Raw genomic sequence first — 42,875 nt, forward strand, 5'->3', positions numbered from 1 at the left:
TTCCTCGTTGCAGCGCGCCTTCGCTGCGAACGGCCTGGCGCCGGACCTGGCGCTGACCGCGCTCGATGCGGACCTGATCAAGACCTATGTGCGTACCGGTCTGGGCGTGGGCCTGCTGGCCGAGATGGCGGTCAGTTCCAGCGACGAAGACCTGCGCTCGTGGCCGGCGCCGGAGCCGATCAGCGAGTGCATTGCCTGGGCGGTGTTGCCGCGCGACCGGGTGCTGCGCGATTACGCGCTGGAGCTGGTGCACGTGCTGGCACCGCAGATTGATCCGCGCGATCTGCGCAGGGTGCTGGATGGCAACCAGGCCGCCGCGTGGCCGGTGCCACCGACCTGGGAGTCACTGACCCAGACCATCACGGTGTGAGGGGTTGGTCGAGCAGGGCTTGCAGCCCTGCACCTGCTGCGGACAAAGGCAACAGCAACAGCAACAGCAACAGCAGAAGCGGCATTCCGTGGGTTGGCGGGGCGGTGTCGGAGTGCGGGGACGCTGCAAGTACGTCCCTGTAAGCTTGGCAGCCGCATCCATGCGGCTGACACCCCGCACTCCGACACCGCCCCACCTCTGACAGATTCCGGCGGCTGTTGGTAGGTGTCGACCTTGGTCGACACGATAGATCCACGCCATGCGTGGATGCTTTTCGATTCCAGTTCGAAATATTCGATTCCGATGGAGATTCATCCACGCATGGCGTGGATCTACAGCATATCGCGAGAATCTGTCGAAGGCGGGGTGGGTCCGGTTGCGGGGGCGTGAGCCGCATGGATGCGGCGACCGAGCTTACATGGACGTACTTGCAGCGCCCCCCGCAACCGGACCCACCCCGCCTAACTCACAGGAAGCCAGCTTTTGATGTTGCTTCGGCTCTTGCTGTTGCTCCAGCTCGCAGCGGGTGCAGGGCGCAGCCCTGCCGATAAACCCCCTCCTGCGACGGTTCGTCGCACGGGCAACCCTGGACCCGCCTCTACACTAGCGGGGTGACCCGCCTGTCCCGCCCGCAGCGTCTTCTGCTCCAGCTCGCCATCCTGGCGACGCTGCTGATGGTGCTTGCGCCGCTGGTCAGCCGTGCGCTGCAGGCGCCGCCGATGGACCACGCCGCAATGGCGGGCATGGACCACGCCGCCATGGGCCACGACATGCACGACATGGCCATGGCCGGGCACGATCAGCACGGCGCCGCGCCGGCAGCGCCCCGCCCCGCGGCCGATCCCCACGCCATGCATGGCGAGGCCTGCGAATACTGCGTACTGGCCATGCGCCTGCTGCCATGGCTGGCGGTGCTGGTGCTGCTATTGCCGTTGCTGTGGCGGCCGCGCCTGGTGTTCCCGTGGTCGCAACAGGTGCTGCCCGCACCGCACTGGCCCGCACATGCCGCACGTGGGCCACCGCGCGTCTCCATCGTCCGCTGATATCCCCGTGAATCTGCCGCACGACGCCTGACCGGGCGCCGTGCGCGCGTGCGTACCTTGGAGCTGTTCCGATGAAAATGACTTCCCGCCCCGCGGGCGCCTGCGCGCGCCTGCCGGCTGCCCTTGGCCTGGCCGTGACCACGTCACTGGCTTACGCCGCGCCTGCCGAAGAGGCGCGTACCCTCGATACGATGGTGGTCACCGCCGCCGCACCGTCCTCGCCGCTGCACTGGGTGACCGACCCACGCCTGCCGCGGCAGCCGGTGCCGGCCAGTGATGGTGCCGATTACCTGAAAACCGTTCCCGGCTTCTCTGCCATCCGCAATGGCGGCACCAACGGCGACCCGGTGCTGCGCGGCATGTTCGGTTCGCGCCTGAACATCCTCAGCAACGACGGCAACCTGATCGGTGCCTGCCCGTCGCGCATGGACAATCCGCTGTCCTACATCGCGCCGGAAAGCTTCGACCGGCTGACCATCATCAAGGGCCCGCAGAGCGTGCGCTGGGGCGCAGGTGCCTCGGCCGGTACCGTGCGCTTCGAGCGCGACACGCCGCGCTTCGATGAACCCGGCCTGCGTGCCGATGCCAGTGCGCTGGTCGGTTCGCGCAACCGCAATGACCAGGTGCTGGACCTGACCCTGGGCAATCCGACCGGCTACGTGCGTGCCAGCGGCAACCGCTCCGAAGCCGATGACTACAAGGACGGCCACGGTGACGTGGTGCCGTCGAAGTGGCGCAAGTGGAACGGTGACGTGGCCATCGGCTGGACGCCGGATGCCGACACGCTGCTGGAGATTTCCGCCGGTGCCGGCGATGCCATCGCGCGTTACGCCGGGCGCGGCATGGACGGTGCCGCGTTCGAACGCACCAGCTATGCCGCGCGCTTCGAAAAACGAAACCTGCCCGGTGCGTGGGACACGTTGCAGGCCAACGTGTACTACAACGAAGCCGACCACGTGATGGACAACTACACGCTGCGCACGCCGAATCCCAACAGCATGATGCCGATGCCGATGGCGTCTAACGTGGACCGCCGTACCCAGGGCGGGCGGGTCAGTTCCGAGTGGCACTGGCAGGACGTGCAACTGGTGGCGGGTGTGGACGGCGAAGACAGCCGCCATCGTGGCCGCATGGGCATGGGCCGCGACACCTACCGCCAGGCCGCCTGGGAGACCGATGCCAAGTTCCGCCGCTACGGCGTGTTCACCGAGTTGACCCTCGGCGCCGGCACCGACCAGCGCTGGATCAGTGGCCTGCGCATCGACCGCGCCAGCGTCCGCGATGAGCGGCAATCGATCCGCGGAATGATGGGGAACAGGCCCAATCCGACTGCGGGCCAGCGTCGCAAGGAATGGCTGGGCAGTGGTTTCCTGCGCTACGAGCAGGACCTGGCCGACGGCCTGACCTGGTACGCCGGGCTCGGCCACAGTGAACGCATGCCCGACTACTGGGAACTGTTCTCGCCCAACCATGGCCCGGCCGGCGCAGTGAACGCGTTCACCGGCGTGCAGCCCGAACGCACCACCCAGTTCGACGTCGGCCTGCAGTACAAGGGACCGCGCGTGCAGGCGTGGGTTTCGGCGTACGCCGGGCAGATCCAGGACTACATCCTGTTCACGTACCACGGCAGCGGCATGATGGGCATGAGCCAGGCCCGCAATGTCGACGCGCGCATCGCCGGTGCCGAGGCGGGCCTGGAAGTGAGCCTGGCCGGGCAGTGGAAGCTGGGCGGCACGCTGGCCTATGCCTGGGGCGAGAACCGCGACCAGCAGCGTCCGCTGCCGCAGATGCCACCACTGGAAGCACGCCTGAGCGCGAACTGGGAAGGCCAGCGCTGGAGTGCCGGGGCACTGCTGCGTGCGGTGACCCACCAGCACCGCGTGGCCGAGGGCCAGGGCAACGTGGTCGCACAGGACCTCGGGCCGAGTGCAGGTTTCGCCACGTTCGCGCTCAACGCCGCGTACCGTTTCAGTTCGCAGCTGCAGCTCAGCGCGGGCGTCGACAACCTGTTCGACCGCGCCTACAGCGAGCACCTGAACCTGGCCGGCAGTGCCGACTTCGGCTTCCCGGCCGACCCGGTGCGCATCAACGAGCCCGGGCGCAGCCTGTGGATGAAGGTGAACTACCGGTACTGATCCGCCGGGTGCAAAAAAAACCGGGGCCGGATCCCCGCCAGGATCCGTCCCCGCCCGACGCCCTCTGTCGGGCAGCTTCGACTCTACGATGGCAACGCCCGTGGTGCACGGCTGGATACAACCCGACACACGCCGACACCGCCAAGGGCAGCCTTGCACGGAACGGGTTCAAGGCGCTATCACGGCTTCGGTTCCACGATGGTAAACGCTTGGCACATACCGCTTTTGCGGGGCCTTGCCTACACTCGGCGGCCGTGGATCAATCAGGACCATTCATGCTGGCTCGTATCGCTTCGACCCTGGCCCTTGGCCTCAGCCTGGCCGTGTTGGCCGGGTGCGCAGGCAAACAGGAGGCCTCCGCGCGTCGGCAGGGCGAAGCAGTGCCGGTCACGGCGCAGGTGGTGCAGCCCACGCAGTGGAACGACACCCTGCAGGCGCTGGGCACGGCCAAGGCGCGCGAGTCGATCAGCGTCACCGCCAAGGTCAGCGAAATCGTCGAGAAGGTGCATTTCGAAAGCGGCCAGCACATCGCCGCCGGCGCACCGATCGTGACGCTGCGCGGGCAGGCCCAGGAAGCGGCGCTGGTGCAGGCGCAGGCCACCTTCCACGAGGCCGACCAGTTGTACAAGCGCCAGCGCGAGCTGGCCTCCCAGCGGCTGGTGTCCAGCGCCACGCTGGATACGCAGAAGTCGATCCGTGATGCCGCCGAGGCGCGCGTGATGCAGATGCAGGCCGACATCGGTGATCGCCGTGTGCGCGCACCGTTCGCCGGCGTGCTCGGCATCCGCCAGGTCAGCCCCGGCTCGCTGGTGACCCCGACCACGGTCATCGCTACGCTCGACGACATCGAGCACATGCACATCGATTTCCAGGTGCCGGAAGTGGAACTGGCCGCACTGGGCGTCGGTGACAAGGTCAGCGCCACCAGCGTGGCGTGGCCGGGCCGCACTTTCGAGGGCGTGGTCAGTACCATCGACGCACGCATCGACCCGGCGACCCGTGCGGTGACCGTGCGCGGCGATTTCGCCAACAGCGACCATGCGCTGCGCCCGGGCATGCTGCTGGACGTGCGCCTGTTCCGCCCCGAGCGCCCGGCGCTGGTGGTGCCGGAAATCGCCGTGGTGCAGGTGGGCCGCGACACGTTCGTGTACCGCATCAAGAGCGACGACAGCGTCGAGCGCGTGGACGTGGTGACCGGTGCGCGCCGCGCCGGCGTGGTTGAGATCAAGCAGGGCCTGGAAGCCGGCCAGCGTATCGTGATCGATGGCACCGGCAAGCTGCGCCCGGGCCTGAAGGTCGCGGCCAAGGATGCGGCGCCGGCCAGCGGTGCCAAGCCGGCGGATGCACCGGCGCCGGTCGCGGCCGAGGGCCACGGCGGATGAAGCTGTCCGACATCTCCATCCAGCGGCCGGTGTTCGCCGTGGTGATGAGCCTGTTGCTGCTGGTGCTGGGCGTGATGTCCTTCACCCGCCTGACCCTGCGCGAACTGCCCGCCATCGATCCGCCGATCGTGTCGGTGTCGGTGGACTACACCGGCGCCTCGGCGGCGGTCATCGAAAGCCGCATCACCCAGGTGCTGGAAGATGCGCTGGCCGGCATCGAAGGCATCGATACGATCAATGCGCGCAGCACCAACGGCCGCTCGCAGGTCAGCATCGAGTTCACCTCCAACCGCGATATCGAAGCGGCGGCCAATGACGTGCGCGATGCGGTCAGCCGCGTCGCCGACCGCATGCCCGAAGAAGCGCGTCCGCCGGAAATCGCCAAGGTCGAGAGCGATGCCGACCCGATCATATGGTTCAACATGGTGTCCTCGACCATGGACACGCTGGAGCTGAGCGACTACGCCGACCGCTACGTGGTCGATCGTTTCTCCAGCCTCGATGGCGTGGCCCAGGTCCGCATCGGTGGCCGCCAGCGCTATGCGATGCGCATCTGGCTGGACCGTGACCAGCTGGCCGCGCGCGGGCTGACCACTGGCGATGTGGAAACCGCACTGCGCAACGAGAACGTGGAATTGCCGGCCGGCCGCATCGAGTCGACCGACCGTGACTTCACCCTGCGCGTGGAGCGCAACTACATCAAGCCGGAAGACTTTGCGACCATCCCGCTGGGCAAGGGCCGCGACGGTTACGTGGTGCGCATGGGCGACGTGGCGAAGATCGAACTGGCTTCGGCCGAGCGTCGCGCGTACTACCGCAGCAACGGCGAGCCAGGCATCGGCATGGGCATCGTCAAGACCTCCACTGCCAACTCGCTGGACGTGGCGCGTACCGCGCGCGCTGAAGCCGAGCGGGTGGCACTGACCCTGCCCAAGGGCACGCAGATCTTCGTCGCCTTCGACAACACCACCTTCATCGAAGCCGCAGTTGACCGCGTCTATGCCACGCTGGTGGAAGCGATGATCCTGGTGCTGGCGGTGATCTGGCTGTTCCTCGGCAGTTTCCGCGCCGCGTTGATCCCGGCGGTAACGGTGCCGGTCTGCCTGGTCGCGGCGTTCATCGCGCTGTATGCGTTCGATTTCTCGATCAACCTGCTGACCCTGCTGGCCCTGGTGCTGTGTATCGGCCTGGTGGTGGACGATGCGATCGTGGTGGTGGAAAACGTGCAGCGCCGCATCGACCTGGGCGAGCCCCCGCTGGTGGCCTCCAAGCGCGGTACCACGCAGGTCGCCTTCGCGGTGATCGCCACTACCGCCGTGCTGGTGGCGGTGTTCCTGCCGGTCGGTTTCCTGGAAGGCAATACCGGCCGCCTGTTCCGCGAACTGGCGGTGGCGCTGGCGGCAGCGGTTGCGTTGTCCGCGTTCGTGGCGCTGACGCTGACGCCGATGATGGCCTCCAAACTGCTCAAGCCGCACACCGGGCAGGCACCGCGCGGCCTGCATGGCTTCGTCAACCGCAACCTGGAGCGCCTGGCCTCCGGCTATGGTCGCGTGCTCGACCATCACGTGGACCGCACCTGGATCTACCTGCTGGTGATGGTGGCCGCGCTGGCCGCCAGCTGGGGCCTGCTGAAACTGCTGCCGTCGGAGCTGGCGCCGGCCGAAGACCGCGGTTCGTTCCAGATCATGATCGACGGCCCGGAAGGCGCCGGCTACGACTACACCGTGCAGCAGGTACAGCAGGTGGAAGCGCTGCTGGCCCCGCACGTCGGCCCGGACAAGCCGATCGTGCGTGCCAACCCGCGCGTGCCCGGCGGTTGGGGCGCCAGCGAGGAAATGCACACCGGCCGCGTCAGCATCTTCCTGCAGCCGTGGCGCCAGCGCAGCGAGGCCACCCCGGATGTGGCCAACGCACTGCAGAAGGAACTCGATACCATGCGCGGCGTGCGCGTGCGTACCCAGGTCGGTGGCGGCCTGGTGCGCAGTGGCGGCCAGCCCTTCCAGATCGTGCTGGGCGGGCCGGAGTACGCGGAAATCGCCCAGTGGCGCGACCGCATCCTGCTGCGCATGGCCGACAATCCCGGCCTGGTCGGCCCGGATTCGGACTACAAGGAAACCCGGCCGCAGATGCGGGTGAACATCGACCGCCAGCGTGCGGCGGATCTCGGCGTGCCGGTCACCGCGATCGGTTCGGCGCTGGAAACCATGATGGGTTCGCGTCGCGTCACCACCTTCGTCGACAACGGCGAGGAGTACGACGTGCTGGTCCAGGCCGGTCGCGATGGCCGTGCCAGCCCGGCCGACCTGGCCGCGATCCGCGTGCGTGCCACCTCCGGCGAACTGGTGCCGCTGTCCAACCTGGTCACGCTCAGTGAAGTGGCCGAGGCGGGCACGCTGAACCGCTTCAACCGTCTGCGCTCGATCACCATCACCGCCGGCCTGGCGCCGGGCTATCCGTTGGGCGAGGCCATCGCCTGGGCGCAGAGCGTGGCCCGTGAGGAGCTGCCGCAGTACGCGCAGGTGAACTGGAAGGGCGAATCGCGCGAGTACCAGAGTGCCGGTGGCGCAGTGCTGCTGACCTTCGCCATGGCCCTGCTGGTGGTGTATCTGGTACTGGCCGCACAGTTCGAAAGCTTCATCCACCCGCTCACCATCATGCTGACCGTGCCGCTGGGCGTGCTCGGCGCGCTGGTCGGCCTGTGGGTGAGCGGGGGAACGGTGAATCTTTTCAGCCAGATCGGCATCGTCATGCTGGTTGGCCTGGCGGCCAAGAACGGCATCCTCATCGTCGAATTCGCCAACCAGCTGCGCGATGACGGTCGCACGGTGCGCGAGGCGATCATCGAATCGGCGATGGTGCGCCTGCGCCCGATCCTGATGACCTCGATCGCCACCGTGGTCGGCGCGATCCCGCTGGTGGTGGCCGGTGGCCCCGGCTCGGCCAGCCGTGGCACCATCGGCATCGTGATCATCTTCGGCGTGACCCTCTCGACGTTCCTGTCGCTGTTCGTGGTGCCGGCGTTCTACGCGCGGCTGGCCCCGTACACGCGTTCGCCGGAAGCGGTGAAGCGCGAGCTGGAGAAGCAGGAAGCCGAGTCGCCCTCGGTGGGTGGCCATGCCTGACCGGCACGCCGACGGGGTCGGACCAGGGGTCGGATCCCTTTCCGGAACGGAAAGGGCTCTGACCCCGCCACTACAGGGAGAAGGTTTCCGACTGCGCCCCTGGCGCCCGGATGATCTGGAATCCCTGCTGCGGCATGCCAACGACGCCGAGGTGTCGCGGGGCCTGCGTGATCGCTTTCCGTACCCGTACACGCGCGAGGATGGCGAGGCCTTCCTCGCCGGCCGCGTGCTTGCCCCCGGAACCCTGAACCTGGCCATCGAGATCGACGGCCAGGCCTGCGGCAGCGTCGGTGCCCAGCAGGGCGTGGCCGAGCGTGGGCATACCGCCGAACTGGGTTACTGGCTCGGCCAGGCTTACTGGGGGCAGGGCGTGATGACCCGCGTGGTCGGCCTGTTCGCACCGTGGGTGATGGACGAACTACGCCTGTTCAGGCTGCAGGCTACCGTGGTCGACTTCAACCTCGGCTCGGCCCGTGTACTGGAGAAGAACGGCTTCCAGGAAGAGGGCGTGGAGCGCTGTGCGGTCTACAAGCGCGGCGTCCTGCACGACCTGCGCCGCTTTGCCCGGGTACGCACCCAGCTGCCCTGAGCAGCCGGGGAGGGGGAGGGGTAGAGTCGACTGTCAGTCGACTATCGCGCGCAGCGCGGGCTCTTCTGCGACCGGGGCCAACGGCAGTGGACCAACAGTCGACTCTACCGGGCATCATGGCGTCAGCGCAGCCATCCCACCCACCCATCCCGCAGCCCCCATTGATCCGGCGCTACCGCAGCGGCCTTCGATCAGGGAGAATCGACCGGTCCCTTCCAGCCGACGGGACGTCCTTACAACCCGCCGACTGGAGAGAGCGCGCGTGGAAGCAACCGTACATTTCATCAACAGCATCATCTGGAGCAAGGCACTGATCTTCGTGTGCCTGGGCGCCGGCCTGTTCTTCAGCCTGCGCACGCGCTTCATGCAGATCCGCGGCTTCCTCGAGATGTGCCGCCTCACCGTCAAGGGTGAGAAATCCGACGCCGGCGTGTCCTCGTTCCAGGCCCTGGCCATGTCGATGGCCGGCCGCATGGGCATCGGCAACATCGCCGGCGTGGCCACCGCCATCGCCTTCGGCGGCCCCGGTGCGATCTTCTGGATGTGGGTGATGGGCTTCCTCGGCGCGTCCACCTCGTACGTGGAATGCACCCTGGCGCAGATCTACAAGACCAAGGACGCCGAAGGCCGCTACCGCGGTGGCCCGGCCTACTACATCGAAAAGGCCATGGGCCTGAAGTGGTACGCGCTGGCCTTCGCCATCGCCACGATCATCGCCGCCGGCTTCCTGATGCCGGGCGTGCAGGCCAACGCGATCGCCGACAGCATCATCAACGCCTGCCGCGGCACCGCGCTGTGCGGGCCGCTCGATGGCCAGGCCTTCGGCATGGAATCGGTGCAGGCGCTGAAGCTGGGCATCGGCATCGTGGTCGCGCTGCTGCTGGGCGTGGTGATCTTCGGCGGCGTCAAGCGCATCGCCAACTTCGCCGAAGTGGTGGTGCCGTTCATGGCCGCCGGCTTCATCCTGATGGCCATCATCATCATGATCATCAACTACGACCGCGTGCCGGAGATGTTCAACATCATCTTCAGCAGCGCCTTCGGCACCCACGCCGCGTTCGGCGCGATGATGGGCCTGGCAGTGGAGTGGGGCATCAAGCGCGGCATCTACGCCAACGAAGCCGGCCAGGGTTCGGGCCCGCATGCAGCGGCCGCCTCGGAAGTCTCGCACCCGGCCAAGCAGGGCTACGTGCAGGCCTTCGCCATCTACTTCGACACCATGATGGTGTGCACCGCCACCGCCTTCCTGATCCTGGCCAGCGGCACCTACAACGTGTACTCGCCCGCAGGTGCCGGCGCCGCGCCGATCTTCCAGGGCCTGGCCGGCATTCCGGAAGGCGCGGGCTATGCCCAGGCCGGTGTGGAAGCCGTGCTGCCGGGCTGGGGTTCGGCGTTCGTGTCCATCGCCATCTTCTTCTTCGCCTTCACCACCATCATGGCGTACTACTACATGGCCGAGACCAACCTCAGCTATGTGAACCACAACAGGAAGCGCCCGCTGACCGTGCTGGTGCTGCGCCTGGGCATCATCGGCATGGTGGTGTTCGGCGCGTTCCATAATGCGACCCTGGCCTGGGCGCTGGGTGACATCGGCGTCGGCCTGATGGCCTGGCTGAACATCATTGCCATCCTCATCATCCAGAAGCCGGCCATGCTCGCCCTGCGTGATTACGAACGACAGAAGAAGCTCGGCCTCGATCCAATCTTCGACCCCGATGCCCTGGGCATCAAGAACGCCGATTTCTGGCGTCAACGCAAGCTGGAGTTGTCCCGTAGTGAATGATCCCTGGAAGAATGCCCGCCGCCCGTCGTCGCGACCGCCGCGGGCCACTCCGCTGCCACCGCGTGAGGGCGGCACCCCGCCACCGCCGGGGCGCGGCAACGACGAACTGCGCCTGTATGGCTGGAACGCCGTACAGGCCCTGTTCGCCAATCGCCCGCAGGCGCTGCGCAAGCTGTACCTGGTGGACGCGCTGATTCCGCGCATGCAGCCGGTGCTGAAGTGGTGCGTGGCCAACCGCGTGGGCTATCGCGTGGTGGAGGAAGGCGATCTCAACAAGCTGGCTGCCACGACCCATCACGAAGGCCTGGTAGCCGACGTGCTGCGTGCGCCGGTCGTGCCGCTGGCGCAGTGGCTGGCCGATCTGGAGCAGGGCCCGGTGCTGGCGTTGTGGCTGGATGGTGTTGGCAACCCGCACAACTTCGGCGCGATCCTGCGCTCGGCCGCGCATTTCGGCGTCAAGGCGCTGCTGCTGCCGGCCGGCAGCACGCTGGCGCTGTCCGGTGCTGCCGCACGCGTGGCCGAAGGCGGGGCGGAGTCGGTGCCGCTGGTGCAGCTGCCGGAGACTGCTCAGGCGATGGCGCAGCTGCGCAGTGCCGGTTTCGGCCTGGCCGCAACCCTGGTCGAGGGCGGTGATGACGTGTTCCGCGCGTCGCTGCCGTCGCGCCTTGTGTACGTGATGGGCGCTGAAGGCGAGGGCATGGACCGCGGCCTGGCCAGCGAATGCGACATGCGGGTCTCGATTCCCGGCAGTGGCGCGGTGGAGAGCCTGAACGTGGCCTCGGCCACGGCCGTGCTGCTGGCGCAGTGGGCCAGTCGACGCGGGTGATCCCGTATCCGGGCTCGCATGATCGGGGTCGGATCCCTCGCCGAAGGCGAGGGCTCTGACCCTGCCGGGTTCCTGATTCAGGACCCGCCTTGGTGGGTGCGAACCTTGGTTCGCACCGCTCCTGCCGCTGCGCTCGCCGGGCATGGCCCGGCGCTACCGCATCACTCGTTCGGCGGCGTGGTCGCCTTGGCTTCGCTGCCGAAACTGCCATCGGCTTCCGCGGCCAGGTACGCGAACACCGTATACGCGGCCACGTTCTGCGCCAGCGCCTTCGGGTCGATCTTGTCCAGCGTGTCGTCGGCGGTGTGGTGCAGGTGGAAGTAGTCCGAGCCGTCCTGCGCCAGCCACGCCCACGCACCGCCCTTGGCGGCCAGCGGGCCGACGTCCGGGCCCGGGCCGCCCTTGTCGGCCTGGTACTCGATGCCCAGCGGCTTCATTACTTCGGCAATCTGCCTGGTCGCTTCACGTGAGCCTTCCGGATTCGGTGAACCGGTATTGAAGGCGTAGATGCGGCCTGCGCCGAAGTCGCTCTCGGCGGCCAGCTGGTGCAGGGCCACGTCCTTGGCGTGTGCCTCGGCATAGGCCTTGCCGCCGTAGAGGCCCTGTTCCTCGTTGGCGAAGGCGATCACGCGGATGGTGCGCTTCGGTGCCTGCTTGAGCTGGCCGATCAGGTGGCCGGCGGCCATGGTGATGCCCACGCCCGCGCCGTCATCGACCGCGCCGGTGCCCAGGTCCCACGAATCCAGATGGCCGCCGATCACCACCACTTCCTTCGGCAGGCTGCGGCCGGTGATCTCGCCGATCACGTTGTACGAGGTCGCCGTACCATCCCAGCCACAGTCCAGCGCCACCTTCACCGTGGTGCTGCCACGGGCCAGCAGGCGCGCCAGCTGGTCGGCATCGGGCACCGACAGTGCCGCCGACGGCACCGGGGTCAGGCCATCATCGAAACGGGTGATGCCGGTGTGCGGCACGCGGTGGGAGTCGGTACCGGCCGAGCGCATCAGGAAGCCCACCGCGCCCTTGCGGATCGCTTCTGACGGTCCCTTGCTGCGGATTGCACCGCCGCGGCCGTAGTCGCGGCCATCGCGGAACGGCAGCATCTGGTAATCGACGAAGGCGATCTTGCCCTTCAGCGAACCGACCGGTGCCGCCTGCAGGGCGGCCAGATCGGCGAAGCGCACCACCTCCGCTTCCACCGTGCCGCCCGGGCTGCCGCCCAGCGCAGTGATCTGCAGCGGCTGCGGGTTCCTGCCGGTCACGGCAGCGTGTTCACTGCGGCGCTCCCACTTCGGGAAGGTCACCGGTTCCTTCCACACCTTGTCGAAGCCCAGTGCCTTGAACTTGGCTTCGGCCCAGGCCACGGCGCGGGCGTCGGCCTCGCTGCCGGCGATGCGCGGGCCGATTTCGGTGGTGAGCGATTCGACCACCTTCCAGCCGGTGTCATCGGCCAGCGCCTGGTCGCGCAGCTGCGCGGCGGTGGCCAGCGACGCCGGGGGCAGGGTGGTGGTATGCGGCGCCGCGAAGGCCGGGGCGGCCAGCAGGGCGAGGGAGGATGCGATGGCAAGGACGCGGCGACGCATGGACAACTCCGGGAAGGGACCTAAGCCTTGGAGCTTAACAGTCGTTCAGCCCGGCGCATGGGCGGGAGGTCATGGCTGGCGCGAACGCTGTTTTCCGCCATGTCCGGCAAAGCGAAAGCCCCGCCGGAGCGGGGCTTTCGCGCAGCTGCGGTAGTGCCGGCCGCTGGCCGGCTTCCGCATGTTCCGATGTTGCCGGCCAGCGGCCGGCACTACCGTTCTGCCGCCTTATTTCTTCAGGCTGTCGCGGATCTCGCGCAGCAGCACCACTTCCTCGGCCGGTGCGGCCGGTGCAGCTTCCTGCTTGCGCGACAGGCGGTTGATCGCCTTGACCACGATGAAGATGGCGAAGGCCACGATCACGAACTGGATCAGCGTATTGATGAAGTCACCATAGCCGATCACCACGGCCGGAATCTCCTTGCCGTCCGGCCCGATGCGGGCCGGTGACAGCGTCCACGCCAGCTGCGAGAAATCCACCTTGCCGATCAGCAGGCCCAGCGGCGGCATGATGATCTTCTCGACCAGCGCCGTCACGATCTTGCCGAAGGCCGCGCCGATCACCACGCCGACGGCGAGGTCGATGACGTTGCCGCGCATCGCGAATTCCTTGAACTCGGTGAGCATTCCCATTGTTGTTTTTCTCCGGTGGGGAAGTGGACAGCGCGCAGGGTAGCGCAGGTGATGTCAGCCGGCGATCACGCCGTGGCGCTCGGCCACGTTTTCCAGTCGCGCGCTGAAGCGGTCGCCGGGCTTCAGTGCAGCCACGCCGGACGGGGTGCCCATGAACACCAGGTCGCCGGCACGCAGCTGCCACAGCTTGGACAGCTCGTGCAGGATCTCCGGCACGTTCCAGATCATCTGGTCCAGCAGCGCCTGCTGGCGCACCTCGCCGTTGACCTCCAGCGACAGGTTGAGCGCGGCCAGGTCGCCGACCTCTTCGGCGTGGACGATTTCGCTGATCGGCGCGGAGGCATCGAAGCCCTTTGCGGCATCCCACGGGTGGCCCTTGTCCTTGGCCGCAGCCTGCAGGTCGCGGCGGGTCAGGTCCAGGCCGACGGCGTAGCCGTAGACCAGTGCTTCGGCATCGGCCACGGCCAGTTCGCCTGCGGGCGCATCACGGCCGATCGCCACCACCAGCTCCACTTCGTGGTGCAGGTTGGCGGTCGCCGGCGGGTAGGGGATGGCATCGTCGTGGCCGACCACGATCGCATCGGCCGGCTTGCTGAAGAACATCGGGCGGCCGCGGTCATCGGCTGCCGGCACCGCCGCGCCCATCTCGCGGGCGTGGTCGGCGAAGTTGCGGCCGACGCAGTAGATGCGGTGCACGGGGAAACTGCCACCGCCCACCACCGGTACACGCGGCAGGGCTATGGCAGGGATCACATCGGAGACATCGGACATGCGGGCATCCAGGAAGGGCATGCCCGCAGTCTAGAACGCATGGCGCCCGCCGTCAGCGGGCGCGCAGGAGGTGGATCAGCGCGAGGCCGGCAACACCGGCTTGCGTACCACGCGGTACTCGCCTTCGACCACGGTCGGGTCGACCGGACGGGCAACACCCGGCTTGCGCGAGGCCAGCAGCTTCCACGCCAGGCCCACCAGGATCATCGCCGCACCGACGAACACGCCGATGAACACCATCGCGGCCAGGATCGCCAGGCCAAGCAGGCCCACGGCAACGCGCACCAGCGGATGGCGCGGCTTGCGCGGCGCGAACAGGGTGCGGAACTGGTTGAAGACGGATGCGCGATTGAACATGGCGGCTCGATAGGCTGGGATCAGCGAAACCAGAGTATCGGGACGCGCCACTGTCATTGAGTGAAAAACTCGTTAAATATAGCCTGTGCTTATTACGGATCAATGACTTGTGTTCATGTCGCAGCCAGTCACCTGAGTGGGCGTGCGACAATGCGGGTTTACTGTCCGAGTCTTCGCCATGACTGCCTCTGCCGCCCTGATCGCCCTTGATGCCATTGCCGATGGCGCGTTTGCCGAGGTCGAAGCGGTGGTTGATGGCGATGCCGAATCGCTGGTGCTGTACCGCGACGGTGCGCAGGTGCGTGCGTTCCTGAACATCTGCCCGCACGCCGGCCGCCGGCTGGACTGGGCGCCCGGCCAGTTCCTGAAGAGCCGTGAAGGCCACCTGGTCTGCGCCGCGCATGGAGCCTCGTTCGCGCTGGACAGCGGCGACTGCATCGCCGGCCCCTGCAAGGGCGACCGCCTGCGCGCGGTGCCGGTGGACGTGCGCGACGGGCAGGTTTACCTGGCTTGAGGCAACCGGTGTGCGAACCAAGGTTCGCACCCACAGGCTCAATGGGTATCCACATCAATGGGTATCCAGAGATTCATCCACGCATGGCGTGGATCTACGGTGTCGACCAAGTCGACAGCTACCAGAGCGAGATCGGTGCCGACCAACGGTCGGCACCCACCACCAGCCTCGTGAAACTGTCGAAGGCGGGGTGGGTCCGGTTGCGGGGGTGTCCGCGGCATGGATGCCGCGGCCAAGCCCCCACGGACGGGTTTACGGCGTCCCCCGCAACCGGACCCACCCCGCCATCCCACGGAATGCACGCTTTTGCCGTTGATGTTGCCGGCCAGCGGCCGGCACTACCGGGGTGCAGGGCCCAGCCCTGCCAACAAACCCCAACCCTCAGAACATCAGGTTGATCATCAACACCACCACGCAGGTGTAGATCAGCGACAGCGGTCCGCCGACCCGCCACATCTCGCGCGGGGTGTAGTTGGCCGGGCCGGTGATCATCGAGATCACCGGGTTGGAGGCCGTCATCAGATTGTTGGACGCCGACAGCGCCACAATCAGCGCGAACGCGGTCGGGTTGCCGCCCGCCGCCAGTGCCAGGTTCACCGCGATCGGCACCATCACGATGGTCGCGCCCACATGGCTGATCACCAGCGAGAACGCCGTGGTCAGCAGCGCCAGCGCCACCTCCAGCACCCACACCGGGATGCCGGTGGGCAGCTTGTCGATGGTGTGGCCGGCCACCCATGCCGCCGCACCACTGGAGTCCATCGCCCAGCCGAGCGGAATCAGCCCGGCCATCATGAACACCGTCTTCCAGTTGATCGAGGCATAGGCCTCGTCCATGCGCAGCACGCCGGTCAGCAGCATGCCGGCCACGCCGGTCATCAGCGTCAGCGCCACCGGCAGCTTGCTGGTCAGCGCGATCAGGATGGTCAACGCGAAGATCGCCATGGCGATCTTGAACTTGTGCGGGCGTTGTTCGCCGGTCGGGTAGTCGGTCACCACCACGAAGTCGCGGCTCTTGGCCGCCTGTGCCAGGTCGGTCCAGATGCTGTGGAAGACCAGCATGTCGCCGGCGCGCAACTGCACGTCGCGCACGTCCTCGCGGATCACCTGCTTGTCGCGGTTGATCGCCAGCAGGCTGATGCCGCGCTCCTTGCGCAGGCGCAGGTCGGCCGCGCTCTTGCCGATCACGTTCGAGGTCGGCGGTACCACCGCCTCGGAAATACCGGCGCGGCTCGGGTTGAACAGGTCACCCAGGTGCTTCAGGCGCGAAGACATGCGCAGGAACTGGTTCTGCGCGAAGTCGTTGATCTGCTCGCGCGGACCCATTGCGCCGAGCACGCTGCCCACCCAGATGCGCATCTCCGCCGGCGGCGCCAGGCGGGTGTCGTTGCCGGTCTTCAGGGCCAGCAGCAGCGGGGCATCGTGCAGGTTCTCGGCCTCGCCCAGGGTCATGCCCACCAGCGGGCTTTCGGCACTGACCACCAGCTCGAACACATCGCCTTCGATGCCATAGGTCTTGGCAAAGTAGCTCTCGGTGCGCGCCGGGGTGACCCCGTCGTTGACCAGGTTCTCTTCCTCGATCAGCTTGCGGTCGCCGTAGTAGCGGAAGTACAGCAGTGACGCAATCAGCAGCGCCACGCCGATCGGCAGCGGCGCGAACATGCGCAGCGGCTCGATGGTGGCCAGGCCCGAGGGCAGGTTGTTGTTGGCCGAGGCCAGCAGGTCGTTCAGCAGGATCAGCGGTGAATTGCCGACCATGGTCAGCGCACCGCCCATCACGATCGCCGCCGAAATCGGCAGCAGCAGGCGCTGCAGGGTCAGGCCGGTGCGCGCTGCCAGTCGCGAAGCCACCGGCAGGTACAGCGCCATCACCGACGGGTTCTGCATGAAGGACGAGTTCAGGCCGGCAATGGCCGTGGTCATCATCAGCAACCGCTGCTCGACGCCATGACCGCGTCGCAGCAGCCACGCGGCCAGCCGGTTCAGCGCCCCGGTGCGGTCCAGGCCGGCACCGAGGATGGTGGTGGCGATGATGCTCATCACCGCGTTACCGGAGAAGCCGCCGAAGATTTCCTCCGGCGCGATCAGCCCGGTGACACCGAGCACCACCAGCACCACCAGCGCGACCACGTCGGCGCGGATGCGCTCGAACAGGAACATCGCCATCGTGAAGCCGACCAGCCCGAGCACGAGCTTCATGTCGTTGGTCAGCGTCAGCGCGGTATCCATGTGGGGCGCGGCGTCCTCAGGCGATCGTCAGGTGCGGTCGTACAACAGGTCCCAGACGCCGTGGCCGAGCTTCTGGCCGCGGGTCTCGAAGTGGGTCTGCGGGCGCCAGTCCGGGCGCGGCACGCTGCCACGCGGGCCGGCACGGTTGACCAGGCCGGCAGTGGCATCGAGCACGTCCCACATCTGCTCAGCGTAGTCTTCCCAGTCGGTCGCGCAGTGCAGGCGGCCACCCGGGCGCAGCTTGCGCACCAGCAGGTCGGCGAACGCCGGCTGCAGCAGGCGGCGCTTGTTGTGGCGCTTCTTGTGCCACGGGTCCGGGAAGTAGATGCGCACTTCATCCAGCGCGCCGTCGGCGATCTCGTTCTGCAGCACCTCCACGGCATCGTGGTGGTACAGGCGCACGTGGTCGGCGTTGTCCTCGGCCAGCGCGTTCAGCAGGCGGCCCACGCCCGGGGCGTGCACCTCGATGCCGATGTAATCGCGCGACGGGTCGTGCTGGGCGGCGAAGCGCAGCGCGGCACCGTTGCCGAAGCCGATTTCCAGCACCTTGTGCGCCGGGCGGCCGAAGGTGGCGTCCAGGTCACGCGGCTGGCCGTTGTAGTCGATGCCGAAGCGCGGCCAGCGTTCGTCGAACGCGCGCTGCTGGGCGGGAGTGAAGCGGCCCTGGCGCAGCACGAAGCTGCGCACCTCGCGGCGGCCCTCGCTGACGGTGAAGGGCTTGGGCGGGGCCTTGGAACCGGCGCTGTCGAAAGGATTGGTCATCAGCCGATCAGCCCATCCACCGGGGAGGAGGCGCTGGCGTAGCGCTTGCGCGGGATGCGCCCGGCCAGGAAGGCCTCGCGGCCGGCCTCGACCGCCTTGCGCATGGCGCTGGCCATCAGCACCGGGTGGCGCGCACCGGCAATGGCTGTGTTCATCAGCACGCCGTCGCAGCCCAGCTCCATCGCAATCGCGGCATCCGACGCGGTACCGACGCCAGCGTCGACGATGATCGGCACCTTGGCGTCTTCGATGATCTGCAGCAGGTTGTACTTGTTCTGGATGCCCAGGCCCGAACCGATCGGCGCGGCCAGCGGCATCACCGCAGCGCAGCCGATCTCTTCCAGGCGCTTGGCCAGGATCGGATCGTCGGAGGTGTAGACCATCACTTCGAAGCCGTCCTTGACCAGCTGCTCGGCAGCCTTGAGGGTCTGCACCACGTCCGGGTACAGCGACTTCTGGTCGCCCAGCACTTCCAGCTTGGTCAGGTTATGGCCGTCCAGCAGCTCACGGGCCAGGCGGCAGGTGCGCACGGCATCTTCGGCGGTGTAGCAGCCGGCGGTGTTGGGCAGGATGGTGTAGCGCTCCGGCGGCAGCACGTCGAGCAGGTTCGGCTCGCCCGGGTTCTGCCCGATGTTGGTGCGGCGGATCGCCACGGTGACGATCTGGGCGCCCGCGGCCTCGGTGGCCAGGCGGGTTTCTTCCAGATCCTTGAACTTGCCGGTGCCGGTCAGCAGCCGCGAGCCATAGGTCTTGCCGGCGATCACCAGCGAATCGGGGGAGACATGAACGTTCATGGCGCGATTATCGCCTATCCGCCTGAAGATGGGATCACGCAAGGCGGTGCTGTCCGCAGTAGGGCGAGGGTAGTGCCGGCCGCTGGCCGGCAAATGCGGGGTGCCTGACAGCGTCGGATTGCCGGCCAGCGGCCGGCACCACCCGGAGGTCTCAGCCCCCGCCCAACGCGTGCACGATCTCCACCACGTCACCTTCGGCCAGGACGTGCTCGCCGTGGCGGCTGCGGCTGACGATCTCGCCGTTGACCTCGACCGCCACCCGGCGCTGCAGCAACTGTTCGGCCTCGAGCAGGTCGTGGAGGGTTGCCGAAGCGGGCAGGGCGCGGGGTTCGCCATTGAGCTGGATGTTCATCCGTGCATTGTCGCCGATAGCCCGCCGGGATCGGAACACTTGCAAATTGAACGGGGCGCCAGCTCCGGCACAGCAGGTTTCCCGGCGATCGGGCGACAATCCATGCGGCGGCGCAGCGTGAGCAAAACGCGGCGCAGTGAAACCATTCACCGTGCGCCGGCGTACGTCCGCCGGGTCCTCAACGATATCCCCACAGGAGTTTTTTCATGCTGCTCAGCAAACGCCCGATCCGCACCCTGATGGCGGCCGCGATCGCGCTGGCCGCGCTTCCGGCCATGGCAGGCGAATCCCCGTATTCCAAGGCCGTGTTCTTCGGCGACAGCCTGACCGATGCCGGCTATTTCCGCCCGCTGCTTGATCCGGGCGTGCAGCCGGTCACCGGTCAGTTCACCACCAACCCGGGCTGGGTGTGGTCGCAGCAGGTCGCCAATTACTACGGCCTCAACGGCGGTGCCAACGGCAACGGCCAGAAGGGTGACAACTATGCTGTCGGTGGCGCCCGCGTATCGGTCGACGAAGCGGGTGGCTTGGGTGCCATTCCGTCGCTGAAGTCGCAGGCCGCCCGTTACCTTGCCGCAAATGGCGGCAAGGCTGACGGTAACGCGCTGTACACCGTCTGGGGAGGCGCCAATGATCTGTTCGCGGCCACCCGTGCGGCGGCAGGCGGCGCGTCCCAGGCCCAGGTGCAGGGCATCATCGGCGCAGCGGTCACGGACCAGATCGCACTGGTGGGGGCACTGAAGCAGGCCGGCGCCCAGTACGTGCTGGTTCCGAACCTGCCGGACGTGGGCATCACTCCGCAGTTCCGTGGTCCCAATGCCGCCGCCGCCACCGCACTGTCGGCCGGCTACAACAAGGCCCTGTACGGTGGCCTGAAGCAGGCCGGCATCGAGTTCATCCCGCTTGATACCTTCAGCATCCTGCGCGAAGTAACCGCCAACCCGGCGATGTACGGCTTCACCAACGTCACCAGCACCGCCTGCAAGATCGATCCGAACAACGCCACTGCAAGCATCATCGGCTGCAACCCGACCAGCTACGTCAGCCCGGATGCGGCCAACACCTATCTGTTCGCCGATGGCGTGCATCCGACCACGGCGGGCCACCAGCTGCTGGGCCAGTACGCGGTCTCGGTGCTGGAAGCCCCGCGCCTGCAGCAGGTGCTGAGTCACTCGGCACAAACCATCGGTCGTTCGCGTGCCGATCAGGTCAGCATGCACCTGGGCGGCCGTCCGGCCGACGGCCTGTCCTGGTGGGGTGGCGTGCGCGGTGACCTGCAGCGCTACGACCATGCGGATCTGTACGACGGCCTGGCGCCGGCCGGTCTGTTCGGCATCGACTGGGCGCGCGACGGCGTGGTGGTCGGCGGCTTCGCTGGCTTCGGCCGCCTCAACGCCGACTTCGGCAACAGCCGTGGCGACTTCACCCAGAAGGACACCACCGCCGGTCTGTTCGCCGGCTGGTACGGCGATCGCGTCTGGGTGAACGGCCAGGTCAGCTACACCTGGCTGTCGTACGACGTGAACCGCAAGGTCCAGCTGGGCCCGGCCACCCGCGAGCACGGTGGTTCGCCGGACGGCAGCAACCTGACCGCCGCCCTGAACGCCGGTTACGAGTTCGGCACCGAAGGCGGCTTCCGCCACGGTCCGATCGCTTCGGTGATCTGGCAGAAGGTGAAGATCGATGGCTACACCGAAAGCGCTGCGGCCGGCACCCTGGCCACCGCGCTGGGTTACGACCGCCAGAACGTTGATTCGACCGTTGGCCGCATCGGCTGGCAGGCCCGCTTCGATGGCGGCACCCTCAAGCCGTACGCGCAGCTGACCTACGACCATGAGTTCGAAGATACCAAGCAGGGCAGCGCGTGGCTGCAGACCCTGCCGGAACTGGGCAGCTACCGTGTGCCGGGCCTGAAGTTCGACAAGGACTACGCGACCGTCGTGCTGGGTGCCCGCACCGAACTGTTCGGGCTGCAGAGCAACTTCGGCCTGAGCGCTTCGGCCGGGCAGAAGCGTGCCCAGGACGCAACGCTGTTCGCCAACTTCAGCGGCAGCTTCTAAGCAGAAACCAGGCGGGGTCGGCCCTCCCGGCAACGAGAGGGCTTTGACCCCGGGCTGATGCGATGGGCACCATTGCGCAACACGGGGCCCAGCGCATAGACTTTCCACCGCAACGCGGGCGTAGCTCAATGGTAGAGCTGTAGCTTCCCAAGCTACTGACGTGGGTTCGATTCCCATCGCCCGCTCCATGTTTCCAGCGGTCTGCATCAGGCAGATGCTCCGCGATATCCGAACCCCGCTTTTCCGTGCACGGATCCCGGTCGAGATGGCCGGTGAAGGCCTGGGCTGGGCGCTTGCTTCGCAAACATCCCCTGGCCGGATCGACCGTGTCCGGATGCGCCCTGGCGCGGAGCCTGCAGGACAGGAATTCCCCTGCCGCAGCCGCAGCCGCAGCCGCTGTGGCCTTCCGGGCTTGGTCAGGCTGCAGGGTTCAGTTGATGCTTGGCTTCGGAATGCTAAAAGATCGTTAGCTGTTGACGCCCATCATCCGTTGCCCGGAGCGTGAATGATCGCTGCACTTGTGCCCATCAGGCGATGCTTTGATTTTTCCGGGCGATCCGACCGGCGGGAGTTCTGGTCGTATTCGCTGCTTGCCGGGTTCGTGATAGCGGTGAGCTACAGCGTGATGGATCGCGGTTACTGGCTGGTCGGCTACCTGTCGTTCGATTGGGAAACGTCAGAGATCCTGTGGAAGCTGGGATGGGTCATGACCGTCTGCGCTGTCATCGTCTTCCTGCCTCCGATGCTGGCCCTGACCGTGCGGAGATTGCACGATATCGACGAGTCAGGCTGGTACACCTTGATCGCGTTCATTCCGTTGGGGGTGTTCGTGCTCTTTCCGGTCATGCTGCTTCCCGGGAGCGAGGAAGAGAATCGATTCGGTGCAGTTCCTGGAGTGCAGGATGCTTGAACCCGCACCGGGCGCAATCGATCAGATCGGCGTTGAAGTCGTGGACGGTTCTCAACTGCGTCCCTCTCATCCGCATGTCGGTTGATCGAAGCGCCGTCAGGCGCTACACCCAGTGGTTGCCGTTCCTGGCCTGGGTCGCCGTCTGCGTAGCCTGGTGGTCACCTTGGGGCGTGTTTGTCGGCCTTGTCGTGTGCCTTGCGCTGGGGGGCGCGTTGCAGCGCATCGATCTGGTCGGCGATGCGGTGGGCGGTTCACGCCTGCGCTCGCGATCGATGAAGCCCTTTGCCGACCGGCCGCCCGCACATGATGTGCTGTTGGATTGGGGCGAGCTGGGCATGGGCGGGCCGGCGTACAGCACGCAGATGCTGCGCGATGGCGCCATCGTCGAAGGCGTATCCACTGGAGGCAGTCGTGATGCCAGCGGTGAATGGCTGGACCTGCCGGGAGGCGCGCTGCGCCTGGCCAGCGGGTACGTTGATCGATGCGAAGCAGTGTTCGTCTACGACGAGCGCCGCAAGGCGGTACACGTGCTTGCGGTTGCTCCCGGCCTGTTCCGGCAGCAGCTGAGCGAGCGCCAGCAGTCCGATGGGGACGCCGGGGCGGAGTCATGGCTGCGCAGCCAGCCCGGCGGCGTGACCCAGCTGCATCCCTGCCGAGGCCTATGGCTGGAGCACGGACATCCGGCGCTGGCCGCCGGAGTGCCGCAGGAGCTGAGGCACGTCCTGCCTGATGCCCGGGTGCTGCGCGCGGTCCCGCTGCTTCCCGAGGATCTGCGCGTGACCGCGCATCCGGCGCTGTTCGCGTGCATCTGCCCGTATTCCCTCTACCTTGACGAGGCCTTCAGTGGTCGCCACGCCTGTGATCTGGAGACGGTGATCGCGAGCCCGTCGGGACGCTGCGTGGTGGTGGCCGGCAGTGTGCTTGATGAAAACCTGCGACCCATCGAGGGCGTATGGCTCGCCTGCTGGCAGGGGCGTTGGCAGGCCTTTGCCCGTCATGCGATGGGGGGCTTCGGCAAGGACCGGAGCGTGGCCTGGATCAATGTGATCGACGTTGACGACGACGGCACACTCCAGTGCGAAGCCTATGAGGAACGCTGGGAGTCCGATGCCGTCCATCGATACCCCACGCGCCACACAGCCTTGGAGCTGCCTGTGGAATGGCGCGAAACCGGGTTGGCGCTGCGCGCCCGGGATGGGCGCTTCAGGCTGCGCCTTCCCTCGCGCTGATCAGGCCTCGGCGGCGCGCGCGCTCGTTTCCCGCAGCGACTGTGCATATTCCTCGGTGAGCAGCCCCGACAACGCCTGGCGCTGCTCCGCATCGATCTCGCGCGAGGCGTTGGCCGTGTAGTCGAAATGAACCATCACGCAGCGCCCGCTGGCTACCAGGGCCTCGAACTGGAACGCCTGCTGCACGATCGACAGCGAGGAGCGGCCAATGCTCTCGATCCGGGTCTCGATGCGCACTTCGTGTCCCGCCTGTATCTGCTGCAGGAAGTCGATCTCGTAGCGGCGCAGGATCAGTGCCAGGTCGCGCATGCTGGCCTCGCGGCTGAAATGCCGGAAGATCTCCTGGCGGCCTTCCTCGAACCAGACGGGCAGGGCGGTGTTGGTGACGTGGCCGAGTACATCCACTTCGGAGAAGCGCGGAAATACGGTGATCGACATCGGGTTTCCTTGCGGTCTGGCCTGCCCCCGCAGTGTGCCGCCTGCGCCGGAGCAAGCCACGCCGCAGGGCATCATCCACCCGCCACACGCCCGCGCTATGCTGCGCGCCTGCCGCCCGATCCTGCCGCGATGAAGCTCGCCATCCTGTCCCGCAACAGTTCCCTGTATTCCACCCGCCGGCTGGTCGAGGCGGCGCGCGCGCGCGGCCACACCGTGCGCATCCTCGATCCGCTGCGCTGCTACATGCGCATTGCCGCCGATGGCTTTTCGATGCATTACAAGGGCCGGCCGATGACCGGCGTGGACATGGTCATCCCGCGCATCGGTGCCTCGATCACCCGCTATGGCACGGCCGTGCTGCGCCAGTTCGAACTGATGGGTGCACGCACCCCGAATCCGTCCGACGCGATCCTGCGTTCGCGCGACAAGCTGCGCGCACACCAGCTGCTGGCGGCCAAGGGCATCGACATGCCGGTCACTGTGTTCGGCGACAACCCCGACGACACCGTCGACCTGTTGTCCATGCTGGGCCCACCGCCGCATGTGGTGAAGCTCAACGAGGGTACCCAGGGGCGCGGCGTGATCCTTACCGAGAAGGCCAGCGCCTCGCGCGGCATTGTCGAAGCCCTGCGCGGGTTGTACGCCAATTTCCTGATGCAGGAATTCATCGGCGAGGCCAAGGGCGCAGACCTGCGCTGCTTCGTGGTCGGTGACCAGGTGGTTGCCTCGATGCAGCGGCAGGCGCCGGAAGGTGACTTCCGCTCCAACCTGCATGCCGGGGGTACGGCGGTGGCGGCCAAGGCCAGCCGTGCCGAGCAGCAGGTGGCGGTGCGGTCGGCCAAGGCGCTGGGACTGTCGGTGTGCGGGGTGGACCTGATCCGCTCCGCGCGCGGCCCGCTGGTGCTGGAGGTCAATTCAACGCCGGGGCTGGAAGGGATCGAGGCCGTCTGCGGGGTGGACGTGGCCACGCGCATCATCGAGCACGTCGAGAAGCTTAAAAAACCCTGAGTATTCAGCGGCTTGAGATTCTCAAGGGCGGATGAGGCCGGCTTTAACAAGCCTTTAATCGGCCCACGCGTAGGCTTCAGCGAACCGCAGCTCTGCCTCTCAGCAGGATCGGTATCGGGATACAACTTCAGACCCAGGCGGGGGCACCGCCTGGGTCTTTTTTATGCCTGCCCGCTGTCCCTTGTGGAGGTGGCGTGACGGCCGTAGAGTGGCCACCATCGTTCCTGGATGGATCGGAGGCTGGCGATGTACCGCATCACGATGATCGCGTTGTTGCTGGGCCTGGCCGGATCTGCTGCGGCCAAGCCGGAGAAATCCGTTGTGCAGATGGACCGGCAGTCGCCGGTGGCCGAGCAGGTGCGCCAGGTCGAAAAGGCCCTGGATGATGGCGATTACAGCGAGATTTCCGCTGATGACCGCAGCACCGTGCGCGAAGCGCTGGCCCGGATCACCGCGAGGATGGGCGGCCACCAGAGCGTGCAGGAACTGCCGCCGCAGGTGCAGGGGGAGGTCTTCAACGACCAGGAGCGGATCAATACCCTGCTCACCCGCGCCCACGAGGACAGCCGGCAGATCTGCCAGCATACGCGCAGTACCGGCAGCAACATGCCCAAAAGCCGCTGCCTGACAGTGGCCGAACGCCGCCGGATCGAGGAAAAGGGCAAGGCGCTGTTGAACGACCAGCGCACCTTCAACAACTTCAACCCTGCCAGCTCGCGGTAGGGCTTCCGCTGCCCCGACCATTGGCACTTGCTGGCGTGAAGGGGGTGCGAATAGAGTCGGGATTCGCCACAGACAAGGATTTGTTTGCCATGAAACAGGCTTTGATGTCGGCCGTCCTGTTGTCAGGACTCGCCCTGGTCAGTACCGCATCGGCATCCAGGGGCAAGGACGTGTTCGTGCCCGGCCAGCCGCTGCAGCAGCAGATCGCGCGTATCGAGGTGGAGCTCAAGGACGGCGAAACCTATTCGGAACTCAAGCAGGACGAGCGCACCCGCGTCAACGACGCCCTGGCACGCATGCGCGCAGCGGTGGAGCAGTACCCGGCACGCGATTCCATGCCTGAACCGGTGCAAACCCAGGTCTTCAACGATCAGCAGGTCGTGAACACGGTTTTGACACAGGCGCGTGAAGATAGTCGTCTAATATGCCAACGTGAAAAGCCCATCGGTTCCAACCGGACCACGACGCAGTGCATGACCGTTGCCGAGCGCGCTCGGCAGAAGGAACGGGCACAGCAGGACATGAGGCAGGTCATGCGCGCCGGCAGTACAGTCAACTAGAGGTGACAGTGAGAATCCTGGTAATCGAAGACAACAGCGACATTGCGGCCAACCTGGGCGACTATCTGGAGGACCGGGGGCATACGGTGGACTTCGCGGCTGACGGGGTCACCGGCCTGCATCTGGCCGTGGTGCACGAGTTCGACGCGATCGTGCTGGATCTCAACCTGCCAGGCATGGACGGCATCGAAGTCTGCCGCAAACTGCGCAATGAAGCGCGCAAGCAGACCCCGGTGCTGATGCTGACGGCCCGCGATTCGCTGGACAACAAGCTGGCCGGCTTCGATTCCGGTGCCGATGACTACCTGATCAAGCCGTTTGCGCTGCAGGAAGTGGAAGTGCGTCTGAACGCCCTGTCGCGCCGCGGCAAGGGCGTGCAGACCCGCGTGCTGGAAACCGGCGACCTGGAATACAACCTGGATACGCTGGAAGTGCGCCGCCAGGGCAAGCTGCTGCAGCTCAACCCGACCGCGCTGAAGATCCTGCAGGCGCTGATGGAAGCGGCACCGGCGGTGGTGACCCGCCAGGAGCTGGAAACCCGCGTGTGGGGCGAGGAACTGCCTGATTCGGATTCGCTGCGCGTGCATATCCATGGCCTGCGTGCGGTGGTCGACAAGCCGTTTGAAGTGCCGCTGATCCAGACCCGCCATGGCATCGGATACCGCATCGCCACCCCGGAAGCCTGATTCCGTGGCAGCCAAGGGGGAGCGCCGGCGCACGCCATACCGGCGGCGCCTGCGCAGCCGCATCATCGTCTCGTTCGTGTTGTTGGGCTTCTGCCTGACGACACTGTTCGCGTTTGCCACCAACTGGGCCCGCCTGCGCGTGGAAAACCAGCTGGTGGAAGAGCTGATGAACCGCAACATCGACGAGTACGCGCGGCGCTACTACGAACACCCGGGCCACAACCCGGACGCGCCGGTGCTGCAGATCCGTGCGTATGCCTATTCCAAGGACAAGTTCGACCGGGTGCGCGAAGAACGCGCGCAGTGGGCGGGCTTCTCCGATGGCATCCACAGCGTCAGCGGCGACGAACACGGCGAACCCTATTCCTACAAGCTGGCCGTGCGGAAGACGCCCGACGCCTGGTTCTTCCTCGCCTATGACATGACCGACAGCGTGCGCGGCGGCAAGCAGCTCAACCGCGCGCTGGTGTTGTCGGTGCTGGTGTTCAGCGTGCTGTCGCTGGTGCTGGGCTGGTGGTCGGCGTCGAAGGTGATGAAGCCGGTGTCGGACCTGGCCGCGCGGCTGCGTGCGTACCGTGGCGGTACCAGTGAGCCCGAGCCCTTGGCGCCGCGCTTTCCCGATGACGAGGTGGGGCAGCTGGCACAGGCGCTGGACGACTATTCCTCGCGGCTGACCGAAGTGGTGCAGCGCGATCGCGAGTTCAATGCAGACGTCAGCCATGAACTGCGCACGCCGCTGGCAGTGATCCGCGGTGCCACCGAGCTGCTGCTGACCCGGCCCGGCCTGGACGAGAAGGTGCTGCAGCGCCTGCAGCGTATCCAGCGTGCCGAGCAGCAGTGCAGCGACCTGATCGGCGCACTGCTGCTGCTGTCGCGCAACGAGCGCGGGCAGGGCACCAGCAACGTGGCCCGCGTGGCCGAGCAGCTGCTGGATGCGCACCGCGCGCAGCTGGGTGGCAAGCCGCTGGAGCTGCTGCTGGAAGGCGAGCGCAACCTGGTGATCGATGCACCCGAGGCGGCGCTGTCGGTGGCGCTGGGCAACCTGATCGGCAACGCGGTGAAGTACTCGCAGGATGGCGAAGTACGCGTCTTCGTGGGCGCCAATTCGGTGTCGGTGACCGACAGCGGCCCGGGCCTGAGCGAGGAAGACGCGGCCAAGCTGTTCCAGCGTGGCTACCGCGGCACGCACGCTGGTCATTCGCAGGGCGGCGGCATCGGCCTGTCGATCGTCAGCCGTCTGTGCGACCTGTACGGCTGGCAGGTGAGCGTGCGCCCCGGTGGCGAGCGTGGCGTGATCGCCACCCTGACGTTCTCGCCGAAGCCGTTGTAAGCGGCCCTGCTTTGGTGGGTGCCGACCTTGGTCGGCACGGACCCTGCCGACCTTGCATCACGCCCTGTGTCGCTTGTGCCACTGAATCTCCCGCACGCGAACATCGCATCACAGGCCCGACACGACACCACCGTGATCGCTGCCGCGCCCCGCGCGTGTTCCAACGCACGCATTGGCAAGCCCGCGCCGCACTTGGGAATTTCCTTACAGATTGCCGTGCGCGGCGATGGCCTGATGACCTGGCCGGGGCAGGTGCCTTGGCCGGGATTGGCGTCCTGAAAAAAACCAACAAATCAAAAGCTCCGGATGTGCTCTAGCTCATCATGGAAAATGCATCGTCTGCCCTCGCTTTGGCGGACGGTGCGTGGGGATTCGCCAGAATCCGCTGGAGTCTTTTTCCTTCGCTTTTGAGTTGTTGGGTCTCCGGTACGCCAACCCGCACCGTCCGCCACCTTGCATCTGCAGGTGGCCTGCCGTCTGCGAGGAGCTTCATCATGTCCACCCGCCCGCTGTTCCCCCAGTTGCACGCCCTGATCGGCGATGCCGCCCACCTGCTGCCTGCCGACGTCGCCGAGCGGGTCGAAGTTCTGCTGGATGACCCCAGGGACCTGCTGCCCGCCCTGCTGGCGCGCATGGATGGCCGCGACGCCGCCGACGGCCAGCGGCTGGATGTGCAGGGGGGCAGCCCGGCGCAGGCCGCCACGATGGCTGGTCTCAGCCGCACGCTTGCCGGCCTGAATACCCTGATCCAGCTGCTGCACGCTGCCGAAATCGCGCGGGAGCAGGGTGGCGCCCGCCAGCAGCTCAATCCCGATGTGGTCGACGGCCTGCTGTTGGGCGCCCGCGAACTGGCCCGCTACGCCCGCCAGCAGCTGGAGTAGATCCACGCCACACATGGATGCGCTTTGGTAGTGCCGGCCGCTGGCCGGCAATCGAATCGGCCAGTAGATCTACGCCACGCATGGATGCGCTTCGGTAGTGCCGGCCGCTGGCCGGCAACCAGGCCTCAAGCCCCGGCCAAGCCCAGATACCGCGCATGCAGCTGTTCCACCTGCACCTGCAGGTCCTCCGGCTGCCCATCATTGACCACCACGTCATCGGCCAGTGCCAAGCGCTGCGCACGGCTGGCCTGGGCGGCGATCATGCGGTCAGCCAGCGCGGCGTCGATGCCATCGCGCTGCATCAGGCGGGCGTGCTGCACGGCTTCCGGTGCATCCACCAGCAGCACCCGGTCCAGCCAGGGGTATGCCTTCCGCCCGCCGACCTCGGTCAGCAGCGGAATGGCGGCAATCGCATAAGGGCTTTCAGCCTGCTCGCACTGCTGTTGCATCAGCTGGCGGATGGCCGGGTGGGTGATGGCTTCCAGCGCCGTCCGCTCGGCCGGATCGGCGAAGACGTGGGCGCGCAGGCGGCCCCGGTCCAGGGCGCCATCAGCCAGCAGCATGCCGGCGCCGAAGCGCTCGGCGATACGGGCCAGCGCCGGGCTGCCGGCGGCGACCACCGCCCGGGCGGCCAGGTCGGCATCGGCCACCACGATGCCCAGCGCTTCGAAGCGCCGGGTCACTTCACTCTTGCCCGAGGCGATGCCACCGGTCAGGCCAACCACATAGCGGCTCATGGGGACTCCCCTCAGCGCAGCCCGCTCATCACCATGTACTGCTCCACCAGCGGCGCACCCCACATGAAGTACAGCCAGCCGGCAATGGCCAGGTAAGGGCCGAACGGAATCGGCGTGGCGCGGTCACGGCCCCGGCTGTACAGCCAGATCGAGCCGATGATGGCGCCCAGCACCGACGACAGCAGGATGATCGGCAGGATGCCCTTCAGGCCACACCAGGCGCCCAGGGCTGCCAGCAGTTTGAAGTCGCCGTGGCCCATGCCCTCCTTGCCGGTCAGCTGCTTGAACAGCCACCAGACCGTCCACAGCGACAGGTAACCCACCGCCGCGCCCACCAGGGCGGGCTTGGCCGGCATGTAGAGGTTGTCGATGCTGCCTATCAGCCCCAGCCACATCAGCGGCAGGGTGAGCTGGTCGGGCAGCAGCTGGGTGCGCAGGTCGATGCCGGACAGCGCGATCAGGAAGCAGGTCAGCACGATGGCGCCGAAACCCTGCCAGCCGAAGCCGAACTGCCAGACGCAGGCCACCACCAGCAGTGAGGTCAGCGCCTCCACCAGCGGGTACTGCAGCGAGATCGGCGCCTTGCAGTGGCGGCACTTGCCGCCCTGGATGATCCAGCTGAACAGCGGGATGTTCTCGTACCAGCTCAGCTTGTGCTTGCAGTGCGGGCAGTGCGACGGCTCGACCACGATCCCCGGTGGGGGCGGCTCATAGAAGTCCGGTTCCTCCAGGACTTCGCGCGCATCGCGCTTCCACTGCCATTCCAGCCGCTTGGGCAGGCGCAGGATGACGACGTTCAGGAAACTGCCCAGCAGCAGTCCGAAGGCGGCCGCGGCGGGGTAGCCGAGGCCAGGATGCTGGTCGAGAAAAGCCATGTATGTGTTATCCGACGACGGCGCCGAGTTTGAAGATGGGAAGGTACATGGCAATCACCATGCCGCCCACAATGGTACCAATGAACACCATGATCATCGGTTCCAGCAGGCTGCTCAGGGCATCCACCGAATTGTTGACCTCCTGCTCATAGTACTCGGCCACCTTGAACAGCATGGCGTCCAGCGCACCGGCCTCTTCGCCGATGCCGGTCATCTGGATGACCATGTGCGGGAACAGGTTGGTCTGCTTCATCGACATGTTCACCGGGTAACCCACCGAGACGTCGTCGCGCATGCGCAGCACCGCCTCTTCGTACACGGTGTTGCCGGTAGCACCGGCCACGATGCCCAACGCCTCCACCAGCGGCACGCCGGCCTTGAAGGTCACCGCGGTGGTGCGCGAGAAGCGGGCGATGGCGCTGTTGTGCATGATCTGCCCGATCACCGGTACCTTCAGCACGAACCGGTCCATCGCATGCTGCATCTTCGGCGAGCGCTTGTAGGCCATGACCAGGCCGACCGCCGTACCGATCGCGACCAGCAGCATCAGCCACCACCACGACACCATGAATCTTGAGAGGTTCACCACCAGCTGGGTGAAGGCGGGCAGCTCGGCGCCGAAGCTCTTGAACACGTCCTCGAACTGCGGCACCACGAACACCAGCATGATGCCGCTGACCAGCATCGCCACCACCACCACCATGATCGGGTAGAACAGCGCCTTCTTGATCTTGCCTTTCAGCGCTTCGATGTTCTCCTTGTAGGTGGCCACCGTGTCCAGAACGGTTTCCAGCACGCCGGCGCCTTCGCCGGCCCGCACCAGGTTGCGGTACAGCTCGTCGAACTGCACCGGGTGCTTGCTGATCGCCTCGTACATCGAGGAGCCGCCCTCGATGTCGGTGCGGATGGTGTCGACCAGCTTCTTCATCCGCGGGTTCTTGTGCCCGCTGGCGATGATGTCCAGCGACGACACGATCGGCACGCCGGATTTCATCATCGTGGCCATCTGCCGGCTGAAGAAGGCGATGTCCTTGGGCTTGATTGGGCTGCCGGCGGCGCCGAACAGTGGCTTCGACTTGGGCTTGACCTGGCCCGGGTTGATGCCCTGGCGGCGCAGCTCGGCGCGCAGCAGGTTGGCGTTCTTGGCCAGCTGCTCACCCTTCATCTTCACGCCCCGCTTGTCGGTTCCCTCCCAGACAAACGGCTGCAGTTCCATGGTGGCGCGCGCCACCGGCTCTTTCTTGATCGCACTGCGACTGACAGACATGTTGGCTCCCCAAGACCCGCCATCCCCAGGCGGGTAACTAGCCATCGATGGTAGCGGGTTCAAGGGCGGATGGGCAGTTGGCAGGCGGCCCAGCGTGCGATTTCGTGCCGGGTGCCGACCAAAGGTGACGTACTGCGTCACATTGCCGCGTCCATCGCAGATTCGGAAGCGGGGGGTTCCCATCCGCGAAATTGCTGCCATCATGGGCGCGGGGAAATCCAGGGGGAGGCGTGCCGGGGTTGGCACGCAACCTGCGTTGATCCACCCGCAGGGCATGGGGCCCGCTCAACCGGCACCGTCCGGTCCGATCCCGTGCACTGAACTCAACCACCACTATCTTGGGGATGTATCAATGAAGAACCAGAAGGGCTTCACCCTTATCGAACTGATGATCGTCGTCGCGATCATCGCCATCCTGGCTGCCATCGCGCTGCCGGCCTACCAGGACTACACCTCGAAGTCGAAGGTCACCGCTGCGCTGGCCGACCTGGCCTCGCACAAGACCCAGTTCGAGATGGAGAAGAGCGCAGGCCGTGTTCCGAATGCCAACAGTGCCGGCTTCACCAGCACCGTGACTGGCAGCTGCAGTGCCATTAGCGTGAATGATACTGGTATGACCTGCACTATCAGTGATCCGGGCCGTATCGGCGACAAGGCTACGATTGCTCTGAACTATGCTGATTCCGAAGTTGATGATAAGGGCGCTATTACCAAGCCGGGCGGCTTCTCCTGCGTCGTTACCGTAATGGATGCCAAGTTCATGCCGAAGGGCTGCACCAAGAGCTAAGTCATTTAGTCGACCTACCTGGGTAGCTTCGCCCCAGTGCGGGTTCGCTAATTGAACACAAGGCCCGCTTCGGCGGGCCTTGTGCTGACCGGGATACAAAATTCAGTCAGCACGCAGCAATGGGGATTGCTGGATCAAACAGGGGGAGTCATGAACACGCAGAAGGGCTTCACGCTCATCGAACTGATGATCGTGGTGGCCATCATTGCCATTCTGGTGGCCATCGCGACGGTGGTGTTCCAGCCATACATCATCCGCACCCAGCTGACCGCCGCGCTGGCGGATATCAGTCCCGGAAAGACACTGGTGGAGACGGTCGTATATCAGGGCCGCTCCGCCAGCGAGGTCACCCCCGAATTCATCGGCGGTGCCCAGAACGCCCACTGCTCCAACGTTGAAGCCGAACTCAGCGACTCCGGTGTCGGCCACATCAGCTGCACCCTCAAGGGACACAGCGCGCTGGACGGCAAAGACCTGATCCTGCGCCGCTCCGCCGAGGGCATCTGGAGCTGCGATGGCAGCGCGTTCGAAGCGCGCTATCGCCCGACCGGCTGCTGATCACACTTCAGCGCTCCGATGGGATGCTGGCTGCCCCTTGACGGGGCTATCATCCCCGGGGGAGTCAGGATCGTGCCTGCCGGGCCGGGAGTGCCGGGCAAGGCAGTGTTGCTCATGGATTGGCGATGCCGGTGGCCATTGGGTCGCGGCGGGTTCTGCTGCCCCGTGCGGTGTCCGTGCAAGACGCACGGCATGGCATGACCCCATGAGCCAAGGATTCATATGAACGCTGTCACCACCGCCAATCTTGTCGGCATCACCGGCCTGGCCCGTCGCCTGGTGCAGGACGGGGCCCTGGACGAGGCCACCGCCCGCGACGCCATGGCCAAGGCCGCCGCCGCGCGCCAGCCACTGCCGACCTGGTTCGCGCAGAACAAGCTGGTCAATGCCTCGCAGCTGGCCGCCGCCAATGCGGTCGAGTTCGGCATGCCGCTGTTCGACGTGTCCACCTTCGACGCCAGCCAGAACGCGATGAGCCTGGTCAGCGAGGAGCTGCTGCGCAAGCACAACGTGCTGCCGCTGTTCAAGCGCGGTGGCAAGCTGTTCGTCGGCACCAGCAACCCGACCCACTCGCTGGACGAGATCAAGTTCCACACCAACCTGGTGGTCGAGCCGATCCTGGTCGACGAGGACCAGATCCGGCGCACGCTGGAACAGTGGCACGCCAGCCATGACGCCCTTGGCGACGCTCTGGGTGGCGATGACGATGGCATGGGCAACCTGGACGTGGCGGCCGGCGACGAGGATCTCGGCGCCACCGGCGGCGATTCCGGCATCGACGCCAAGGGTGACGACACCCCGGTGGTGAAGTTCGTCAACAAGGTGCTGGTCGATGCGATCCGCAAGGGCGCCTCGGACATCCACTTCGAGCCCTACGAAGACGATTACCGCGTGCGCCTGCGCATCGACGGCCTGCTGAAGATGGTGGCGCGCGCACCGGTGAAGCTGAACCAGCGCATCGCCGCGCGCCTGAAGGTGATGGCACAGCTGGACATCGCCGAGAAGCGCGTCCCGCAGGACGGCCGCATCAAGCTCAACCTGTCCAAGACCAAGCAGATCGACTTCCGCGTCAGCACGCTGCCGACCCTGTTCGGCGAGAAGGTGGTGCTGCGTATCCTCGATGGCAGCGCGGCCAAGCTGGGCATCGACAAGCTGGGTTACGAGCCGGACCAGCAGAAGCTGTTCCTGGATGCCATCCACAAGCCGTACGGCATGGTGCTGGTGACCGGCCCGACCGGTTCGGGCAAGACCGTGTCGCTGTATACCGCGCTGGGCATCCTCAACGACGAGACGCGCAACATCTCCACTGCCGAAGACCCGGTGGAAATCCGCCTGCCCGGCGTCAACCAGGTACAGCAGAACAACAAGCGCGGCATGACCTTCGCCGCGGCGCTGCGCTCGTTCCTGCGACAGGACCCGGACATCATCATGGTCGGCGAAATCCGCGACCTGGAAACGGCGGAGATCGCGATCAAGGCCGCGCAGACCGGCCACATGGTGCTGTCCACGCTGCATACCAACGATGCGCCGCAGACCATCGCGCGCCTGATGAACATGGGTATCGCGCCCTACAACATCACCAGCTCGGTGACGCTGGTGATCGCCCAGCGCCTGGCGCGTCGCCTGTGCGGCAACTGCAAGCGACCGTCCAGCCTGCCCGAACATGCGCTGCTGGCCGAAGGCTTCACCCAGGCGCAGCTGGATGCGGGCATCGAGCTGTACGAGGCCGTGGGCTGCGACGAATGCACTGAGGGCTACAAGGGCCGGACCGGCGTCTACCAGGTCATGCCGATGACCGATGAGATCGCCACCATCGTGCTGGCCGGTGGCAATGCGCTGCAGATTGCCGAGGCGGCGCAGCAGATCGGGGTGAATGACCTGCGCCAGTCGGCATTGAAGAAGGCGGCGGCGGGCATTACCAGCTTGGCCGAGATCAACCGCGTCACCAAGGATTGAGGTAGATCCACGCCATGCGTGGATGACGCGATGCATGGGGTTGCCGGCCAGCGGCCGGCACTACCAGTTCGGTCGTACGCGCCGGGTCAGAGCCCTTTCCTTTGGAAAGGGATCCGGCCCCCGGGTTTACTCCATCCCCAGCTTCTTCAGCTTGTAGCGCAGCGCACGGAAGGTGATGCCCAGCTGCGCGGCGGTACGGGTCTTGTTCCAGCGGTTCTCTTCCAGCGCACGCTGGATGGCGCTGCGCTCGAGCTGCTCGATGTAGGAGGGCAGGGCAGCGCTGCCCGGCTGCAGGTCGGCCACCGCTTCGGCGGGCGCCGCACTGCCGGGTGCACGCGGCGCGTGCTGCGGCAGGCGCAGGTCATCGGCGCCGATGCAGTCTTCCTCGGCCAGGGCCAGCGCACGCTCCAGGATGTTTTCCAGCTCGCGCACATTGCCCGGGAACGCGTACTGCGCCAGTGCTTCCAGCGCCGACGGCGCCAGCAGCGGGGTGGCGCGGCCGTGGCTGCGGGCCAATCGGGCCAGCACGGCCGCGGCCAGTTCGGGCAGGTCCTGGCGGCGCTCGCGCAGCGGCGGCACCTTCAGTTCGATCACGTTGATGCGGTAGTACAGGTCGTGGCGGAAGCGCCCGTCCTCGACCAGCTCGGCCAGATCCTTGTGGGTGGCCGAGAGAATGCGGACATCCACCGGCTCCTCGTTGGCCGCGCCCACCGCGCGCACCGACTTTTCCTGGATCGCGCGCAGCAGCTTCACCTGCATCTGCAGTGGCAGTTCAGCCACTTCGTCCAGGAACAGGGTGCCGCCATGCGCAGCCTGGAACAGGCCAGGCTTGTCAGCGTGTGCGCCGCTGAAACTGCCCTTGCGGTGGCCGAAGAATTCGCTCTCCATCAGCTCGCCGGGAATGGCACCGCAGTTGACCGGCACGAACGGGCCGGCCGCGCGCGCGCCCTGGGCATGGATGGTGCGTGCAACCAGCTCCTTGCCGACGCCCGACTCGCCGAGGATGTAGACCGGCGCCTGGCTGCGCGCGACCTTGCCGATGGTGGTGCGCAGCACATCCATGGCCTGCGAGTGGCCCAGCAGGCGCCCGCCCTGTTCGGCGTTGGGGCCCGGTGCGGGGCGCTCGGCGTTGTTGAGTTCCAGCGCGTGCTTGACCAGTCCGCGCAGCACCGAGATGTCCACCGGCTTGCTGACGAAATCGAACGCACCGGCCTTCAGCGCCTCCACGGCGAGATCCATGCTGCCGAATGCGGTGATCATCGCCACCGGCGTGCGCGGGTAGTGCTGGGCGATCTCGCTGACCAGTTCGATGCCGTTGCCATCGGGCAGGCGCATGTCGGTGATGCACAGGTCGTACGGATTGCTGGCCAGCAGCTCACGTGCCTCTGCCAGGTTGGCGGCGGTACTGATGCGCAGCCCCATGCGGCCGAGGGTCAGCACCAGCAGTTCGCGGATGTCGCGTTCGTCGTCGACGACGAGGGCGCTGCGGGTTTCATTCATGGGCGTGAAAGATAAACGAGGGGGCTGGAAGCGACAAATGTTTGACGCACAGAATGGGGATCAGCTCGGTAGCAGCGTATGTGGACCGGGCAGCACCAGGCGGAAGCAGGAGCCACCGGCCGGCACCGCGATGTAGTCCAGGCGGGCCTGGTTGGCCCTGCACAGCTCGCGCGCGATGTACAGGCCCAGTCCCGTGCCATGCTCGGACGTGGTGAAGAAGGGCCGGAACAGCTGCGCGGCCACGCTCTCCGGGATACCCGGGCCACGGTCCATCACGTCGATCACCGCGCTGCGTTCGTGCTGGGCCACGCGCAGCCGCACCCGTGCAGGCTGCTGGCCGATGCGGCCGTACTTCAGTGCGTTGTGCACCAGCACGGTCAGCACCTGGTAGAGATGCTTGGCGTCGACCTGGGCCATCACCGATGTGTCGCTGATGATCGGTTCGATGCTGTCGGTCTCCAGGGTCTGGCCCTGCTTGTACTCCAGCACGAAGCGGCGCACGAAGGCGACCAGGTCCACGTTCTCCGGCGTGGCGCGTTCGCGCCGAGCCAACCCCAGCACGCTCTCGACGATGCCGTTGGTGCGCTGGCACTGCTGGCGGATGATCTGCAGCAGGCGGCGGTCGCTTTCGTTGAAGCCGGTGCCTTCCTCGAGCAGCTGCACGGCATAGTTGATCGCCGCCAGCGGATTGCGGATCTCGTGGGCCAGGCTGGCCGAGAAGCGGCCCATCGCCGACAGAGTGAGCGATTCGGCGCGGCGCGAGACCACGCTGGAATCGTCCAGGAACACCAGCGCAAGGTCGCTGCCGGCCAGCAGGCGGGCAAAGCGCGGCTGCACTTCCGGCTGGTCGGGGTTGAGCTGCAGCGGCAGTTCGTCCTGTGCCCAGCCATTGCGCCAGCGCTGCAGCCGGCGCGCCAGTTCCGGTGCGGCACTGGCCAGGTCCAGGCGCCCGCTTTCGCCGTTGCCGTCGTTGTCGCCCAGCAGCATCGAGGCGGCTTCGTTGGCCAGGGTGATGCGGTTGTCGGCGTCCACCACCAGCACGCCGGTGCGCATGCGGCGGATGATCAGTTCGTTGATCTGGAACAGGTTGGCGACTTCATCGCCGCGCTGGTTGGCCAGCTGCTGGTTGCGGCGGGCGCGGTTGCCCACCTGGTAGCTGATGAAGGCCAGTGCCAGGTAGCTGGTAGCGAACATCGCCAGTTCGGCGAGGGTGCGGGTGGGGTCGCCGCCTTCCAGCAGCTTCCAGGTGTACTCGACGCCGGTGGCCAGGCTGGCGGCCAGCGCCAGGCCCAGCCCCAGGCTGAGCGGCAGCAGGGTGGCGGCGGCGGCGATGTTGAACAGCAGCGACATCGAGATACCGGCACTGGCGCCGGGCAGGGCGTGCGACAGCAGGGTGGCGGCCACGATATCCACCAGCACGCCACTGACCACGATCGGGCGCAGCCAGCGTTCGTTGCGGCCGACCACCAGGGCCAGCAGCGCCAGGGCCAGATAGATGACCGCAACGACATCGGCCAGCCGCGGGTGGTGGGCTTCGCCGACCATGGCCGACAACGGGCTGTAGAGCAGGGCGGCAATGACCGTAGCGATCAGCACCCGGTACAGCGCGAAGAAATACAGTTCACGCCGCGGAATCGATTCGATGCGGTCAATCAATGAAGCACTGGGTGACACGCCGGAACTCCCCTTCTGGCTGCCTGGGTCTGGATTCTGCGGCGGGCCTGGCCGGCGTCCCCTGAAGCCGGGCCAGCACGTCGCGTTTGCGAAGGGCAGTATAGGGCCCCCGGCCGGGCGCCGCCGGAGTGGCCCGGATCGCGCATTTGGCCCGTTGCGGACACCGGTGGCCAGCCCCGGCCCGGGTGCAACTGCCTGAATGACGGTGGAAATCTGCCCGCGTCTGGCGTTTTGTACAGACTTCTTTGCGCCCCGGCGCCGGCTCGGCCACAATAGTGGGCCCGCCGCGGTCCATGCCGGCGCCCCGCCGGGGCCCTGAGGAATTGCGTGCGGTCGTTCCTATTCCCACGGTGACGCATGAATTTCCACGAATACCAGTCAAAACAACTGCTTGCCGAGTACGGCATCCCGGTCCCGGCCGGCAAGGTCGCTGCGACCCCGGACGAAGCGGTTGCCGCTGCCAACTCCCTGGGCCAGGGCCCCTGGATGGTCAAGGCGCAGATCCACGCTGGCGGCCGCGGCAAGGCTGGCGGCGTCAAGTTCTGCAAGACCACCGACGACGTGAAGGCCGCTGCGGCCAAGATGCTCGGCACCAAGATGGCCACCTACCAGACCGCTGGCGTTGAACTGCCGGTCAACCTGGTGCTGGTGACCACCGCCGGCGAGATCGTCAAGGAACTGTACCTGTCGGTGCTGGTCGACCGTGGCACCAAGACCATCACCTACATCGCCTCTTCGGAAGGCGGCGTGGAGATCGAGCAGGTCGCCGCTGAAACCCCGGAGCTGATCCACTCGCTGAACGTCGACTTCGTCGAAGGCGTGCAGGGTTACCACGGCCGCGATTTCGGCTTCAAGCTGGGCCTGACCGCCAAGCAGGCCGGCCAGTTCGCCAGCATCATGGTGAACCTGTACCGCCTGTTCAACGAAAAGGACCTGGCCCTGGTTGAAATCAACCCGCTGGCCATCCTGGACGACGGCAACCTGTACGCGCTGGACGGCAAGTTCGACAGCGACGACAACGCCGCGTTCCGCCAGAAGGCCCTGGTCGCCATGCGCGACAAGACCCAGGAAGATCCGACCGAAGTGATCGCTTCGGAACTGGACATCAACTACGTCACCATGGACGGCAACATCGGCTGCATGGTGAACGGCGCCGGCCTGGCCATGGCCACCATGGACGTCATCAAGCTCAACGGCGGCGAGCCGGCGAACTTCCTGGACGTGGGCGGCGGTGCCAACAAGCAGCGCGTCATCGAAGCCTTCAAGCTGATCCTGTCCTCGGACAAGGTCGAAGGCATTTTCGTCAACATCTTCGGCGGCATCGTCCGCTGCGACATGATTGCCGAAGGCATCATCGCCGCCGTGAAGGAAGTGGGCGTCAAGGTTCCGGTCGTGGTGCGCCTGGAAGGCACCAACGTGGAAGAAGGCAAGCAGCTGCTGCGTGACAGCGGCATGGCCATCATCCCGGCTGACAACATCAACGATGGCGCCAAGAAGATCGTTGAAGCTGTCAAGAACGCCGCCTGATACCGACACCAAGGAATTCCAATGTCTGTTTTGATCAACAAGAACACCAAGGTGATCGTGCAGGGCTTCACCGGCCAGCAGGGCACCTTCCACGCCACTCAGATGATCGAGTACGGCACCCAGGTTGTCGGCGGCGTGACCCCGGGCAAGGGTGGCACCACCCATATCGACCTGCCGGTCTTCAACACCGTTGCCGACGCCGTGCAGAGCACCGGCGCCAACGCCTCGGTCATCTACGTGCCGCCGCCGTACGCGGCTGACGCGATCCTGGAAGCCGCTGCTGCCGGCATCAAGGTCATCGTCTGCATCACCGAAGGCATCCCGGTGCTGGACATGCTGCGCGTCAAGAACGTGCTGACCCGTTCGCATCCGGACACCGTGCTGATCGGGCCGAACTGCCCGGGCGTCATCACCCCGGGTGAGTGCAAGATCGGCATCATGCCGGGCCACATCCACCAGCCGGGCAAGATCGGCATCGTGTCGCGTTCGGGCACCCTGACCTATGAAGCGGTCAAGCAGACCACCGAAGTCGGCCTGGGCCAGTCCACCTGCATCGGCATCGGTGGTGACCCGATCAACGGCCTGAACTTCGTCGACTGCCTGAAGCTGTTCAACGAAGACCCGCAGACCGAAGGCATCATCATGGTTGGCGAAATCGGCGGCGACGCCGAAGAAGCCGGCGCCGAGTACATCAAGAACCACGTGAAGAAGCCGGTCGTCGGTTTCATCGCCGGTGCGTCGGCTCCGGCCGGCAAGCGCATGGGCCACGCCGGTGCGATCGCCTCGGGCGGCAAGGGCACTGCCGAAGGCAAGTTCGCCGCCATGGAAGCGGCCGGTGTTGTCACCGTCCGCTCGCCGGGCGACCTGGGCGCTGCCATCGCCAAGCTTGTCAAGTAAGACCGCTGGGCGGGGAATTGTAGAGTCGACTGTTAGTCGACTGCTCTTCCCACCGGCTGCTGCAAAACAGAAAGGCCGCCTCCGGGCGGCCTTTCTGCGTCTGGCGCCCTGGCCATCCCGGCAAGCTCATCCACGCATGGCGTGGGTCTACTGAGCCGGGGCTGTCCACGCAGCGAGCGCGCCCGGCGCGCGCATGGCGCAGCGCTACAATGGCGGCATTGCAACCACAGGCTGGATTCCCATGGCTTCGATCCGCATCGCGATGGCGCAGTTCGACTTCCCGGTCGGCGACGTCGCCGGCAACACCGAGCGCATCATCGAGATGATCGGCCAGGCGCGCGACGAGTACGGCGCCGAGCTGGTGATGTTCCCCGAGCTGGCGGTGAGCGGTTATCCGCCGGAAGACCTGCTGCTGCGCCCCGGCTTCCTGTACGAGTGCGAGCAGGCAATGACGCGCATTGCCGCAGCCTGCCGCGGCATCACGGCGGTGGTCGGCTGGCCGCAGGCGGCTGGCGCGGTGGTCTACAACGCCGCCAGCGTGCTGCGCGATGGCCTGGTCGAGCAGACCTACCGCAAGCGTGAGCTGCCCAATTACGCCGTGTTCGACGAACGCCGCTACTTCGATGTTGATCCGGACGGTGGCAGCTGCGTCTTCGAGGTCAACGGCATTCCGGTGGGTTTGCTGATCTGCGAGGACCTGTGGTTCGCCGAGCCGCTGGCCGACACCGTGCGCGCCGGCGCGCAGCTGGTGGTGGTACCCAATGCCTCGCCGTACGAGCGCGGCAAGCACGCCCAGCGCGATGCGGTGCTGGCCGCACGCACCCGCGAGAGCGGGGCAGCGATTGCCTATCTCAATGTGGTCGGTGGCCAGGATGCGCTGGTGTTTGATGGCGCCTCGGTGGTGGCCGATGGTGACGGCACGGTGCACCCCGCCGCCGCCGCCTTCGTCGACCAGTGGCTGGTGGTGGAGTACGACGGCCAAACGCGCCGCTTCATGCCGCACGTGTGGATGGACGATGGCGACGAGAGCATGGACGCGCTGGCCTGGCGCGCGGTGACCCGTGGCATCCAGGATTACTGCCGCAAGAACGGTTTCAAGAAGGTCTGGCTGGGCCTGTCCGGTGGCATCGATTCGGCGCTGGTACTGGCGCTGGCGGTCGACGCGCTCGGCGCCGAGAACGTTACCGCTGTGCGCCTGCCGTCGCGCTACACCGCCGGCATGTCCAACGACCTGGCCGCCGAGCAGTGCCAGGCACTGGGCGTGAAGCTGGAAGCGGTCTCGATCGAGCCGGCGTTCAAGGGCCTGATGGAATCGCTGGCGCCCATGTTCGAAGGCACTGCGCCGGACGTGACCGAAGAGAACCTGCAGTCGCGCAGCCGTGGCGTGATCCTGATGGCGCTGGCCAACAAGTTCGGTGGCCTGCTGCTGACCACCGGCAACAAGAGCGAGTACGCCGTCGGCTACGCCACCATCTATGGCGACATGTGTGGTGGCTATGCGCCGTTGAAGGACCTGTACAAGACCGAGGTGTTCGGCCTGTCCAAGTGGCGCAATACCGTGGGCGGCGCGCCGGTGATCCCGCCGGCGGTGATCAGCCGCCCGCCGTCGGCCGAACTGCGCGAGAACCAGCTGGACCAGGACTCGCTGCCGGCCTATGACGTGCTGGACGGCATCCTGTACCGCTACATCGACCAGGAGCAGTCGCGCACGGAGATCGTTGCCGCCGGTTATGACGCGACCGTGGTCGACCGCGTGCTGCGCCTGGTGCGCATCAGCGAGTGGAAGCGGCACCAGGCCGCGCCAGGCCCGAAGGTGTCGCGCCGTGCTTTCGGTCGTGAGCGTCGCTACCCGATCAGCAACGGCTACAAGGGTTGAGGTAGCCGTTGGCAGGTAGTGCCGGCCGCTGGCCGGCAACCCGTATGCCGCGCATCCACGCATGGCGTGGATCTACTGCATCCGGTAGTGCCGGCCGCTGGCCGGCAACCCGTATCCCGCGCATCCACGCATAGCGTGGATCTACTGCCTCCGG

The 42,875-nt window shown here is 66.5% G+C and carries 38 protein-coding genes and 1 tRNA gene (1 of these 39 only partly in view); 25 read left to right on the forward strand and 14 right to left on the reverse strand.

Annotation, left to right across the window (positions count from 1 at the left end; translation table 11 throughout):
* The 8 genes from AC5P67_RS17130 to AC5P67_RS17165 form a co-directional block, all read left to right on the forward strand.
* Window positions 1-370, forward strand: the 3' end of a protein-coding gene (locus tag AC5P67_RS17130) for a LysR family transcriptional regulator (RefSeq protein ID WP_005414326.1). 614 nt of this gene lie to the left of the window's left edge; the window shows 370 of its 984 coding nt (coding positions 615-984); its start codon lies beyond the left edge, outside the window; the stop codon is at window positions 368-370.
* Window positions 371-981: 611 nt separating this feature from the next.
* Window positions 982-1,413, forward strand: coding sequence for a DUF2946 domain-containing protein (locus AC5P67_RS17135; RefSeq protein WP_062605760.1), 432 nt, complete (start codon window positions 982-984; stop codon window positions 1,411-1,413).
* Window positions 1,414-1,484: 71 nt separating this feature from the next.
* Window positions 1,485-3,548 (forward strand): TonB-dependent copper receptor, encoded by a 2,064-nt coding sequence (locus tag AC5P67_RS17140; RefSeq protein ID WP_197585737.1) that lies wholly within the window; start codon window positions 1,485-1,487, stop codon window positions 3,546-3,548.
* A 275-nt stretch (window positions 3,549-3,823) separates the two neighbouring features.
* Window positions 3,824-4,930, forward strand: coding sequence for an efflux RND transporter periplasmic adaptor subunit (locus AC5P67_RS17145; protein ID WP_495214973.1), 1,107 nt, complete (start codon window positions 3,824-3,826; stop codon window positions 4,928-4,930).
* Window positions 4,927-8,052, forward strand: a complete 3,126-nt coding sequence (locus AC5P67_RS17150; RefSeq protein ID WP_043034321.1) for an efflux RND transporter permease subunit — start codon at window positions 4,927-4,929, stop codon at window positions 8,050-8,052. The genes AC5P67_RS17145 and AC5P67_RS17150 overlap by 4 nt, the downstream gene beginning before the upstream one ends.
* On the forward strand, window positions 8,045-8,641 hold the full coding sequence (locus tag AC5P67_RS17155; protein WP_414489824.1) for a GNAT family N-acetyltransferase: 597 nt from the start codon (window positions 8,045-8,047) through the stop codon (window positions 8,639-8,641). The genes AC5P67_RS17150 and AC5P67_RS17155 overlap by 8 nt, the downstream gene beginning before the upstream one ends.
* 262 nt (window positions 8,642-8,903) lie before the next feature.
* Window positions 8,904-10,424, forward strand: a complete 1,521-nt coding sequence (locus AC5P67_RS17160) for an alanine/glycine:cation symporter family protein (RefSeq protein ID WP_043034319.1) — start codon at window positions 8,904-8,906, stop codon at window positions 10,422-10,424.
* Complete coding sequence (locus AC5P67_RS17165; protein ID WP_043034318.1) at window positions 10,417-11,250, forward strand: TrmH family RNA methyltransferase; 834 nt, start codon at window positions 10,417-10,419, stop codon at window positions 11,248-11,250. Before AC5P67_RS17160 ends, AC5P67_RS17165 begins: the two co-directional genes overlap by 8 nt.
* Window positions 11,251-11,411: 161 nt before the next feature.
* On the opposite strand, the gene AC5P67_RS17170 is transcribed toward AC5P67_RS17165, so the two are convergent.
* The 4 genes from AC5P67_RS17170 to AC5P67_RS17185 form a co-directional block, all read right to left on the reverse strand.
* Window positions 11,412-12,833, reverse strand: coding sequence for a M28 family peptidase (locus tag AC5P67_RS17170; RefSeq protein WP_495214975.1), 1,422 nt, complete (start codon window positions 12,831-12,833; stop codon window positions 11,412-11,414).
* A 225-nt stretch (window positions 12,834-13,058) separates the two neighbouring features.
* Window positions 13,059-13,463: a large-conductance mechanosensitive channel protein MscL gene (gene mscL / locus AC5P67_RS17175; protein WP_005410819.1), complete on the reverse strand. Its 405-nt coding sequence runs from the start codon at window positions 13,461-13,463 to the stop codon at window positions 13,059-13,061.
* A 54-nt stretch (window positions 13,464-13,517) separates the two neighbouring features.
* Window positions 13,518-14,234 (reverse strand): fumarylacetoacetate hydrolase family protein, encoded by a 717-nt coding sequence (locus tag AC5P67_RS17180; RefSeq protein WP_087802752.1) that lies wholly within the window; start codon window positions 14,232-14,234, stop codon window positions 13,518-13,520.
* A gap of 75 nt (window positions 14,235-14,309) precedes the next feature.
* The gene (locus AC5P67_RS17185; RefSeq protein ID WP_495214976.1) at window positions 14,310-14,591 is read right to left on the reverse strand and encodes a hypothetical protein; all 282 of its coding nucleotides are present in this window, start codon (window positions 14,589-14,591) and stop codon (window positions 14,310-14,312) included.
* A gap of 178 nt (window positions 14,592-14,769) precedes the next feature.
* Here AC5P67_RS17185 and AC5P67_RS17190 point away from each other — a divergent pair, with 178 nt between their 5' ends.
* Window positions 14,770-15,105, forward strand: a complete 336-nt coding sequence (locus AC5P67_RS17190) for a Rieske (2Fe-2S) protein (RefSeq protein ID WP_099524702.1) — start codon at window positions 14,770-14,772, stop codon at window positions 15,103-15,105.
* A 381-nt stretch (window positions 15,106-15,486) separates the two neighbouring features.
* On the opposite strand, the gene AC5P67_RS17195 is transcribed toward AC5P67_RS17190, so the two are convergent.
* The 4 genes from AC5P67_RS17195 to thiS form a co-directional block, all read right to left on the reverse strand.
* Window positions 15,487-17,334, reverse strand: coding sequence for an SLC13 family permease (locus AC5P67_RS17195; RefSeq protein WP_099561921.1), 1,848 nt, complete (start codon window positions 17,332-17,334; stop codon window positions 15,487-15,489).
* Between the two features lie 27 nt (window positions 17,335-17,361).
* A complete protein-coding gene (trmB, locus tag AC5P67_RS17200) occupies window positions 17,362-18,096 on the reverse strand; it encodes a tRNA (guanosine(46)-N7)-methyltransferase TrmB (RefSeq protein ID WP_049429900.1) in 735 nt (244 codons plus the stop codon).
* Window positions 18,096-18,890: a thiazole synthase gene (locus AC5P67_RS17205; RefSeq protein ID WP_005410813.1), complete on the reverse strand. Its 795-nt coding sequence runs from the start codon at window positions 18,888-18,890 to the stop codon at window positions 18,096-18,098. Before AC5P67_RS17205 ends, trmB begins: the two co-directional genes overlap by 1 nt.
* Window positions 18,891-19,041: 151 nt before the next feature.
* Window positions 19,042-19,242 (reverse strand): sulfur carrier protein ThiS, encoded by a 201-nt coding sequence (gene thiS, locus AC5P67_RS17210; protein WP_005410812.1) that lies wholly within the window; start codon window positions 19,240-19,242, stop codon window positions 19,042-19,044.
* Between the two features lie 206 nt (window positions 19,243-19,448).
* Between thiS and AC5P67_RS17215 the strand changes: the two genes are divergently transcribed.
* The 4 genes from AC5P67_RS17215 (at window position 19,449) to AC5P67_RS17230 (ending at window position 23,441) form a co-directional block, all read left to right on the forward strand.
* The gene (locus AC5P67_RS17215; protein ID WP_495214980.1) at window positions 19,449-21,302 is read left to right on the forward strand and encodes an autotransporter outer membrane beta-barrel domain-containing protein; all 1,854 of its coding nucleotides are present in this window, start codon (window positions 19,449-19,451) and stop codon (window positions 21,300-21,302) included.
* A gap of 114 nt (window positions 21,303-21,416) precedes the next feature.
* A tRNA-Gly gene (locus tag AC5P67_RS17220) sits at window positions 21,417-21,490 on the forward strand.
* A 317-nt stretch (window positions 21,491-21,807) separates the two neighbouring features.
* On the forward strand, window positions 21,808-22,212 hold the full coding sequence (locus AC5P67_RS17225) for a DUF805 domain-containing protein (RefSeq protein ID WP_495214982.1): 405 nt from the start codon (window positions 21,808-21,810) through the stop codon (window positions 22,210-22,212).
* A 74-nt stretch (window positions 22,213-22,286) separates the two neighbouring features.
* Window positions 22,287-23,441 (forward strand): hypothetical protein, encoded by a 1,155-nt coding sequence (locus AC5P67_RS17230; protein ID WP_495214997.1) that lies wholly within the window; start codon window positions 22,287-22,289, stop codon window positions 23,439-23,441.
* On the opposite strand, the gene AC5P67_RS17235 is transcribed toward AC5P67_RS17230, so the two are convergent.
* On the reverse strand, window positions 23,442-23,879 hold the full coding sequence (locus AC5P67_RS17235) for an acyl-CoA thioesterase (protein ID WP_138969818.1): 438 nt from the start codon (window positions 23,877-23,879) through the stop codon (window positions 23,442-23,444).
* Window positions 23,880-24,008: 129 nt separating this feature from the next.
* On the opposite strand from AC5P67_RS17235, the gene rimK reads away from it, so the two are divergent.
* The 6 genes from rimK to AC5P67_RS17265 all read left to right on the forward strand — a co-directional run bounded on the left by rimK (window position 24,009) and on the right by AC5P67_RS17265 (window position 29,067).
* Window positions 24,009-24,887 carry a 30S ribosomal protein S6--L-glutamate ligase gene (gene rimK, locus AC5P67_RS17240; RefSeq protein ID WP_227415895.1) on the forward strand — a complete coding sequence of 293 codons (879 nt, stop codon included), beginning with the start codon at window positions 24,009-24,011 and terminating at the stop codon, window positions 24,885-24,887.
* 246 nt (window positions 24,888-25,133) lie between these two features.
* Window positions 25,134-25,610 (forward strand): hypothetical protein, encoded by a 477-nt coding sequence (locus AC5P67_RS17245; protein ID WP_005410806.1) that lies wholly within the window; start codon window positions 25,134-25,136, stop codon window positions 25,608-25,610.
* An 89-nt stretch (window positions 25,611-25,699) separates the two neighbouring features.
* On the forward strand, window positions 25,700-26,170 hold the full coding sequence (locus AC5P67_RS17250) for a hypothetical protein (protein WP_005410805.1): 471 nt from the start codon (window positions 25,700-25,702) through the stop codon (window positions 26,168-26,170).
* An 8-nt stretch (window positions 26,171-26,178) separates the two neighbouring features.
* Window positions 26,179-26,856, forward strand: a complete 678-nt coding sequence (locus AC5P67_RS17255; protein ID WP_005410804.1) for a response regulator transcription factor — start codon at window positions 26,179-26,181, stop codon at window positions 26,854-26,856.
* Window positions 26,819-28,186, forward strand: a complete 1,368-nt coding sequence (locus AC5P67_RS17260) for a sensor histidine kinase (protein WP_043034309.1) — start codon at window positions 26,819-26,821, stop codon at window positions 28,184-28,186. Before AC5P67_RS17255 ends, AC5P67_RS17260 begins: the two co-directional genes overlap by 38 nt.
* A 494-nt stretch (window positions 28,187-28,680) precedes the next feature.
* Window positions 28,681-29,067: a hypothetical protein gene (locus AC5P67_RS17265; RefSeq protein WP_062605776.1), complete on the forward strand. Its 387-nt coding sequence runs from the start codon at window positions 28,681-28,683 to the stop codon at window positions 29,065-29,067.
* 125 nt (window positions 29,068-29,192) lie between these two features.
* Here the strand turns inward: AC5P67_RS17265 and coaE are convergent, their stop codons facing one another.
* Genes coaE through AC5P67_RS17280 form a run of 3 tightly spaced genes read right to left on the reverse strand, consistent with a single transcriptional unit; the run spans window position 29,193 to window position 31,946 of the window.
* Window positions 29,193-29,804, reverse strand: coding sequence for a dephospho-CoA kinase (gene coaE, locus AC5P67_RS17270; protein ID WP_099561920.1), 612 nt, complete (start codon window positions 29,802-29,804; stop codon window positions 29,193-29,195).
* 11 nt (window positions 29,805-29,815) lie between these two features.
* On the reverse strand, window positions 29,816-30,679 hold the full coding sequence (locus AC5P67_RS17275; protein WP_005410800.1) for a prepilin peptidase: 864 nt from the start codon (window positions 30,677-30,679) through the stop codon (window positions 29,816-29,818).
* A 7-nt stretch (window positions 30,680-30,686) separates the two neighbouring features.
* Window positions 30,687-31,946 carry a type II secretion system F family protein gene (locus AC5P67_RS17280; protein WP_495214987.1) on the reverse strand — a complete coding sequence of 420 codons (1,260 nt, stop codon included), beginning with the start codon at window positions 31,944-31,946 and terminating at the stop codon, window positions 30,687-30,689.
* A gap of 352 nt (window positions 31,947-32,298) precedes the next feature.
* Between AC5P67_RS17280 and AC5P67_RS17285 the strand changes: the two genes are divergently transcribed.
* The 3 genes from AC5P67_RS17285 (at window position 32,299) to pilB (ending at window position 35,247) form a co-directional block, all read left to right on the forward strand.
* Window positions 32,299-32,733, forward strand: coding sequence for a pilin (locus tag AC5P67_RS17285; protein WP_495214989.1), 435 nt, complete (start codon window positions 32,299-32,301; stop codon window positions 32,731-32,733).
* Window positions 32,734-32,883: 150 nt separating this feature from the next.
* A complete protein-coding gene (locus AC5P67_RS17290) occupies window positions 32,884-33,291 on the forward strand; it encodes a pilin (protein ID WP_495214991.1) in 408 nt (135 codons plus the stop codon).
* A gap of 222 nt (window positions 33,292-33,513) precedes the next feature.
* Complete coding sequence (gene pilB / locus AC5P67_RS17295; RefSeq protein WP_024956773.1) at window positions 33,514-35,247, forward strand: type IV-A pilus assembly ATPase PilB; 1,734 nt, start codon at window positions 33,514-33,516, stop codon at window positions 35,245-35,247.
* Window positions 35,248-35,373: 126 nt separating this feature from the next.
* Here pilB and AC5P67_RS17300 read toward each other — a convergent pair whose 3' ends face one another.
* A complete protein-coding gene (locus AC5P67_RS17300; protein WP_005410795.1) occupies window positions 35,374-36,747 on the reverse strand; it encodes a sigma-54-dependent transcriptional regulator in 1,374 nt (457 codons plus the stop codon).
* Window positions 36,748-36,807: 60 nt separating this feature from the next.
* Window positions 36,808-38,421: a sensor histidine kinase gene (locus AC5P67_RS17305; RefSeq protein ID WP_005410794.1), complete on the reverse strand. Its 1,614-nt coding sequence runs from the start codon at window positions 38,419-38,421 to the stop codon at window positions 36,808-36,810.
* Window positions 38,422-38,778: 357 nt separating this feature from the next.
* Between AC5P67_RS17305 and sucC the strand changes: the two genes are divergently transcribed.
* The 3 genes from sucC (at window position 38,779) to AC5P67_RS17320 (ending at window position 42,721) form a co-directional block, all read left to right on the forward strand.
* The gene (sucC, locus tag AC5P67_RS17310) at window positions 38,779-39,948 is read left to right on the forward strand and encodes an ADP-forming succinate--CoA ligase subunit beta (RefSeq protein ID WP_004154430.1); all 1,170 of its coding nucleotides are present in this window, start codon (window positions 38,779-38,781) and stop codon (window positions 39,946-39,948) included.
* Window positions 39,949-39,969: 21 nt separating this feature from the next.
* A complete protein-coding gene (sucD, locus tag AC5P67_RS17315; protein ID WP_005410793.1) occupies window positions 39,970-40,845 on the forward strand; it encodes a succinate--CoA ligase subunit alpha in 876 nt (291 codons plus the stop codon).
* Window positions 40,846-41,086: 241 nt separating this feature from the next.
* The gene (locus tag AC5P67_RS17320) at window positions 41,087-42,721 is read left to right on the forward strand and encodes an NAD+ synthase (RefSeq protein ID WP_005410792.1); all 1,635 of its coding nucleotides are present in this window, start codon (window positions 41,087-41,089) and stop codon (window positions 42,719-42,721) included.
* The last annotated feature ends 154 nt before the right edge of the window (window positions 42,722-42,875 follow it).

It is taken from the genome of Stenotrophomonas sp. YJH_SMC_21 (assembly GCF_059369555.1).

Coding starts and splice junctions, on each gene's coding strand:
- AC5P67_RS17140 (WP_197585737.1), top strand. CDS start 1,485: ATGAAAATGACTTCCCGCCCCGCGGGCGCCTGCGCGCGCCTGCCGGCT.
- AC5P67_RS17145 (WP_495214973.1), top strand. CDS start 3,824: ATGCTGGCTCGTATCGCTTCGACCCTGGCCCTTGGCCTCAGCCTGGCC.
- AC5P67_RS17150 (WP_043034321.1), top strand. CDS start 4,927: ATGAAGCTGTCCGACATCTCCATCCAGCGGCCGGTGTTCGCCGTGGTG.
- AC5P67_RS17155 (WP_414489824.1), top strand. CDS start 8,045: ATGCCTGACCGGCACGCCGACGGGGTCGGACCAGGGGTCGGATCCCTT.
- AC5P67_RS17170 (WP_495214975.1), bottom strand. CDS start 12,833: ATGCGTCGCCGCGTCCTTGCCATCGCATCCTCCCTCGCCCTGCTGGCC.
- mscL (WP_005410819.1), bottom strand. CDS start 13,463: ATGGGAATGCTCACCGAGTTCAAGGAATTCGCGATGCGCGGCAACGTC.
- AC5P67_RS17180 (WP_087802752.1), bottom strand. CDS start 14,234: ATGTCCGATGTCTCCGATGTGATCCCTGCCATAGCCCTGCCGCGTGTA.
- AC5P67_RS17185 (WP_495214976.1), bottom strand. CDS start 14,591: ATGTTCAATCGCGCATCCGTCTTCAACCAGTTCCGCACCCTGTTCGCG.
- AC5P67_RS17190 (WP_099524702.1), top strand. CDS start 14,770: ATGACTGCCTCTGCCGCCCTGATCGCCCTTGATGCCATTGCCGATGGC.
- AC5P67_RS17195 (WP_099561921.1), bottom strand. CDS start 17,334: ATGGATACCGCGCTGACGCTGACCAACGACATGAAGCTCGTGCTCGGG.
- trmB (WP_049429900.1), bottom strand. CDS start 18,096: ATGACCAATCCTTTCGACAGCGCCGGTTCCAAGGCCCCGCCCAAGCCC.
- AC5P67_RS17205 (WP_005410813.1), bottom strand. CDS start 18,890: ATGAACGTTCATGTCTCCCCCGATTCGCTGGTGATCGCCGGCAAGACC.
- thiS (WP_005410812.1), bottom strand. CDS start 19,242: ATGAACATCCAGCTCAATGGCGAACCCCGCGCCCTGCCCGCTTCGGCA.
- AC5P67_RS17215 (WP_495214980.1), top strand. CDS start 19,449: ATGCTGCTCAGCAAACGCCCGATCCGCACCCTGATGGCGGCCGCGATC.
- AC5P67_RS17225 (WP_495214982.1), top strand. CDS start 21,808: ATGATCGCTGCACTTGTGCCCATCAGGCGATGCTTTGATTTTTCCGGG.
- AC5P67_RS17230 (WP_495214997.1), top strand. CDS start 22,287: ATGTCGGTTGATCGAAGCGCCGTCAGGCGCTACACCCAGTGGTTGCCG.
- AC5P67_RS17235 (WP_138969818.1), bottom strand. CDS start 23,879: ATGTCGATCACCGTATTTCCGCGCTTCTCCGAAGTGGATGTACTCGGC.
- rimK (WP_227415895.1), top strand. CDS start 24,009: ATGAAGCTCGCCATCCTGTCCCGCAACAGTTCCCTGTATTCCACCCGC.
- AC5P67_RS17245 (WP_005410806.1), top strand. CDS start 25,134: ATGTACCGCATCACGATGATCGCGTTGTTGCTGGGCCTGGCCGGATCT.
- AC5P67_RS17250 (WP_005410805.1), top strand. CDS start 25,700: ATGAAACAGGCTTTGATGTCGGCCGTCCTGTTGTCAGGACTCGCCCTG.
- AC5P67_RS17260 (WP_043034309.1), top strand. CDS start 26,819: ATGGCATCGGATACCGCATCGCCACCCCGGAAGCCTGATTCCGTGGCA.
- AC5P67_RS17265 (WP_062605776.1), top strand. CDS start 28,681: ATGTCCACCCGCCCGCTGTTCCCCCAGTTGCACGCCCTGATCGGCGAT.
- coaE (WP_099561920.1), bottom strand. CDS start 29,804: ATGAGCCGCTATGTGGTTGGCCTGACCGGTGGCATCGCCTCGGGCAAG.
- AC5P67_RS17275 (WP_005410800.1), bottom strand. CDS start 30,679: ATGGCTTTTCTCGACCAGCATCCTGGCCTCGGCTACCCCGCCGCGGCC.
- AC5P67_RS17280 (WP_495214987.1), bottom strand. CDS start 31,946: ATGTCTGTCAGTCGCAGTGCGATCAAGAAAGAGCCGGTGGCGCGCGCC.
- AC5P67_RS17285 (WP_495214989.1), top strand. CDS start 32,299: ATGAAGAACCAGAAGGGCTTCACCCTTATCGAACTGATGATCGTCGTC.
- AC5P67_RS17290 (WP_495214991.1), top strand. CDS start 32,884: ATGAACACGCAGAAGGGCTTCACGCTCATCGAACTGATGATCGTGGTG.
- pilB (WP_024956773.1), top strand. CDS start 33,514: ATGAACGCTGTCACCACCGCCAATCTTGTCGGCATCACCGGCCTGGCC.
- AC5P67_RS17300 (WP_005410795.1), bottom strand. CDS start 36,747: ATGAATGAAACCCGCAGCGCCCTCGTCGTCGACGACGAACGCGACATC.
- sucC (WP_004154430.1), top strand. CDS start 38,779: ATGAATTTCCACGAATACCAGTCAAAACAACTGCTTGCCGAGTACGGC.
- sucD (WP_005410793.1), top strand. CDS start 39,970: ATGTCTGTTTTGATCAACAAGAACACCAAGGTGATCGTGCAGGGCTTC.
- AC5P67_RS17320 (WP_005410792.1), top strand. CDS start 41,087: ATGGCTTCGATCCGCATCGCGATGGCGCAGTTCGACTTCCCGGTCGGC.